The organism is Bacillus cereus group sp. N21 (genome assembly GCF_016483395.1).
In the GTDB taxonomy this organism is placed as follows: domain Bacteria; phylum Bacillota; class Bacilli; order Bacillales; family Bacillaceae_G; genus Bacillus_A; species Bacillus_A pseudomycoides.
In genome coordinates this window covers 115,343-172,249 of sequence record NZ_JAEHBX010000005.1, presented here as the reverse complement: position 1 = coordinate 172,249, position 56,907 = coordinate 115,343, and the positions used below count along the sequence as shown (strand labels likewise).

Below are 56,907 nucleotides of genomic sequence, written 5' to 3'. Positions count from 1 at the left end.
GTATTACTCGGTGATGATATTACTTTAATCGAAACGTGCGCAGCCCCTTCTCTTCCGCACATTCTAAATGGCTTACAACAATTACGCATTGACTTAGCTGATGTTAAAAACATTATCGTTACCCATGTTCATCTTGATCATGCTGGCGGAGCTGGTTTAATGATGGAAAAGTGCCCAAATGCTACTTTATTTGTCCATTCACGTGGCGCACGCCATATGATTGATCCTACAAAATTAATCCAAGGTGCCAAAGCTGTCTATGGCGATGCTTTTGATGAACTCTTTAATCCAATCCTTCCTATTCCAGAAAAACGTGTCCATATTGTACAAGATGGTGACATACTACAAATTTCAGAAAATCGGACGCTTTCATTTTACGATACACCAGGGCACGCCAAGCACCATATTAGTATCCATGATTCTTTAACAAATGGCATTTTCACAGGTGACACGATTGGTATTTATTATCGAGAACTAACTGAACTTGGCGTTGAACTATATTTACCAACCACATCTCCATCACAGTTTCAACCCGACGCGATGATGACAGCAAAAGACCGCATTCGAAATATGAAAGTTGACCTCATCTATTTCGGGCATTACGGTGCATCTTCCCATGTTTCTGAAGTGTATAAACAGCTTGAGGACTGGCTCCCTATCTTTGTTGAAGCAGGAAAACAAGTATTTGAAAAAAACCAGGATTTTGAAGCAGCAAGCCATGAATTGTATACTTTATTACTTGAAAAAGTCTCTTCTCATCTTTCACAGCAAGGTGTACCAGCAACTCATTCTGTTTACGATGTGATAAAACTAGATATGGAAATCAGTGCGATGGGAATTATTGATTATCTTACAAAGCAAGAAAAGGCCAAAACAACTACTAACTAAATGAAAAAACATCCGAGGATATGACGCTCTGTTTCAAGCATATATCCTCTTTTTTTGAATATGCTTTTTTAATACTATGCATACAAAAGGAGTGACACAATGAAAAAAGTTACTCAATACTTATGCTTCACTTTATTCATTGTTATATTGCTATTTTATGGAGGGAAAATTCAATTTCATTTAGATAAACAAGCTGAGCTATCCTTTCATATGTACCATCGAATATTTTTCTTTATGTTTTTCCCCTTTTTCATCGGTGGTGTATTACGTTTCTTTCAACTTATCAGTAACAAAAAGAACCAACATATATGGAAATTTCAACCAGATAAATTTATAGGCATTGCGTTACCTTCAACATTGATTGGCTTTTCACCTATTCTATTATTCTCACCTATCGGACAATTTTCCCCTTACTTAGCTTACTTAGCTACCCTAACTCTTTTAAATACAACATTTCCCGTAATAATAAATATAATAGCTGGTTACTCATTATTAGATAGTTTCATACGACAAGAAAATCAACATAGTCCCGCATAAAGTGAAACTTTATTCACAACATCACTAGAAAAGTCAAATTCAATTGGTTTCTTCTGTTCTTCTGCTTTCTTTACAATACGTAGACGCATCCACCTATTTCTCCTATATGAGTGAATTTACCTTACCGCAAGTCCCATTAACCATGGCCGAAAAGGTCGTTCTCTATCATACTTGCTAAGGGATTGATAAAGCTGTATATATATTTCCTGAACAACATCGTCTACATCCACTTTCTCCTCTATCAAGAAATGTGCTGTCCTATAGATATCTTGGATTGTTTTATCATACAGTTCACTGTATGCCTCTTGACTTCCTGATAAAGTCCGCTCGATGAGATTGTGATAGTCTGTTTCCTGATCCATGCCTCTTCCCTCCTTTGTCTTACACTATATATTGGCAAGTAAAAAACATTTCGTTCGTTTTTTAAAATTATTTTCGATATAAATTAATATAATGATTTAAAACTTATTACTTTATAACGGTAGCTTATGGCCTCTTATAACAATTATATAATTTCCCATTTTATGATTGGTATTTAAAATAATATGTAGAAGGTATTTTTAGGAGGATATACAAATGAAAGCTATTGTTGTAACTGCATTCGGTGGACCTGAAACAATGAAGTATACAGAAGTCGATATGCCGACTTTTAATGAAAAGCAGGTGTTAATTCGCGTTATTGCTACAAGTGTCAATTTTGCCGATATTAAATCTCGCTACGGTAAAAAGGGAAATCGAAAACTCCCATTTATTCCTGGAATAGACGCCGCAGGTATTGTAGAACAAGTAGGATCAGATGTAAAAAACATCCGCATAGGACAGCGTGTAATCGCCTTTCCTCTTAATGGATCGTATGCTGAATATGTTGTCGCCAATGAAAACCTTACGTTTGTGTTACCTGATTAAGTTGACTTCACAACCGCCGCTGCTTGTCCTGTTGTATCTTTTACGAGCTACAATCTGCTTGCGAATATAGCAAGATTACAGCAAGGTGAAACCGTTCTTATTCATGCTGCGGCTGGTGGTATCGGAACAACATCGATTCAATTAGCAAAAATACTAGGGGCTGGAAAAATTATTGGAACAGTCGGAAATAAAGCGAAAAAGAAAGTTGCTTTAGAAGCTGGGGCTGATCATGTTATTTGTTATCAAGATGAGGATTTTAGTAAAAAGGCAAATGAACTTACGGGTGGTAAAGGTGCCGATGTTATTTTGGATTCCATTTCCGGGGCAGTATCAGAAAAAAGCTTGGAGTGTTTGGCTTACTATGGTCGCCTTGTCCATTTTGGTAATGCTAGCGGGGAAATTGGCACATTTCGGACAAAGGATTTACATGCAAGCTGTCGTTCTATTCTTGGCTTTAGCTTTGGAACAACTCGTAAGAAACGTCCTCACTTACTTTGTCATACCGCTAACCAAGTTTTTCAGTATTTACGTGATGGAAGCCTACAAATTGCAATTGGTAAATGCTTTACACTTCGAGATGCAGGGAAAGCACATGAATGGGTCGAAAGTAGACAGAGTACAGGAAAGATCATTCTGACTGTTAAATAGAGGTGTCATTCATGGGGTCACGAATTATGCATTTGATTATCACAAATGGTATTGCAGAGAAATTATCCATCCCTGATAAAACATCTTTCTTGCTTGGGGGAGTAGCTCCTGATGCAGTTCATTCAAAAGAGGAAAAAAACGTATCACATTTTTATGCTGGTACAACAAAAAACTATACCAGAAGAATTGATTACGGTACATTTCTTCAAAAATATAAAAAGCACATGGATTCCTCTTTCATTTTAGGGTATTATACACACCTTATTGCTGATGATAATTGGCTCAACGGTTTTTTTCTTCCTTGGCTCAAAAATAGAATCGAGCACGATCAAACAATTTTATCTATGTACCATAATGATTTCAAATTATTAAACGGAAAATTGTTACATCTCTACGATAAAGATCAGCAATTATTTCCTTTCCTTAATCAAAAAGCAACCATAGCAAATATTGAAGAAGTTTCAGAAGAAAATGTGCTAGCTTTTAAAAAGCTTATTTTTGATGATATGCTGTATCCCAAGCAAGATTTGCATACAAACTTACAAGTATTCACATTTGATCAAATCGTCGGTTATGTAGAGACTGCTATTGAGAAAGGAGTATTCTATCTAGAACAGCTCTCTAACAATAGATCTACTACAAATATTTTTTAATAATTTTAAAGCCTTCATTTCTTTAATATGAGGGCTTTTTATCATTTCTTCTACTATTTTATTTACTTAGTAATTCCACTATATTGCATCGCTATTTCAATATAGTCCATTTAGCAGTAACATTCGACATTCTCTATGCTGTTCCTTCTGAAAAAATAAAAAGACGTAACTATGTTCTATCCATAGTTACGTCTGTCTTTTCATTATTTATCTAGGCTTCTTCTTCCCAGTAAATGCAGATTTCTTTTTCTTTGGTGCTTTCGGTTTTGATTCTACAAAAGTACCTTTAAACATTTCTTGTTTCTTGAACTGGATGCCTAACTTTTTCGCAAATTGAAGTAGTTTACGCTCTTCTTGCGGAGTAACAAGGGAAACAACTGTCCCCTCTTTCCCCATACGTCCTGTACGGCCTGAACGGTGAATATATTGGTCTAATGTATCAGGTAATTCTAAGTGAATCACGTGCGTTAAATCATCAATATCTAACCCACGCGCTGCAATATCAGTCGCAAGTAGAATCTCTATTTTTCCTTGACGGAATGCGCGCATCGTTGCTTCACGTTCTTGTTTGCTTGCTTCTGCATGAAGTGCGGCTGCTTTCATTTTGCGATACTTTAATTTTTCAGCAATCTCGTCTAAACGATATGGATCATTTAAAAAGGCTACTGCTTTTACATTGCCAGTATGCATAACTCTTCTAATGTAATCATTTTTTTCACGGCGCTCACAAACGATATACGTATGCTCAACTAAACTTTTTGTTTCCGCACGTTTAATGCGAACTAATTCTGGTTCAACCGCAAAATCGCGTGCTACTTCTTCTGCGTCTTTTGTCATTGTTGCAGAGAAGAATACTAGTTGACGATCACGCATTGTGGATTTAATTACATCAAACACAGCTTCCATCATCTTTTGTTTTACAATTTGATCAAATTCATCAAATACAATTGTTTTCACTTCGTGCATTTTTAATTTTTTCATGCGAATTAATTCTAAAATACGTCCTGGTGAACCAACAATTACCTTCGGATGTTTCTTCAATCTTTCCACTTGGCGCTTAATATCCGCACCACCAATTAAAGATGCACCTGAAATATCAGTTCCTGCTGTAAACTTTTGAACTTCTTCATGAATTTGCATAACAAGTTCACGTGTTGGAGCTAAAATGACAACCTGTGGTTGTTTCACTTCAGGATTAATTTTATGTAAAAGTGGTAATAAGTACGCTAATGTTTTTCCTGTTCCAGTTGGAGATTCAGCTATAACGTCTTGTCCTTCTAAAATCATTGGAATTGCTTGTTTTTGAATTTCAGTAAATTCTTTAAAACCAGCCTTCTCCCAAGCTTGTTGCAAAAATGGTTGCATGTCTTTTATCATTTGTTTTTCTCCTTTATCTCTATTTTTGAAGAAAATGTTGTATTGCTCGCACTGTTTCTATCATGTGAGAAATAACAGCTATTAAATCATCAACATGGTCTTCTGTAATCGCTTTTTGAAATAGAACTTCTACCTTATTATGATATGAAATCGCTTGCTTATTATATTCGTATGAAATTTGTTGCGTAATCATTCGCTCTTTTCCCCAGATAGATTGTAACAAGTTTTCGATTTCTTGACACTCTGCTTCTGGTTGCTGTAACGGGAACGCGAAGCGTAATTTCATTTCACAGCCTGGTATAAACTGTGGTACCTCTAATATCTCACCTGATAGATTCTTCGCATCTACAGACAGTGAGAATGTCGCTTCTACTAGCTGTTCAAACTGTTCATTTAATTGAAATGAAATATGATATATACGGCTTAGCGATGCAAGGTCCATCATATCTTTTCGATCCGTTACAAGAATATCGCCATGTAAATCAAAATCATAGACAGCTCCTTCAACGATCACTTTTAAGTTGTCAAAAGCAGTTGGATCAAACATAATTTCCTCCAAAAAACAGGCGCCTTTCGATGGAAAGGCGCCACTTGATGTATATATAGTTTACAGATAAACGAGATGAATTACAACCTTTTAGAATAAACCTACTGCTTTTCCATCTTCATTTACGTCCATTTGAAGAGCAGCTGGTTGTTTTGGAAGACCTGGCATTGTTAACATTGTTCCAGTTAACGCTACAATAAATCCTGCACCGATAGACGGTTTCAGTTCACGAATTGTAACAATAAAGTCAGATGGTCGACCTAATTTTGTTGCATCGTCAGAAAGAGAGTATTGTGTTTTCGCCATACATACTGGTAGGTTACTCCAGCCTTCCCCTGTAAATTGAGCCAATTGCTTACGTGCTTTCGGAGCAAATTCAATATCTTTTGCGCCGTATACTTTTTGAGCAATTGTACGAATTTTTTCTTCTAATGGTAATTCTAAATCATAAAGTGGTGCGTATTTGTTGTCACCTTTTTCAATTACTTTTAATACTTTCTCAGCAAGGTCTACACCACCTTGGCCACCTTTTTCCCAAACTTCTGTTAAGGATACTTCGTAGCCACGCTCGTTGCACCATTCTTGTAAGAATGCAACTTCTGCATCTGTATCTGTAATGAATTTATTAATTGCGATTACGAATGGAACACCGAACGCTTGAATTGTTTCAACATGTTTTTGTAAGTTTTCCATTCCTTTTGCTAGCGCATCTACATTTTCTTCTTTCAGCTGATCTCTCGCCACACCGCCGTGCATTTTAAGCGCACGAATTGTCGCAACGATAACTACTGCTTCTGGTTTAATACCAGCTGCACGCGCTTTAATATCTAAGAATTTTTCAGCACCTAAGTCCGCACCGAAACCAGCTTCCGTGATTACATAATCACCTAATTTTGCTGCCATTGTTGTAGCGATAACACTGTTACAACCGTGAGCGATATTAGCGAATGGTCCACCATGAATGATTGCTGGTGTATTTTCTAATGTTTGTACTAAGTTTGGTTTTAACGCATCTTTTAATAAAAGTGTTAACGCTCCTTCTACGCCTAAATCTTTAACTGTTACAGGCTCGTTGTCCATATTATAAGCAACGACAATGCGAGATAAACGTGCTTTTAAATCTTGAATATCTGTCGCAAGGCAGAATACAGCCATAATTTCAGATGCTACTGTAATATCAAAACCGTCTTCACGCGGTACACCTTGAACTGGCCCACCAAGACCAATTACCACATTACGCAGTGCACGGTCATTTAAATCGACACAGCGCTTCCATACGATTTTTCGCGTATCAATTTTAAGTGTATTTCCTTGTTGAATATGGTTATCGATAAACGCTGCTAATGCGTTATTTGCAGTTGTGATGGCATGAATATCACCAGTAAAGTGAAGATTGATATCTTCCATTGGTACAACTTGTGAATAACCTCCACCTGCTGCACCGCCCTTTAGTCCCATTGTTGGTCCAAGTGATGGCTCACGAAGTGCAATTACTGCTTTTTTACCAATTTTATTAAAAGCTTGACCTAAACCAACTGTTACTGTTGATTTACCTTCTCCTGCTGGAGTCGGGTTAATCGCTGTTACTAAAACAACTTTTCCGTCCTTTTCGGTTTGTAAGCGCTTAAAAATATCAAGAGATAACTTCCCTTTATAATGACCATAAGGCTCTAGTTCTTCTTCTAAAATGTTTAACTCCGCTGCAATCTCTTGAATTTTCTTCATATTTGCTTCTTGTGCAATTTCAATATCGGATTTAACTGTTGTAGTAGTTGTCATATACCCTAGTCCCCCTTTAATTGGTTCTGTTGATATTGTATCAGTTTTTTGTATTTTCTGCACTTATTTCCCTCCTAAATTTTGTGCATTTCTTCAGGCATTATTTTTTCAACATAAATACCCACAAAAATGTTAATGCTTGTTGCAATTCTACCGATAATTGTCCAAGCATTTTTTCATTTATCCCTCGTTTATATACGCCTATACCCTCCACTACTTGAAACCCTTGCTCCTCTGCAAGCTTTTCAAATTCCCAAGGCATCATCGTATTACATACGACATCTTTTCCATATAAACGAGGATAACTATTTTCACGTGGTTTTGCTGTTGGTCCTAAAATAGCAATACACGCATATCCATCAGACCTCAAAACACGCTTTATCTCATGTAACGCCTGTAGCGGCTGCTCTGTCCATTCTAACGAGTTCACTGCTAATATGGCTGGAAATTGCTCATTTTCAAAGGGCAATGAAGAAAGGTCTCCCTTTACAAATGACAAATTAGGCCCTTCTCCGCGTTCCTTTCCCTTTTGAATCATTTGTTCGGATAAATCTATACCACACGCCTTATATCCTGCGAGACTTAATTTATATGTACCATATCCATCACCACATCCGACATCTAAAACTGCCACACCATTTTCTACATACTTTTCAAAAAACGGAATGATTGTACTCCGACTCCCATGATCCCACATTTCTTGACTATTTTGATTCCAAGATTCCGCATTGTTGTCCCACTTTTTTTCTGCTGATTTATGCCAATTAAACTTTGTCATGTTTCCCCCTACTTTCACTTGTTTTCATTCATTCCATTCTACATCATTTTCCTATATTCCTGTTTATTCTCATGGAGAGATGGATAAGATAGCAACAGACTCATACATTCTCCAAATTTTGCTTAACTTGGATATAACTCATACTCATATTCTCTTCTTTATGAAAAATAATAAAGATACACCCAATTGAAAGAGAGGGATGTACATGCCGAAAAAGCGAACACATCATTTTAAGAGTGGTGAAAAAAACGAAGAATATGCAGCTGAAATCTCGCCAGGGCATCTTCCAATTAGACATAGACGTAAAGAAATTGCACATGAAATAGAAGGTACAAACGCTGGTACACTTATCGGTTATGTAGCACTATTTCTTTCTTTATTCTCAATTGCCTTTTATCCAGTTACCCTTGGTTCCCTTTCCATTTTAATTGGCTTATTGGCTGTTAATTTTGGAGCAAAAACACTCGGATATACAGCCATTGGATTTGGTAGCTTTTCTGTTTTATTTACGTTATTGTATCCACTTGCTTTATCAGCATTATAAAAACACACCAAGTATTACTTGGTGTGTTCACTCATGATACAGCATAATATGTCCGCATCCACAACAATGTTTTGCTGTAATTTCTTGAAACACTGGATAATTCTCTTCATCCCGCTGTTCAATAAATACCTTTTCAAAACGATACATGTTAGGGGCATATGCCCAGTCTTGTTTCGTACGTGCATATAATGTAGATGAAAAAAATTCTTCTCCACCACAAACTACACATATTTTTTTCATTCTCATCCCTCCTATGCTTGTCTTACTTCATCTATATGAACATATGCATAAAAAAAAGACCTTCTATAATTAGAAAGTCTTTTCCGTAACAAAAAGAAATGTACCAAATATACCCATTCCGCTATACTCTTTCTGTTTACCATTTTCCATTTCAAAAGTTTGTTTCACTGTTATAAAAAATACACCGTTTCGTGTATTCGTACTTACAAACTTCATTTTTTGTTCTTTCTTACCTACATTTTGTGTACATTCAAAGCTATCTTGATTACAAATCATTGCATACTTATCCTCTAAGTAAGACCTGAAATCAGATTCTTTCGGACAAGTTAAAAGTAGTACTGCAACAAGGATAATGCTGACAATACCTACTGCTGTATAATATTTTTTCATTTTTTCTCCTTTCAAAAAACAAGAAAACTTGACCTAATTCGTCAAGTTCTCTTAGTCCACAACCCATTGCCACTCTTGCTCTTTCTTATCAAAAATAAGCCAGCCAGTTTCGGTTGCACCTTCTTTTAATTCCTCTATGTTATCTAGTACTTCATCCGTACTTTCATACGAACCAACTACATATACAGGAATCTCTAAACCTCTTCTTGACTCAATTTTCCCCGCTAAATCAATATACAGCCCGTCTTCCATTAATGGAACAAGCCCAAGAATAACTTCTTTTGAAATTGCTGGGAATATTTTTGATTTTTGAAAGAAAGAGAATCGTTTTTTTCCAAATGAACCGAGTTTGTACGGAATTACTTTGCTAAGCATTCCTACAAAATCAGCGATTCTACGGTAATACACTTTGTTGTACCAACCGTCATCATGTGAAAAATAGACAAATCTATTTTTCAAAAGTGGGAAAAACGCTCTCCCAAGTGGTTCTTTTTTATGAGCCAAATATAACAATTCTGCAATTTCCTTTGGCTCCAATTCATCTAAATCGCTTGCGTCATCAAAATCCACCCAACAGAACTCATCAAATTCATCAATCTCTGCTTTAATTAATTTATGTATGTTTTCTTCTTCGACATATTCAAATAAAGTATGATAGTGAAAATCAGTCCACTCAAAATTATGTTTCAAAAGCAACACTTGATGAAGCGGTGATGGGATATTACTTGCAAACTCTTCAAATGTAATTCCAGATGTAATAAAACAATGACCCCGACGATTACCATTAATATATATCATATTCTTTACTTGGTCAGATCCTCCAGACAAAGCACCTAGCCACCTTCGTTTTATATGTTTCAATTCTATAGCATATTTTAACATGAAAAATTTTAGAAACATAGAAAAAACTTCAAAAACTATTTACAATTTCATGAGTTTTATTACATACTGATTACAAGAAAAAAAGCCTGTTGAAAAACAGGCTTTTTTACGCGATTTCGTCTGGATTTTGCGGATGATGATTTTCAGTATGCTTTTCGTTTTTTTGAAAAATGGATTGAATCTTATCAATTGTTTGTGGCGCTAACTCAATCATTTTTTCAGCTAGGTGTGTGGCATTTTGTAAGTGAAGAATATTTACTCCATCTTTATTCACTACAAGAAAAGCTACTGGAGTAATGGAAACACCACCTGCGCTCCCTCCGCCAAATGCCGGATTACCTTGTGCTCTTTGACCATCATTTGTTTGAAAATCCGATCCACCTGCTCCAAATCCAAACGCTACTTTGGAAACAGTTAACACTACACCGCCGTCAGCCGTCTGAACAGGCTCTCCAACAATCGTATTAACATCGACCATTTCCTTTAAATTTTCCATTGCTGCTTTCATTAATCCTTGAATTGGATGATCCACCGTTCATAACCTCCTTTGTCATATCTTTCCTAGTTTTTCCGAAACCTTGTGAACTAAACATAAAATTTTGTATTGATTTCAAAAATGATAAGTAATAATATTTAGAAAAAACAAACTAAAGAGGGGATTATAATGATACGGAAACTAACAAAGAGTGATCATGAACAAGTGCTTACATTTCTAAAAGAAGAAGCAGCGCTTAACCTATTTATCATTGGCGATATTGAAGCATTTGGATACGATGCAGACTTTCAAGAATTATGGGGCATTTTCACAGAAAACGGAGCATTACAATCCGTATTACTACGCTTTCATGATTCATTTATATCATATGGAAAAGATGATTTTTCTGCTGCTGACTATGAGGCAATTCTTGCTACTTATCAGCCATTAAAAATCTCCGGTAAATCAGACATTGTAGAAAAATTTGAAGACATACAAGACATACAACTTGGCACAAAAAATAAAATGTACTTTTGTGAATGTAAAGATGATACTGCACTACCTAAAACAATGCTTCATACTGCAATCAAACTAGCAACCATAGATGATGTTGAGCGAATTATGAAGCTCCAAAGCAACATTGAAGAATTCCCTCAAACAGGACAATCAGAAAAGATTTTGCGGCAATCACTCGAAACAAATACAGGACGCACTTACTACATTGAAGAGAAAGGAGAAATCATCGCTTCCGCTTCCACATCAGCTGAAAATTCCTTATCTGCAATGGTTGTTGGAGTATGTACTCATCCAAGCCATCGCGGCAGAGGCAGGGCAAGGCTTGAGAGGTAATTCTAAGAAGGTAATTAAGTGGTATTCTCTATGAGAAACAACCCCATGAGATGGGACTATCTATTCACTAGGTAGTCTCTTTTTGCGTTCAATCTAAAAAGGAAAGGAATGATTAGCTATGCTTTTAAAGTTTTCTATAAAGGAGTATCTAGAAGAAAAGGAGTTTAACAATTTAGCTCCTCGCACAATTAAAGCCTACGGGGATACGCTGGCAGAGTTTCAACTGTTTTGTTCTGACAAAGAGCTTATAGACACTGAGGAGGTAAAAGAAAGAGCTGTAAAGTCCTACCTCAGGTATTGCCAACGAGAACGGAACAATGCAGTACTTACAGTTAACACTAAACTGCAACACCTCAAGAGTTTCTTTAAGTTTCTTATTGATGAGGACATTATCGCAGAGAAGGACAACCCAACTAGGAAGCTGACTCAAAACAAGTCCGATAGCAAAATAGAAGTCTTTACAGATGACCAAGTAAGGCAAATGTTGAGGTATTACAGAAGACAAAAGAGGGACAAGCAGTTTTGGGGGTACCGCAATTACACTGTGTTAGTTTTCTTGTTAGGCACAGGAGCTAGGCTTGGCGAGATGCTAAACGTTAAGTGGACTGACTGTGACCTTATTAACCACTCAGTTATTTTCTATGGAAAGCTAAAGAAACAACAGAGTCACCCTCTTAGTGAAAAGCTCGTAAGAGAGCTGTGCGAGTATCGTATTTACCTAGAGAGACAACTAGGCGAGTTGCCTACTCATGTGTTTACAGACCAACAAGGCAGACCGCTTACTCCTAACGCTATAAAGCTTGTATTCACTAGACTAGCCAAGATAATGAACTTCAAAGGTGTACGAGTGAGTGCACACACTTGTAGGCATTACTACTGTAGTATCCTGCTCAGGAATGGAGTAGATGCTTTCTCTGTGAGTCGGCTAATGCGTCACAGCTCTATCAAGATGACAGAAAGATATGTAACTATCTGGGGAGCTGACCTGAGAGAGCAAAACGACAAGTACAACCCACTCAATAGCATTGACTTATAAGCGAACGACCTTCACAAGTCGATAAACGACAAAGAGGGCTTCCTCCCCAGCGTCCAAACTGAAAGGAAACCCTCCACAACTAAACCTAAAGAGGTTTTGCTATGCATTTATTTTACTATACATATTGCATGGTTGCAACCTTCTTTAGGTGTATCCTGAGGAGGACTTTATAATATGAAGGAACTAAGAAGCCACCAAGTATTTGATTCATTAGATCAGCTCAACGAGTTTACTAATAAGGTGCTAGCTCAAGTGGAAATGAACGAGACAGATAGAAACGTATTTGTCATGCTGAGCAGGTACTCTGTGAAGGTACTGGGAGTGTGCTGGCTCAAAGTGAGCACAATAGCAGAAGCTCTAGAGGTTAGCTATAAGACTGTGCAGAGAAGCCTAGCTCGTTTAGTAAAGAAGAACATAATCAAACGAGTGGAAACTATGAGGGCTGTCTCTGGTGGTTACGGTGCTTCCATAACTGTTATGAGTCCTATCGGGTTGTCCTATCGTGAGGAAGCTGTAGAGCCTTGTGTAGGTGGGGTTCAAGATGAACCTGAGCAGGAAGAAACTATTCCTTTAAAACAAAGACCTAAAAGAATACATATACGCACTAATGAGATGGATAGCTCATTTGCTATAGCCTGTGGTGTCCCTGTTGAATTCGCTGAGTTGGTTAGCTCATTCGTCCCTGCTCATAAGGCTGTAAGTCTGTGGAGGAAATCTACAGTGATTAGAAAGAGATATGCTCCTCTGGTGGAGGACTGTGTAGGTGAAGCTGTACAAGCCTTTAAGATTAGTGTTATGGCAGTTAAGCTAGGTAAGGTTAAGGATATTGGAGCGTACTACTGGGGGACCCTGAGCAGGATACTAGCTAGGGAACAAAGGAAGATTTGCCTACCTCAGATTGTAAATATCTTTGACTGACTGGCGCCACTCATAGGTATATACAGAGTATATAGTTTCACCTAACAGGCATATGCTCGATAGCTGATACTATGCAGTTGTACGTGTGCTAGATAGGATGCTGGGGTGGCAACTGATTAGGTATATGCTTTATTGTGTGCTTGTTAGGGTGCGTGTAGCTCGTCCTCGTGATAACAAAAGAACAAAGACGCACGAGTAAGGCTGATTAGTAAATCTATCTAGACCAATATATAGGGAAATATTGACATATGTTTCTGGACAGGATAATCTAAGGGAGATTTCAACACAAAAAAAACCCTTTATTGGTTCTTCTGTTCCCCAAACAGGTGAACCTCTTTTTTTGTTCCAATGAGGACGGACTGAAAAGTCTCCTCAAAAAAATAAATTAAAAAAATTCTAATGTGGTTTTCCTTATAGGGGTACCCTCTCTAGAAAGACCCATAAGGGTGGTGTCCAAAGCGTAAGCTGAGATGGAAACTGTAGAGGTTGTGACTGATTAGGTATATCTAGGAAGTACGATGTAGTTTCCTCTAGAATATTAAATCTGTAAATGTCAACCACCGACACATCGCATAGGGGTATATATAATAATATTAGGGGGGAGGGATATAGCTGGAAGCAAGGAAGGAAAGCTGAGCAGGGAAGCTACACAGGACACTCACAGAGACTCCTAACAAGCTCATAGAGAAGCACTAGCGCCTTATTAGTAAAACACATTAGAATGCTTTATAGAGCCTTACAAGGCGTTCTCATTAGCATACTACATTAGTCCTTCTCATATGTATTACCTATGTAGTAGCATTACATGTAGTAGCTAATAAGGTATGCATACTTAGTCCTGTCTCATGTGTATCATATCCCTATGAGTATGGTACTGTGTAGGTGTATCTATGTAGGTGTACTGTATAAGCTATTAACAAGGGCACCTATATATGGGTTAGCTAAGCAGTCCTACCTCAAGTGTATTTGTATCTTATATCACCTTGAGTACGGAACCTGTGTAGGTGTACCTAATAAGGCTACCTGCCAAGTACCCTATCTATCTCTACCTTATGCGTACCCACGAGCAGGGTGCTGAATAGGTGTAACTACAATAGCCCTACCTCACAAGGATATATACTGAATGGCATTAGTATCTTTGTTATATTCAGGGTGTACATTAGCAGGCGTACCTAATAAGGCTACCTACCAAGTACCCTATCTAGTCCCACCTTGTACGTACACATGCAGAGAGTAAGCTATGTAGGACACTTGGCAGGTAGCAGGATAAGGAGTTGACTAAGCAGGATACCTGTGCAGTTTACCGTACTCATGGGACAAAAGAAACAAAGAACACATGAGCAGGGACTACAGCAGTTACCTATCTTGGTTGTGCTTTATCGATTCACATGAGCAGGAAACTCCAAGGTTACTACTCCATGAGTACTACCGATAAGCTTGGTTATGTAAACTACACAATTATACCTAAACAAGGTTCACTCTTACTGGCTCAAGGCTTTACCCTTCTCATGCATAAACATAGCAGAAGTACCTTTTGAGGGATACCTAAATAGCATTGTATACAGTGCATAAACTAAACAGGTGAATCCCTTTATATCAACGTTTAAGGGAAGAGTCTATGCAGGATTCTATGCATAGCACCCCTTGGCAGTACTGCACTTTAATTTATGGACTGCATAAGGTTCCCTACAGAAGGATTCCGGCTTATTAGTGGTACTAAGTAATACATTCACCTATCTCATTGGCTAATATCTTTGTAGGTGGAATCTCAGCAGCTGTAAGCTAAGGTAGCTACCCTTCTCAGCTTACAGCTTAGAGCTTCCCTCCATGCAGAAACAAAAGAAAAGAATTACATGAGTGCGGACTACTTATGTCACCTACAAGATGTTGGTAACCTATTAAGGCTATTCCCTGTAGGGACATACAAGGGAATTAAGTGGGTAAGTACCTTACTCACAAAAGTTATCAGCCGTGTAGGGTGTTCTGTAGGGTTCACCTTCCTCGGCTTACGCCTTTGAGCTATGCTACATAGTCCCATCTCGGGGATATCATGAGCAGGGTAACTATATAAGCACTCGTTGTAACCGCTATAGTTCTAGCCTGCACAAACTGGAAAAGCACTCTATCGGGGTGTGCGTTAACTATTTAGCTTCCTTCTCAGCTTACACCTAGACAGCAACCTCCTCAGTTTACACCTCTCAAGTTTCTCCTATCTCATCCCCTCTACTTGTCCGTAAACGGACGTGTGAGCCTTCTCAGATACATCTTGCAAAGCTTACCCTCCTCAGTGGACAAATATAGGGAATCAACATTAGTTCCATTTGTGAGTCTTTGTTTTATCTTTTCTCACAATCTTATTCTAATGAGCAACCTACTTTAGGTCACGTATCCGTTAACGGATTAGGAGTATCCACCGAGAACGACAAAGAGGTCACCTCCTTGGTAACCTCCTCAGTATTTCCCTATATTGTTTCAACCTTGCTATCTCTTCCTCTACAGTTTTCAATTCCTTATCTACTTCAAGTATGCCTACGATGTTTCCGCTAGGCAACTCAACTGTCATAGCACCCCCTGTAAAGGCACACAAACCTCGTAGACGCACGTAAGGTTCTCCTAGGTAGTTATACTCCTCAATAGAGCTGACGACTATCTGAGTGCCATCTCGTAAGGGATACGGTACGACTATCTTCCCAGCAACTACTGAGCCTACCTCCATTGTCTTTCTCATAATCTTTTCCCCTTTCTATATAAAGATAAGCAAGGCAACCTATGTAGGATACCCTGCTCAGTGTTCACTACTCTACGATTCTAATGTGACCGTAACCTTCTCTGGATGCATTCTCTTTTAGGTAGTCAACGTGTGAGTTATACTCTACAGGCTTCTTTTCCATCTAGTCTTACCCCAAGGCTTCTCTCTCCAAAATGCCGCCCAGTCTTCTACGTTCGTTTCATTGAATAGTTTAATGAATTCATCTACAGCTAACAGTGACCACTTGAGGGAAGCATAGCTAGGTAGTTTACCTGCTGAGATAATCGTGTTAACAATAACTGTAGTAGCTAACCACTTGTCAAAGCTTCCAATCTCGTGATCGCTTCTTTCTGTCTCTCGATAGTCTTGTTTGCTAGTAGGAAAGCCTTAGCAAGTATTGTTTGTTCATCGTCCTGTTCATTTGTTGCGATATAGCCTCCGTCTCGTCTGATACTAGGAATTACCTCACTAGTAATCCACTTTTTGAATGCCTTTGCTTGTGGTTTACGAGATGTCATGATTAACGAGTAAAGACCGCTTTCATTAACAGCATTTGTGTCTTGATGTCTTCCTAGTGAATCAGTGACCTTCATACTGTGAAGTTCATCTTCATCTAATCTACTTAATGCTCTAGTCGTGTTCACGATTTCCAATACATCGCAAACATCCTTAGCGATAAATAAGATGTCTTCTCCCTGTAATACTGTTCTAACTTGCCCTAAAGCTCCATCAAATACCTGTAAATTGTTTGTCATCTCTTCATTTACCCTTTTAGTTTAATTTGATAGATTTCCTTACTGAGTTATCATGTAGCTGTACAAATAAAGCACGCTGTACAGGAAAGCTATTCCGCCTACTGGTACAGACACGAGACGGACAAGCTCCTTGGCTTCTCTGTTCATTCGTTACCCTCCTCAGGGGACTTGTAAGCAATCCATCAAACTGCTATAATAGGGAAGCTCTACAAGTCCGCTTGTAGTGTGATTCTTTTCCCTACTCAGCTACCGCCAAGTACACATGAGTAGGGCTATTTGTGTTTAATCAGTTAGCTTCTTGCCGGCATACAATCGAGTTAGCATTCTATCAATCTTATCAGCTTTGCCTACTGTATGGATTTTGCTTAGTTGTGTAAAAGCTGTGTAGAGCCTCTTTGCGTCCTCGATGGTTTCCAGCTCATAGAAGTCTTGAATCTTACTATAAAACCTAAATTGCTTGTCCTGCAATTGCTCACCTCCTTAGGTGATAAGTCCATATTAGCAAATAAGTTTTAAAACCGTCAATACCTTTTTAAGTCTTCCTCAAAAATATTTCTTCTATGTACGGCTACTACCGATATATCTAATTACCCCTACACTAATAATCACCTAGGGAGGGGTACTATGTAGGATACTAGCTAAGTATATCTAATAAGTACGATACCGAGATTGCACTTTTAAGCCGATTATCTTTTACTTCATGGGTATACACCCACTTAGTTTTACTGTAGAGCGTTCTGTGGAGTTTACCATACAAAACATACAACCTGTAGTAGTTACACTCCTCAGTAAAGCAATATATGTAGTAGCTACAAAGCTTACCTACCTCAGTACACACGAGAAGGCAAAAGAAAAGAGATAACCTCAGTAGGCTACCTCCTCGTTGCTTGCTTTCTTTTGTTTTCCTTACTAAAGTGTTGACGCATATAGCTCATCTCGTCAATCTCCTTAACCTCAACATTGATAAGTTTTCCTGTATCAGCCACCTTGAAAGCTTCGTTAAATGAAGTAGTGAATTGCTCTTTGAGGAATACCTTCATAACTTCTGCATCGTCTTTACTCTTAACGTAGTTATCGAGTTGATACACGATTGTAGGTTCTACTTTGTCCTCACTCTCAATGTAGTCGTCATATCTTACATAATGAGTTACCACCAGAAAATAGTTCATATTGTTTTCCTCCTCATTGGTTATGTAGTGGACTCAGCTAGTTTCCCAACTGAGCCACTGTTTAGTTAAGCCTTATAAATTGATTGTCTGTTTAGTGTACCGAACTGCCCTAATCCAGTCTGTGCGCTACCATTTACAACTACGTTAGTTATCTTGTCTGAGAAGTCGTCAAGACCTTTACTGTCTATCCCAACTGAGCCATCTATTTTGTGGTTAACTGTCACGCTAGTTCTACCACCTGTGAAGGCTTCTAATCCTGTACCTGATAGTGCTGAACTAGCTGAACTAGCAACACCTGAGAAGGCACCTCCTACTTGTCTCTCCATGCTCTTAACTTGAGTTAAAGCCGCATTGTACCATGTAGGGAAGAAAGCTTTACCTGATTTATCTAGATCGCTTAGTGGTCCCTTCTTAGCAGGTGAGAACGGTAAGTATGAACGAACCTTGCTCATACCTTCTGAGACAGCGTTAACTGCTTTGGAGATACCTGACTTGATACCATCCACGAAACTATTCATTAATCCCTTACCAGAACTCAGGAATGAACTTCCCCAGCTTTTGATGTAGCTATAACAAGAAGAAAGAGAATTACCTACTGAGCTAGATAAGTAGCTTAGTCCACTCTTAACGCCGTTAACTGCATTGTTACCTAAGTTTCTACCTGCCTCGAGCATTGAGGAAGCTTTATCCCTAGCAGTACTAACCATGTCATTGAACTTCTGTTTAGCTCCATTCACCATATCTTGGAGTTTGTTGACTGCATCAGACTTCATAGTGTTGTACTTATCTATTACAGCTTGCTTCATGTTAGAAACCGCACTCTTAGCATCATTAACCATGTTGTTCCATTTCTGCTTAGTTTGATTCCACCAGTCACTTGCTGATTTAATCATATTGTTGTAGGAATCTTTAACACTATTAGTTAGGTTACTCCAAGATTCCTTGACACCATTCCATAGCTCATAAGCTTTCTTCTTGATAGTATCCCAGTTTTGGTAGATGAGAACGCCAATAGCAATAGCCGCCGCAATAGCCGCAACTAGCCAGAACCAAGGAGATGCTAGCATAGCTACTGACAACCTACCTAGGGACGCAACCATACTCCCTACTTTAGTTATCATCCGCATAAAGCTACCACTTAGTAGCTCTACTACTTCTTTAACCTTGCCGAAGATATCTACGAGCGTTTTAACTCCCTGTAGAGTTTTAAAACCTAACCATAGAGAAGCTAGTAAAGGAACTAACCAGTTAGCGTTGTCTACAAGGAAGCCTATTGTAGTATTGATAAGTTGTAACACCATATCAAGAGCACCCGACTCCATAGACCACTTTAAGAACGAGTTAGCCGCCTCAAATATCTTCATAGCTAGCGGGTTAAGCTTCTCGATGATTCTCCAAATGACATCTACAATAGTTCCTAATAAGCCGAATATGATAGGTGTATTAGTTTTTACCATGTCACAGAAGTCTTGGAAAGCTGGATTGGATTGTAATCCCCAAGCCCACTTAGCGAACTTGGCAGTCATATCTACCATGCCATCTCCAAAAGCCATTCCTAGTGGGGTGAAACTTACCATGATACCAGCGAACCCGTTTAGGATGTTCCCTGCGCTTATCATGACCTTTTCAAACATTGGAACTGCAAAGGTATTCATGTGTTCAAAGAAGGCATCTGCTTTGCCTGCTGTGATAGCCTTGTTCATCCACTCAATCATTTTGTTAAAGGATTCCCCTACTCCTTGAAAGGCAGGGAATAACTTCTCCATAGTCAACCTCATGAAGTCAGTCGAACTGGCTATAACCCTAAGAGTAGTAGGAGCCATTTTGTTTTCTAAATCTCTCCAGCTTTCCTTGAGAGCGTTAATAGCTACTACAGCTTTCTTTTCCTCCTCGGTTAAGCTTTCCATGATAGCTTGTATCATAGCCATTTGCTTCTTGTACCCTTTAGTGTCTCCTGCTATTAAAGCCGCATTAGCTTTCAGTTGAGCCTCTTCCAGTTCCTTGGCGGTATTGACTGTCTTCATTATTGTTGTGGTGGCGAGTGCTCCAAAGCCTGCGGCGGCTAACCCTGCTGTGCCAAACAGCGAGGCAATAGCTCCTAAGCCACCCAACAAGGCTGGAGTCAACCCAGCAGCTGCCAAGGTAACTCCCGCTATAATCATCTGCATTCGCCTAGCGTTCCTGCTCACTTGGTCAAACTTTTTAGATGCTCTATCGTCAGCGTTTATAATAATTTCTATTAGACTAGCAATAGTAATCACACTCCTTAGTCCGTCCTCACAAGGCTATTTGCAGGATAGCCAAGACTGAGAAGGGACTCTATATTTTAATTCTCCCCTAGATCGAAAAGCTGATTGAGGTTTACTTGTTGGATTTCTCCCTTACCTTGTTGTTGTTGCTTGAATTTGTTGTTCAATCCTAGTGACTCGATATAACGAATAGCTTTCATTTCAAAGTCATTACGAGCTTTAGACTCGTTCATGAAGTTAACTGAGTCCCTACGAGCTTGCTTGATAGTGTTCATGATGTATCTGTCCACCATAGTTAAATTGAATGGGTCGACCTCGTAGTTCCCTACAAAGTGTTCCATTAAGCCATTGTATAGGTTTACTTCCTCTACAGTTAAGCTGTCTTTAAATTCTTCTGAATAGATGCCATGTACTAAGTTGGCTTTGTTGTGCAAGTTAGCTCTAGCCTTGTCTTTACCCTCCACAGTGGTCTGCCCAGCTGATTTACCTCCATGGATATGGCATCTACCATTGGTAGTTCCATCCTCTTTATAGTGTGGCTTGTTAACACATAGCTTACCGCTACCCTTAATAGAACCACAAATGAGGTTGTCCTTTTTCATCTTAGCTTTGAACTTTTTGAGTGCTTCCTCATTGTTAACTGAGGTAGCCAACTCCTCTTGTAGTGAATCGAGTCTAGCTCGTTCCTCTGGTGTTCTCTTCTTAGCCATAGTTATTACCTCCTTATTACCAGTTAAACTTCTCAGCGTGTACTTTATAATAATCCTCTTCGGCTTTCTTTTTAGTTTCTTTCTCTTTTAGCTCTTTAAATTCTTCACTACGTTCTTCTTGTCTAGCCATCCTGCTAGATGCTTGCTCGCTAAGGCTCTTTAGCTCTTCCTCTAGTTTATTCATAAACAAAATTAACTCTCTGTTCTCCTTAGTACCACTCTTTAAGCTATTCTCTGAGAATCTCACCATTTCTGTTTTCATATTATCTCCTCCATAGGTTTGTTATAGTTGTACCCAGCAAGGGCTACCCTGCTGAGCTTCTTACAATTAGCGAGGAAGGACTAGACTAGGCTAATCCCTTCATCCTCTACCTCGTTCATAAGCTTAATTAGCTCGTCCTCATCGTGTAATTCTTTGTAGGCATTCTCCCAAGCGTTCAAAGCTTTAAGAGTGTCACCTAACTCAGGTAACTCAGCTTGTCCACCCACAAAGAGTTCGCTTGTGTAGTGATAGTTTTGTAGTAATTTAATGTAATCTTGTTTGTTCATAGTCTCTCCTCCGTAGTTACGTAGTTTAGTTGTGTCCCTGCCTTTGGAGTCTCACCTAGGCAAGTATCTTGTAAAACCAATCCTTAAGTATTGAACGCTTGATAGGTTTAATCCGACTCGTGTGAACTGCTACGCTCATCTCTACAAAGGCGTCTGCTCCGTACTTGTCTATGTAGTCACGTTCGAAAGCAAGTAACCTTCTGAGTGTCCACCCCAACAAAGACTGGCTTTGTCTCCCTACACAAACGTCACTTGCGAGATGATACTCTTCCAGTAGTACCTTGTAATCCTCTCTCATGTTATCCATTCAATCTCCTCCTAAATAGTAATCTGCTAGCCACTCATTGAGTGTCCGTTCTCCTCGTTTCTTGCATATCTTGTTTTCCATGGCAGTTAACTTGTCGAGTACATCTCTCAGTTCTTCTTGTGAGCTGGTGCTATTATAGTGGTCTAGCAGGCTATAATAATCATTCTTCATGTTCATCTTCCTTTCAGGTTCATTGTTAGGTTAAGCCGAGAAAGGAAGCTCTCCATCCCATTAGGAACTTCTGCAAGCTCGCTTCCTCAGTGCCACCGTTTAGTGCTTAGCGTTTTAAGAATTTATCAATAGCTTTTACTAGTTCGTTGAACTCTTTGTCTACCTCAGTTTTCACTTCTTCCTCAGCTTCTCGTTTCATAGCAAGTTCTTCTGGGAAGTCTTCCCAAGTTACATCTATGTCAGTTCGACCTGTATATTTAATCCCCAGCTCTCTTTCTAGTACACTGTAGTCTGATCTATGGTCGTTTAGAGCGCTTTGTAAGACATCCAAGTATCGAGCCAGTTTCATTTCCTTGAGAGGCTGTTTAGTGTTTCCTGCGTCCTCATGGGCAAGCTTTAATAAGCGTGCTTTGCGTTCCTCTTGAGCCACTTCCTGTAAAGTGTTAACAACTTCTGAAAGTTCCTCATTAGCTTTTTCCTTCTCAGTTTGAAACTTCTCAATACCTGCCTGTAGTTTCTCCACTGCCTTCTTGTTAGATGCTGACTCGTCCACCAAGAAGTTTGCTTCTGCGATTGCTAATGCATTGTTAACCCGTGCTATTTTACTATCTAGGGTTGAAATCTTCTCTTGAAGTTCACCTTGCTTAACTTGTGCCTTCTCTTTAGAACCACCGAATAATTTAGTTAATAAGTTTGCCATTTTTGTTTCCTCCTGTGTTTTCGTTTTAGTTTTGTATGAGATAGGACTTCTTAGCGTCCTTTAAAGTTCACCAATACTCGCCCGGCTACATTAGTTTTTGATGATACAACAATACCTAGTTTAGATTCTGGCTTAGTTGGGTCAGCTACCTTGTAAGTACCATCTTTACCAGCTGAAAAAGCGTCTCCTGCGTTAACTACACCTGCAATGGGAACATAGACAAGCGAGCCAATAATAGCTACACTCACTACCTCTTTGCGGTCTCCTGAGAAGCCTACTAAGCCTACTGTATAAGGGTCTGGATTGCGGTAACCTATGTTACCTACTGTGCCAGCTGTAACTACTCCTAGCACCTTCTCAGAATTTGCTAATGCGGCTCCTACAGTCATATCTCCTTTAAGTTCGACTACATCTCCAGCGTAAAGCGTCTCCCCAGCAACAACCTTAAAAGTTAATTCAGAATCCTTTTGAATGTGATACTCTACTTTGTTCTGTGACATTTTATAGCCTCCTAGTTTTCGTTTTATATGTTAACCTGAGTAGGGACTTCTAAGCGCATACGATACTAAACTCTTTAGCTAGCCACTCTCTGCCTTTCTCAGACCACTTCATCGTCATGCCAAATGTGTTAACTTCATACTTAATGAGTCCCTGCTCCCGTAGAAACTTGTATTTCTCATTATGAACCCAGTTCTTTTTAGATGTCTTATAGATGATTCCTTTTCTTTTTAGCTCACTGTGTAGGAACTGCGCTGACATACCAAACACTTTAGCGATCTCTGTAGTCGTATAGAATCCCTCAGCGAGTAGAATCTTATCAGCGTATTCTACTTTTGGAGCCTGCTCGGTGATTACCTTCTGAGCTTGGCTTAGTTGTTTTTGTTGCTCCTCAATATTAACGAACAAGCCTTTGACTAGTGTTTGTTGTTCCTGAGGTAGCGCTCCAAAGTAGGTGCTGACCATTAAGTCTGCGTTGCTTATATAGCCACCTGTTTGGCGTATAGCTTTTAGAACCTTCTTAACTTCTTTTCGGAATGCCTTAGCTATTGGCTTACGAGATTGCATCAGAACCTCATAGAGTCCATCCTCAGTTAGGAACCAAGCATCTTTATTTCCTGTAGACGTATAAACAATGTTTAGTCGTTTCTCGTCCTCGTCAACTACATTTAACATCACAGTTGTGTTGCTATGTCCTACCCATTCAGCTACGTCCTGCGCTAAAAACAATGGTTCTTCTGTAGTGCCGTAAACTTTAAAGTCTTGTCCTAATACGTCCTGCTCGTGTACCACCTGTAAGTTGTTTGTCATTCTGTTTTCCTCCCACTTAGTATTTTGATAGGCTTCCCTACCCAGCTAACCCCTACAAGCTCCACCTGTCTTAGCTGGTTTCAGCACTTGTAAAGGTTAGCTGAGGAGGGAAATCTTTTCCTCATTTAGCTATTGATTGTATTGACAATGTATGTTATAATGTTATTATTGTTAAGTCTGCACTATTTCTTGAAGTTAGCTGAAGAAAGTGAAGCTTCCTCAATGTTATCTAGAAGCTCCTCAAAAGTTATCCTCTTTGATTGTCTGCTAACTGCCTTAGGGTCTAAACAGATTGCATCCGTAACAGTCCTAACCTCTACTAATAATCTTGCTTGTGTTAGTTCACTCATTAACTTGACTACCGTAGGTCTTGATAAACTAAACGTTTCCATAATGTGTTTTCTCTTTAAGAGAACAAGCTTACTAGTTTCTGGCTCGTCTGGATTCTCAACTACTAGGTTCGTTGTCCAGCTCATATGAGAAAGTAACATTCCAAATAGTCCTAAAGCATTTAGCGAAACTGTTTTAGCTTTTTCCTGTAAGTGAGCTTTGAAGATTTTAACTACCTTGTAATCCTCTTTCAGTTTCTCACAAACATAAATTGCATTAGTCATATCTACATAAGTTTTTTTCCCTTCCGCTACCCGAACTATAACTCCATTAGCTTCTAGCTCAGCGAGGATTCTATTTACTTGTGATTGAGATTTTCCTAAAGAGTCTTTCAAGTCTTTAACTGTTAAGCGTTGTCCGTCCTCGTTGAATAGCTTTCCGTCTTTGTTGACTCTCATGCAAGTTGCCAAGAATAGTAATACTCCATGTTGTTGTAAAGTTAAACTCTCTCTGATTACTGTATAGTTATCTCTCTTTAACATTGCAAAATGTCTTCTATCCTTATCACTTAATTTAGCTAGGTACTTTGCCTGCGCTTCCTTCTGAGCTGGCGACTGTAAAGTGTATCCGTTCTCCATAAGTTCTTGACCTGTCATAGTTTGTAAGTTCATATTGTTTTCCTCCTCTTTTTTAGCAAGTTTACTTCTTCTTATTTGTACTCCCTTTAGGTCTTCCTCTGCGTTTCTTTTTAGGTTCCTTTGTAGTGTTGGTTCTCCAATCTGGAGCTTTGTAGTTATCCGTTAAGAAATCGCTGTATCCTTGAAAAGTTGTAACTCGTTCGATTCCTTTTTCGTTGCACCAATTTAAGTATTTTAACCATTGCTCATCAAAGAACTCCATGTCAAATGCCTCCTCAGTTAAGTCCCATTGTTTTCTTTAACTCTATATAACTTCCAAAGTGTGACTCGATATGTCTGTGTAGGTGGTAATCGTATCCTTTCACAAATTCCTCATTTAGTTTTTCTTGTCCGTGTTCGAATGAGATGAACCAAGCTAGATCAATAACTTCGCAAGCTAACATCTGCATCATTCCCCTTCCTCCTCAGTGGTCTTTAGTAGCGATCTCAACAACATGATGAGGTGGCTCGTTTAGTGCTTCTGCTATTCTAGTAATAGTTTTCCAGCTTGCCGTTTTTGTTGAGTTAACACGAGATAGTGCTTTCCGTTGGTGTCCTGTTAGTTCTGCTAACTCGGTTATATTTAGGTCGTATGCTTTGCAAACCTTTGATAGGTCGAACTTCATATTAATACCTCCTTATTTAGTGCTTTATATTTAGGTACTTGTTAGTACCACTATGATTAAAAAAAGATACTCACCAGGAGGTGAATCCAGTGAGTATACTAAACGCCAAAAGGTGTCTGACCTATGGAACGGTGCTAAACCTTATCAAAACATCTAAAGGGGATGAAGAGTGACAAGCTCTTCTGCTAACCCTCAATAGGATAAAAGAAGGAGAAGGAAGTAAAAAACCTATTGAGCGCTAACAGAAAAGATTGTCCTTCTATATCATATATAAGCAAAGTGTGAGTTTTTAGCCTTCATAGTAATTATAGGAAAAGTGTTGCACAGTATCGCTATTCTGAGAAAAAACTTTAAATTATTTTTTCCTTCTCTGTTATCCCTTCATATCATATATCACTTTTGTGTTGTGATTTTGGTAGTTTTCAGCTCTATCTAGTAGACTAATTAGTCACTTTTGTAAACTTTTTTATTATCCTATTCAATGTATTTATCACTTCTTGATAACGTTTTTTGCCCTGCTCAGGAAAACTTTTAGATTTATTTTTCAGTCCGCTCTCATCGGTTCTTTTTTCTTTTGTTTGATGAGCAGGAACCCACCTAGCGATTTACTAGACGAGTCCGGCTAACCAATCAACGCTAGCCTTCATCCAACTATCCAGCTCGCTTGCTAAGTCACGGATGAATGCAAACCCAGTAGTATCGTAGATTAGGTAAACTGTCAGAAGACCAAGCAGGACACCAAACAAGAAGCCAGCATAGTAATAGATTTCTTTCAAGGTAATCACCTCCATAGATTGTTGCCTTAGGGCAAACTATATCGTACTTTTAATTTCAACACGTTCAAATGTCCCCTATTAGTCGGATAACTATATTAGGATTCTTGAATACTTGTAAAAAAAATGCGTCGATTATTTTAGCACAAACGTGACAACCATGCAGGTTGAAGGCTGTTTTCGCAAATATTTCTTCTTTATTCTTATAGACTTACCTACCTCGTTTCCCCTGAGTTAAACCTAGGCTGAAAGCCATAGTTAATCCTAATTCGTTCCCGTCCTCACAAAACAAAAATAACAAAAGACTTGTGAGATGGAATCCAAAAAAGGAATCACCTACAAGTTCACCTGTCTCATAATGAGAAGGCAAAACCTTGTAAGCAACTCCTTTTTATCTGTCCATCTCGTAAGTATGTTTTATTTCTTTTCTTACGTGCTTGTACTAATAAGTAATACCTAATAAGTTAATACACATAAGAAAAGATAAATACAAATACTTATGAGATAGGACTTATTAGTAATACCTTATTAGTACTTCTCTTTAGTTATTACCTATCTCAGTAATGAGAAGGATACTAAAGAGTAATAACTAATAAGGTATTACTTAAGAGTATGTTTTATTTCTTTTCTCTTAAGTACTTACTAATTAGAGAACCTAATAAGTAATACCTAATAAGTAATAGCTCTCTAGTACTAAAGAGCTTTAAACTATGTAGTAGCAAGCGGTTAAGGGGTAACCTGAGGAGGCTCTACATGGTATATATCAGAAAAGTGTTACATTGTATGGCGAAACCACGAAGGAGCCTTGAAGCCTTGGTGCCACTGAGCCAGGGCTACTTTTGACACTTAAAAGCTATCCTAACGTGTTCAAATTACTGCCCAACATGTTTAAATATGACACTGAAATGCATGTCACTTTATGGTGAAACCTAAATAATTATGGTGAGCTGTCCCCCTACCAAGGACGGCTTATTTGTCGTTCTCGTGAAAGACCCATTGAGCTGGGACTCACGAGGTGAAACTAGGAAGTGTACGGTGGATTGTCCTACTCAGGGGGTCGGTATTAGTGGACACCCTTGGAGGAGTCCTCAAAATTGAGGTATGACTCGTTAGGATGCGCAAGAGAAAAGAAAGACGATGAACCCTTGAGCTGGGACTATGAAGCATACAATATATGCACCAGCTCATCGGGCTAGATTAAACCTAGATCGTAATACTATTACGGTGTTACCTGATACACATATTAAGTGTACCAGCTCCACACAATATTGTGATGCTCGTTAGGAACCACTCTGTTTATCAAACATGGTGGTTTAACCTGAGGAAGAAATCTATGTCTGTCAAATTGACAGGTATGAATATGAAATCAACATATCAGCATAGATGAAATAAAAGCCCACTTTAAGTAGAAACCCTTCACAAGTTCTGAGTAGATTAGACGATGACAAAAAGAATACTATCATTTTAAATGACGGAAATAAAAACAACATTAGAGAGCTCCTTAAAGGAGTTATCTAAAATACAACCAATGAGAGGACACTTTTTAGTTGATGGATACATTACAAATAGCAGACTTCTTTGGGGACAAAAAGTCCCTCAAGAAAATCGAAGCTAAAAAAGGTGATGTCATTTTAAATGACGCCATCGGAAGAACTCAAAATACAAATATAATTAACGAGTCAGGTCTTTACTCGCTTATGATGACGTCTCGCAAGCCACAAGCAAAGGCTTTCAAAAGGTGGATTACTAGTGAAGTAATTCCTAGTGTCTGACATATTGTCCTGATACTAAAATAGAGAATAAAACTGGGAAAGATTTAGTTAGTGCCTTAAAGGCTCCAACTAAAATAGAAAACATGAAGGGATACTTTATGATAGATGGAAACAAGATTGGGTATAGAAGAAATGGTCTTTTCCCTAAACGAGCAATCCTAAGAGTTGGGATGCTATTACGTGACAGCGAAGTTGCTAAAGAAGTCCGCACTCAATTGCTTAACATAGAAGAGAATTCTAAACAGGAAGTAAAAACTCAAGAGATTGACAAAGAAATGACACTTGAAATGAACATTGGTCGTGCAATCTCAAAAGGTGACTATGTAGCGGTTGCTATTGCAGTCAAAGAACTGGAGGACTACAAGAATCGTCACACATATTTTTTTTGTAAAACAGTACTCCTCCAAATTTATTTGTTTCAATTAACACCATTTTATTGGATTATGTTGTATTCTAAATATGTCAGATAGATTCTGATAAATACATTTTAGAAAGTTGGTCATAGTATGTCACATAGAAAGTACAGTAATAATCCTGAACAGATGGGAACTTGTCAGGAAGTTAACTACAATACACACAAGACAAGTTTACATTATTTTAATTCACCTAATTGTGTAGGTAGTAATTATATGGTAGAAGTAGTTATTAAGAATAACGGTGAAAGTAAAACTTATGATAAGAAGTTCCCGTTTACTGAAGCGGGTTATATGGATGCTTATTTAGAATGGTCAAGGCAAATTCATGAGCCAAATGTAGAAGGATATACTGAACACAGGAAGGGTTAAGGTAACGTTTCTTTTTTATGCTTTAATATCCCTCGTTAGCTTGTCCTTGCCCGCCATTTAATACTGTTAAGTTTGTCATTTTTATTTATCACCTAATTAGTTTATTCTCTATTGTTTGCTGTAACGCTTAGGGACTGGGGTAGGTCTACTATTACGATTCATATATTTTATAACCTCCTGTAGTCCCTCAGCTCTATATAGATGTTTGATAGCCTCTAGCAGTTCAGGGCATTCCTTATTTAGTCCTTCCTCAGTAATGCTTTTAAACTCTCTTTTTCTAGCATACATTTCCCTAAGTATGTCCTTACGAGTATATCCATTATAGCTTTCACCTTTCTTGTAGTTACCTCTATGAGCTTCTTTCAGTTGCTCTCTCAGTGACTCGATAGTTCCCACCGCTACAGATAGAGCTAGCTCCAGTTGGTTAACCTTCACTTGTAGTTCCTGCTTAGTGTTTGCCATTGTAGTTTCCTCCTCGTCTAGTTTTTCAATAGCTAAACCTTCAGTAATCATCCAGTTATTATTTGCTGATATCTTCCAGTAACCCCATTGCTTGTTTTGTACTCCGCTTGCTTTAAGAAATTCATTTAGTGAGCGTGCGCTTCTTAGGTGAGCGCTTTTAACTCCATCCGCCTTAATAGCACTAGCCATCATAGTAACTGTCATAGTCCCATCCTTTTCAAGGTACTTGTCGTACTTTTTAGCCTTCTCGAATACGTGACGGTTCTTGTAGTCTTCTAATTCTTTCATTGCACTTATAAGTTCTACAATGTCTCCACTAGATACAGCTTTACCTACTTTTATTTGTAGTTCCATCTCGTGGTTAATCTCTTGAGTTTTAACTTCTTCTGTAGAATTCTCTTCGATGTTTAACAACTGAGTGCGGACTTCTTTGGCAACTTCTGAGTCACGTAATAGCATCCCAACTCTTAGGATTGCTCGTTTAGGGAAAAGAGCAATTGCTGGTGTGAATTTGCTAATCCCAAACAATTCTAGCTTACTTAGTTTTGCTAAGTCACCTTTTAAATTCTTTAGGTTATCGCCCTTGTAAACTACATATCCATCATTTATTAATTCGTCTTTATGGTCTGATATTAATTGGTCTAAATTATTCTTTTGCACTCCGTAAAACTCAGAAACTTGATTAGCAGTTGCCATTTCCATATTAGGTAAAAGCAATAACTCCTTAACTCTATTTAGCACCTCTACACGTTCAACTAAGTTGTCACGGTCTCCTTTGTTCTCGATTACCTCAATAGTCACTTTTAAGTTTGTCATTTTTATTTCCCCTTTTCAGTTATATTTATTTGGCTTACTCATGGGACATACTTAAGGAAATGTGTACTAGAAGAAGAGAGTTTAAGAGTATTACTGAGGAGGGACCACATGAGGTGGCTTATCATGGAGAACAAATTTGGAATAAGCATTTACTTCCTCGTGTGACTCCTATATAATTACACTTAATCGTAAACGATATAGGTAGTCGCCACAGAGTCACCCTCAATAGAATAACCTCTCACAGCACCCTGCTCATCCAATCCATCTATCTGCAATGGTTGTTGGAGTATGTACTCATCCAAGCCATCGCGGCAGAGGATACGCTTCACTCATATTACAAAAAATGATTTGGGATTTTACTCAAGAAGGAAGAACGCTTTGCTTATTTTATAATAACCCAGCTGCTGGGCGGATTTATAAGCGCTTAGGTTTTAAGGACATTGGAACGTGGACGATGTATCGGTAAATTTGGATATTTATTAATAAAGTGAAACTTTAATCAGTGGGATCCCCACTGATTATTAGCTCTCACCAATTGGACTACATAATGAAATTTATCCTGTTATTCCATTCTATTCAACAGCAATTATATCGATAAAATTAAAAGTGCTCTCGTGATAAAATGCATCCGTACATATTACATTCTTTCTTTTAGGATCGATATCAATAACCATCATATAACTAGTAAGGACATAACCGTCTTCATAATATGTAATTAATATTTCCTCTTCGGATAACAACGAGAATAATAACTTATTCTCGTTCCTTTCTTTCGCATCTTGAGTCAGTATTGGTCGTGGTACTTTCGTTTTTTCTTCAATAATCTTTCGTATACCAGCAAATTGTTCCGACATAGATGCAAAGGGTGTCCACTTTACCATCCCTCTTCCTTTTGACATGTTTGCGTTATTCATGATTTATGTCCCCCTAATAAAGTGTTTCTATATCTTGCTGTCGCGATACTTGTATAAGATACGCCACGCAAAATACTATTTTTACCGAAATGAGTGCGTATTTCATCCATCACTTTTGTTAGTTTCATTTCTTTTTCGCGCTGTATTACATTATCAAAAAGAGAAATTTCTTAAGTAGTGGCGTCGCTGTCAGAACAATTGAACCATTACGATTTACGTCCCCTACTACCGCTAGCTTCGTACGCAAAGGGGCCAGACCCATTTTGATACATGATACACTTGCATAAAAGCTACGAAGATTTACACACAAAATAATTCGATTAGGTAAAAGAGAATAATCATACAAGATAATCGTCCCTAATGACAGAACGTTCGTTCTTATTATATACGAACTTATGTTCTTTCGGAAGTCTTTTTTAAGAAAATATTGGTTAAAACAAAAAAGTGCTGACTCTCAATTGATGATTTTCATCTGAGTCAAACCTCATTTTATATTCAAAATTTGAATATAAAACTTAACAATTCCCCTAAACGTATAAAAAAATACTTTGGACATGAGCACATAGTAATAGATGTTCTCATACCGTGATATATATGTGTTCAAAAAAGGCGTGTATTCATTATGTACCCTTATTGGCAATCCTATTATTATTTCACACACGATATCCCTTATTTAGATTGGAATTCAACAGCTACATTTTCACCCGTACGGAATTACCGTGTCAGTAAAAATGAAGTTGATTTAAAAAGTTATATGCGTTCACTATGGGAACAACATGTTGCTTGGACAAGAATGGCTATCATTAGCATTATTTTTAATTTACCTGATGTTAACTTTGCGATTACACGTCTCCTTCAAAACGCTCCAGATATGGGGAATTCTCTTAAACCTTTCTACGGTGACAATGCAGCAAAAAAATACAGTAATTTGATAAAAGATCACTTAGTGATTGCTGCCGATCTTGTCAAAGCAGCAAAAGCTGGTAATCAAAACGCCGCATCAATTGCAGAGAAAAAATGGTACGCTAATGCAGACGACATTGTTGAATTTTTAAGTAGTATAAATCCGTATATACCCAAAGAAGAATTTAGGAAAATGTTTTATGAACACCTAGCATTGACTAAATCTGAAGCAGTAGCCATTCTAAGTAAAGATTATCAAGCAGGTGTTCAATTGTATGACAAAATTGAGAAGGAAGCTTTAGAAATGGCGGATGCACTTACTGAAGGAATAATAAAGCAATTTCCCCAACTATTTCATTGAACTCCCCCCTACCTCTACACGAACTTGAGGTAGGGGATTCTCCTGTTTCTGCTAGGACAAAAACAGTTCCTCTCGTTCAACAAAGAGGATACAACGATATAGAAGTTCTGTAGTGTCCCTAAGACGACCTATTCGATCTTCCGAGGAAAACAAAACAGGTACAGCTACTTTTTTCTTATATCGAGAGTAGAACACCTTGCCATGCACCCAGTTCCTAGACTTGTTATCTGCTCTGGTGACAAGCGTAAGAGGCTGGGACAAGGCGTTCTTTTTTTATGATGCAAATCCTGTATTTTCATCTACTTCATGATCTATAAGCTCTGCATTAAAATTTTCTTGTAATATTTTTTCATTCACTTTACTTGATAGAGCATTATACGGATATTTACCCGCCTTAAATTTATAGATATCCTCACCAGCTAGCTCAAATTTTCCCCAATCAGAAGCTATCTTTAAATTTTTATTCTTGTCCTGCACCTCAGTATTCGGCATACTAGGCTCCCCCTTTCTTAATCATCTATTATTTTTGGTACTGTGCTTTATAATCTATATATTCTTTTTTCGCCTCTTGATTATTATCTTTTTTACTATTAAAGTATGTGTGCATCTGCAATATATATTGTACTAACTTTCCTCCTTCATTCTTCTTATAATTCATAACAACGCTTACTTCCAATATCTGCATGGAACCATTTACAGAGCCAAGATCAATCGCAATGGACGCCCCACCATATTCATCATATTGTATTTTCAGCTTATCATTTATAATAGTTTGAAATTCTGATTCAGTTAAGCTATACCCAACTGTACTCGGCTGATCAAATTTTTTTATATCATCACCTGGCTTCATCTTTAGTTTCCCTATTCCTTTTAGACGATCTACAATTAAATTCACGTATGAAACATCAAGAGTAGAATCTGGCCTTTGTACCTGTCCATTTTCATACTTAATATTTGTATTATAAACAACTTCCTCTTTATAATTTGTATTATCACCAATGTTTTTCTCATTTTTTATGTCAGTGGTGGTTTCTTGTGTTGTCTCTCCATATAAACTTTTATCTTTCGTATTATATACACCTTCCGTAGTTTGATAAATTGTTTTCTTGTGCTCCCCATCTTCTTTTTCTTCGTACCTACTGTATATACCTCTTTGTGTCACATGCGCATACCCATCATCACTCGCAGACATAACCGTCTTCATATCCCCTTCATCCAAAGCCTTTACAAATGGTTCATACTCTATTTTCGTTTCCCAAAAACTACATCCACTAAATAAACTCGCAACTATCGTCATCACAATCATCACCTTAGCTTTCTTTTTCAATTTCATACCGTCACCTCGTTCGTTACTCTTAGCATTTTAAGTTTAGTTGTATTTCCTTTTACACAATAGTATACTTCATCCTTTCCTAAAGCTGGTTCGTTGCTTATGTATTTAATATTGAAGACACTTTGGTCGTTTAATGGCATCGCGATGATGCCCGCTGTTAGTTTATTCTCATCTTCAAGTTGTGTACATTTAAAAAGAACTGGACCTACCGCACTATCAGGACTTAATCGATTTCTATCAGTTATTTTAAATAACCCTAAATCTTCTTTTTTGTTTTCCCCATTCAATCTTTCCACCTTTTATATAATTTAGTAGATTACCATCACCAAGAACCAAATTGTTCTACCTATACTTGCCCCCATGTTTTAACATCATGAATTAAATTTTCCCAAACCATTAAATTGAAATTTAAAAACCTTCTCATTCTAACGAAAAGAGAAGGTTTTGTTGAATTCTCATTATTATTTTAAGCATTTCGCATTCATGTACTGATACAAAATGAATGTAAACTTTTAAATATTAGTTCACATTCATTCCCTTGATTTTATTGCCTCTATTTCAATTTCCTCATCCCCTCCAAAACTACTAACAAAAGTATACATTCAAAACATAACAAATAAAGAGGTTAGAGCATCATGGGCAAAAAAGAAAAAGCTAGACTCATGCTAGCTTTTATATAATTTTCGAAATCGGAAGTTGTTTATAAATGATCAGTGTGATAGCAAATGTATTCATCGCAGTGGCTGACTATTGATATGACTAATCCCATAATGGTGTACTTACCCTAACTGACGTTTAAATACTTTACTGGCGAAGAAGTAAGCAATGACTATGATGCCGACACACCAGGCAAGCGCGATCCAGATACCGTTGCCAACAGACCCTTCATACAAGAGGGCACGAATCGTATTCACTATTGAAGTCACGGGCTGGTTCTCAGCGAACGCACGGACAATTTTAGGCATGGTTTCAGTGGGAACAAAGGCCGAACTGATAAACGGCAGGAAAATCAGCGGGTACGAGTAGGCTGTCGCCCCTTCCATAGACTTCGCTGTCAATCCGGGAATGACCGCCAGCCATGTCAGCGCCAGCGTAAACATCCCGAGTATCCCAGCTACCGCGAGCCAATCCAGGATATCAGCGCTGGAACGGAAGCCCATCAAGAGGGCGACGAGGATAACCACCACAATAGTAAGCGCATTGGAAACAAGTGAGGTCAACACGTGAGCCCACAATACCGACGAGCGCTTGATGGGCATGGTAATGAAACGCGCCATCAGCCCACTCTTTACATCCGTAAACAGCCGCAGTGAAGTGTAAGCGACACCGGATGCGATAGCCATCAGCAAGATTCCCGGCAATAAATAATTGACGTAGTTGTCCGTTCCTGTCTCTATGGCACCGCCAAATACGTAGACAAACAGCAGCATCATCATAATCGGCGTAATCGCCACCGTGATAATCGTATCCGGGCTGCGCGTGATGTTCCGCATTAAACGCCCTAGTAATACCCCTGTTTTGCTTTTCATTTACATCTCCTCCTTTTTGCCGATGATCGCGAGGAAAATTTCCTCCAATGTCGGCTGCTTCTCGATATACTCCACTTTCGCTGGCGGGAACATCTCTTTGAGTTCAGTAAGGGTACCAGTCGTGATAATTTTTCCGCCATGCAGGATAGCGATACGGTCCGCCAGTTGTTCGGCTTCCTCCAGGTACTGGGTTGTCAGCAAGATGGTTGTGCCGCCGCCGGCAAGCTCCTTGACGGTATCCCAAACTTCAATCCGCGCTTCGGGATCAAGCCCTGTCGTCGGTTCGTCGAGAAAAATGACTGCTGGCGTCCCGATCAGGCTCATGGCGATGTCAAGCCGGCGCTTCATCCCGCCGGAATATTTGTCCGCCCGGCGGTTGGCCGCATCGGTCAGGCTAAATCTTGCAAGCAGATTGTCAGCGACTTGAGCGGGATTAGAAACTCCCCGCAGCTTGGCAATCATCATCAGGTTTTCCCGCCCGGTGAGCATGCCGTCTAAAGCTGCGAACTGCCCGGTCAGGCTGATGCTCTGGCGAACATGATCCGGTTGACGCTGGACGTCAAAGCCACAAATACCTACTTCGCCGCCATCGGCCTTCATCAGCGTCGAGAGGATGTTGACCGTCGTCGTCTTGCCCGCTCCATTTGAGCCCAGCAGTGCGAAAATTTCGCCACGCCGCACCTCAAAATCCACCCCCTTTAAGACTTCCTTGTCTTTAAAGGATTTTTTTAACTCTTTTACAGAAATCGCTGCATTGCTCATACTTTTTTCCTCCTTATAAAAAGCACCTTGCGGAGCTAGATTGCCTATACTCTTCTATTTAGTCTGACTGATAATCTGTACAACTTAGTACCGAGTTAAAAATATAACTGAATAGCGAAGGTGGCAATTTACATTTGTAACCAGCTATTCAGTCGGTATTATCTATTACATTTATTTTTTCCCAATCGTTTCATGATACTCTGATTCAACTCTTCACGATACTTGGCGACATAGGTTTTAGCGTTTGCTACTAGTTCGTCGGCAAAGGACGCCACGTCGTCCCCAGTGATTTCCAGCACTTGTCTGCCTTCCGCCGCACCGGCTTCGAATAACTCGATTAATTCATATTGTATGTGCAGCATATCCATCCCGTTGCCCGCTGAGAAATTCCACATGTAGTTTTGAATTTTCTTAAATACAAACTGGTAGTCCTCTGGAAGGGCTTCAACCCGTGCCATCATCATTTTGTACTCTTTTTTATCACCAATCATTTTTTTGAACATTTCCAACATGTTATTTTTCCTCCTTTTTTATAAAGCTGAACAAGACACTCCAAAAATATCGGACGGAATATCTTATGAAGCTAGATTGACTTCAAGACGTTGATTTTTGATGATACAAAATCCCATTTTTCCCAAAACAATTCAAGTTCCTGGCGGCCAGCCTCATTAAGTGAGTAAAACTTGCGGGGCGGCCCCATATCTGACGGTTTCTTTTCTATGTTCACAAGTTTTTTCTTTTCTAATCGCACGAGGATGGTATAGACCGTCCCTTCCACGACTTCGGTAAAGCCAAGCTCGTTCAGGCGGCGGGTAATCTCGTAGCCATAGGTTTCATGGCGGCTGATGATTTCCAGCACGCAGCCTTCCAGCGAACCCTTCAGCATTTCAGTTAAATTTTCCATGTTTAGATCCTCCTCTACCTCCTCTATTTTGTCTGACTTATATTCAGTATAACAGAGTACTAAGGTAAATTTTTACTGAATAGCTTTTGGGAAATCATGCTATTCAGTATTACTTATTACATGTATATTGTATCACCGAGTAGAAGGTGTCAACTATTTTTCTTGAAACTATTTTTGCAACCTCACTATTCAGTGTGACCTACTACAGGTATATCGTAACACGCAGTAGATGAACTGTCAACTGGATTTTCTAAATATTTTTAAAACCGGCTATCCTCATTGGATACAGCCGATTTTCTTTATGGAGCTTTTACTTCCTCCTATGCTTCTTTCACAATGATTATACCGCGGATCATCCCCATCCAGCAGCTGTACATTTAGGTTCCCGGTTTCTCTGGTGTGAAAACGATGAGGTTTTCTCCTACTTCCAGTGACCAATTCCTTCCGAAGAAATGTTAAAGAGTATTCCCGAAATGAAAGAAAAACTTCGTAGACCTATGTTCTTAATAATCTCAGCAGAAAAGTAAATGTTTATTATGCGTTCCTGCAAGATGTGGGGACGTCTTTCTTTTTGGGTTCACGGGAGCTTTAGTAAAATAACTGAGGATTATTAATGTAACTCCTTCGCGTTCTTCACTTTTCCACTATCGGGCGCGATTATGAAATAACTCTTAGATTTAAACAACTTTATTGTTATATTTTTAAGTGCGGTGAAGTAATCTACATCAAAAATTAAATAACTTTATTGTCACTCTACAAATAAAAAACCTTGATTTTTTTACACTAAGCAGAATAATCAAGGTTTTTACTTCCAAAAAATATCTTAGCCTATAAAATTCGTGTTTCTTTATTTTTTTGTATATCGTAGATATGGAAAAAATAAAGCTTATGGCCCGTTTTTACACGTATCTCGGCTGAACCCCGTATACATCTGAAGTTTACATAACACCACTTCTCAGTAGCTAAGTTCTATTAATAATCCAAAAGGATTTATAAAATAAAAAGATGAAAATATATTTAAATACAAATTCTATCTAAAGAAAGGTGATAAGAAAAAATGGAATATCTAACAGTCCCTGAGCTTTTTTTCTTACTATCTGTAGATGATGATACTCAAACTATACAACCTCCTTTACAATCAAATATAGAAATATTCATTATAATAAACATATTGCTAGAACTTTACCTTCAAAAGTATATTTATATAGATCATAAATTTATTGTACATAGGACTAGTAAGTCATCTGATATCCCTTATTTACAACATACCTTAGATTTAACACAACATTTAGATGACAATCACAATATAAGAATGTGGATACTAACAATTTGCGGAAAACAACGATCAAGTCACAAACTATATAATTCTGTTTTAGATTGTATACAGCGAAAAAAACAAATAAAAGTAATTGAAAGACGAATATTAGGTTTATCATTTCAAAAACGTTACATATGTCTTCAAACCAAAGAGCAAATCCTTACATTCTTACGAAAAAGAGCTTCAAAAGGAGGAACACAATACTTATCTATGTTAACCCTTTTCCTAGCCATGGATTTGAACGAACTTTTAAAAGATACAATGTTTCAAAATGATTATGAATATCTAATTCAATTAGAAGAATACAATAAACAATTATCTGAAATTAAATTCATACAAAAGCTAATAACAAACATTAAAAAGACTTTGCCTACCCTTTTAATATGGAAACATGCCCCATTTTCAGGTATGGAAAAAAGGGAAACCTCTGATTATCTAAATCAGAGGTTTCTTATAGTTCACATAACCCATCATTATCAGTAGTCAATAATGAATAGAATTTTCGTTTTGGGGGTGTTTTTCTTTTTTAGTTTGATGGGCATGTTGCCGTGCCCCTTTTTCGAATTTTATAGGTGTATTTTTCAATATATTGAACCCAACGGCGTATTGTATGCGCCTTTTATAAGAAAAGGACAGGATTAGTTGTAGAACTTTATTGGCATGTATTTGTTTTTATTAATAACTACGGTACGTGAATTTTTTTAGATATAACTTAAAAAAGCTCCCCTAAAAGGAGCCAATTATTTTACAAGATTCTTCTGTAATTCCTCTATTATAAGTTCTGCACCTGCTGGGCTTAGCGTAACCTTTCCGTCTGCTAAAGAAATATTTTTATCAGATACTTCTCCTGTTATTGCACAAGCACCATTCGCTTCATATTTTTTCAAGATAATCTTTTCACCTTCTACATAAATCTCTAATGGTGTCTTTTCTTCAATTGCCAGCGTGCGTCTTAACTCCATTGGTATAACTATACGTCCTAATTGATCTAATTTTCGAGTTACTCCTGTTGATTTCATGAAACCTCTCCCTTATATATTCTATAGCTCTATATTTCATACCCTATGTCATTTTCTCATTGTAACAGGCTTTCTCCATACATGAAAAACATAATGTTCCAAAAACTCACAAGCCACAATATAGTTACGTGATTTCTCAATATATCTCTTGTATATAAATCGATCTAAAGATGTAAAATATCCAAGTAATTACTTAATAATTACATTACATCTAAATTTAAATTAAAGAAGGAGCTATATACCATGGATAAAAAAGATTTAGTAAGTCTTCAAGTCAACAACATGCCGTCAGATGCTCTGAATACTCCTAGTAAGTCCCAAGAGCAAATGCAAGATTCAGCTCAAAAGCTATCTAACGGAATAAAAATAGATTCATCAGAAAACGAAACTGCAACTCTAAATAAAGACGAATAGAGAGTTTTTGGCGTGAAAATAAGCTAAAAAATCGAAATGAAGCAATTCGACAGATCGTAGAGAAAGGGCTAGGTCGCAATTAGCGACTGCCCTTTTTTATTTCACTTAAAAATCTGCATATCAAATTTAAACCTATTATTCCCCCAAAAATCCAATCATCCATTATTTAAGACCTATTGCATTACCAATCCGTCAAAAACGTAGTACAAACAAATCTGAGAAGTCATTTTCAAATAAGAATAGGGCTTTTAAAAATATATTCATGAAAATAACAAAAGAGCTGGATTTTCATCACAGCTCACTTATTAATTGGTTCTTTATGTGTACATGTAGGATATTGAGAACATCCAAAGAACTTGTTTCCAGTTTTATTTGAATTTCGTACCACTAAATGATTTTTACATACCGTGCATTTCCTTTCTGCAGGATCTACACTACGATACACATCTTCAGCCGAATACTCTGGATTTACTTTGTTAATCAATTTTTGAAGCTCTATACGATCTATTAGTTTTACATGACATGCTTCACCTAATCCTTTCGCCTGCTTTGTATATACGCTGTTCGTGACAACCTACGCCTCATGAGCCTTGTAATAGGCTTTTGCTGCATAAATCTCCTGTACAGCACGAATACCAACTCGATTTTTCACACCATATATTTTCGCTTGAATTACAATACGATTGTTCCCTTTTAATCCGAGATCGGCTGTTGCTTTAAAATAAAGTTTGATCAAATTGATACTAATAACCTTGATAAATGTTCATAGAAAAGAGCGTGTTTTGAAAAAAAGATTGTTCAAAACACGCTCTTACTATTTTCAGTTGGTTCATTCTTTTATAAAAAAGTTTGATCATTTCCTATCTATGTTGCTCCACAATCGCGCCCGATAGTTGAAGAATGAAATGAAAACTTTTCCTTAGGTGAGATCCGTTCTCAAATTCAATTTTAGCTGTCTGTGCAAAATTTAGACCCTTAACGAGCCACGAAAACCCCTGGCGGCATAGTAGGATTCTGCTCCATTGTGATACACGAAGACGTGCCCGAAGCGACAATCGCAAAAAAGGGCACCGCCGAGTTCTCTAATATCAGAGGGTGTTTGCACCCAACTCGACGTTTTCATATCGAAATTTTCAAGATTCTGCAACGTCCGATATTGTTCTTCCGTTAATAGTTCAATGCCCATGGCAGTTGCCATATCAATAGCGTTATTTTCTGGTTTATGTTTTTTTCTTGACTCTAACCCTTCACGATCGTAACAAACACTTCTGCGACCTTTAGGACTTTCCGCTGAACAATCATAAAAAATGTATTCGTCCTTCTCTTTATCATGACCAACAACATCCGGTTCACCGCCAGTTCTTTCCATTTCATTGAGCGACCACAGTTTTTCAGTATTAGCATCCAGCTTTGCTTGGACTTTAGCCCATTCAAGACCTTTATGGCGGTTCATGTTTTTCTCAAAACGGGCTTTCAATGCTCTGAGTAATTCTTCACGTTGTTCTAGTGACAACTCCTCTTTATTGTTGATTTTATTTCCCTTTGTCATGTTAGTTCCCCCCTTATTGTTTTTACTCATAATGGTTTAAGTATATATAAATATTTGTTTTATAATAAATCGTTTAAATAATCGTGTGAATTCAGTTTACAATAAATTATATGATTTAGTAAATCCATTTCTCTACAATCTGGCCCTTTAACGGAACAACTTATTGTCACTCAACAGTTCCTTAATCGTTCTTTCAATTTCAGATGTTCTTTTCCTTTTCACTATAAATACACTCCTTTAGATAATCTAAAGGAGGAGTTTACGCTAGTTTGACGAATTTATATTGATATAATTATAAAAGGGTGGTCTAATTGAACATTTTATGGGATTTTGATGGAACTTTGTTTGATACGTATCCTGCGTATACAAACATACTCTCTTTGGTACTGGGAAAAGCAGTAGATAAACAGGAAATTTATGAAAAGCTAAAAATTTCGTATTCGCATGCAATTGATTACTATAACATTTCCAGGGATCAAGAAGAAGAGATAAAAAGATTAAAGAAAACATTATCTCCAAAAGATATGAAACCATTTGATGGTGTAGAAGAAATCTTAAAATTTGCAAATAAAAATGTAATTATGACACACAAGCATAGGGACGGAGTTTTAGCCATCTTAAAATACTATGGATGGGATAAATACTTTGTGGATATGGTTACAATTGATGATGGTTTCCCTCGTAAACCTAATCCATTAGCATACATTCATTTACATACAAAACACGGAATCGATCTAGTTATTGGAGACCGGGAGTTAGATTTATTACCTGCAAAAGAATTAGGAATTGCAACGTGCATGTTTCAAAGTCAAGGTGATGTTGCTGATTATCATTTACAAGACTACTCGAAATTTTTTAATACGGATATTCCATTAGCGAAACGGGTGTTCAGTTAGTAATAACTACTGTAAATGGATCGAATTTTGATTTTCTTATTTTTATAATTATCAGCATAATTGTTTAACACAGCCGAAAAATAAAGATACTTCACATATTAGTCATTTTTATATTTAGGTTGTAGAGGCTAAAGTCAATAAAATCAAAGGCAGGGACATATTTAATATGTAAAATATGTCCCTGCCTTTTCGTTATTGTAGACTTGAAATAAGTTTTGATTAAATAAACCCTATAAAAATTGATAAAAGCGTAAATAGAAAAAGCTTGTTTTGAAAAAAGAATGATCAAAACAAGCTCTTAATATATTCGATTGAATCATTCTTTTATAAAGAAATTTGATCATTCCTGTAATCTTTATTTCATTAGAGTGCCCTTTAGTTGAACAAAAAAATATTCTCATAATATCGTTATGATTTAGTTGTCATAATAATTGAACGTGGATAGAATCCCAACTTCTGATAAAACGATACAGCTTCATTCCCGTACACTACTGTTAATTCAATTTCATATATTTGTTTTTCTTTAAACCATTCCACTGCACTATTCATTAATTTCAAACCCAATCCGTTTCTTCGATATTTTTCATCAACAAATAGAACCTCGATCTTCCCGCTTACTTTTTTACTATATGCTATACAAAATCCTAATATATTGTCTGTTTCTGACTCAATCAATAATTCAATTCTGTATTCTCCATACTTTGAATTTTTTTTATATTCTGCAATACGTTCCTCAAATGTAATTCTTGGATAATCACCAGAAAAAAATTTTGATTTACTGTTATGGTATTCATGCAATTTATCTAATGAGTTTCTTATTATCTCTATTTCATCGAGAGTGATATGTTTATTAATAATTCTCATACTTCAACATCTCCAATAATATATATTTATTTAAGCATAAGTATAGCGGTGTAGGGAATTTAATACTTATCATTAGATTGTTAAAGAAGTTACTATTATAGCAATACCGTTACATAGCAACCAGGCAACTATGTTTTATATCATGCTCACAAAAATAAACTGTTGGCGATTCGTAATTTTTTAGGGTTTCAAATTCAACGTATTTCACGTATAATCTTTCCTTTCAGTGGGTATCAAATCAGTTAGCATTCCCCTAGTTCTTATAGTGTAAAATCTTCCATCGTTTTCCGAATTTCATCCGCTTCAATTCCAATGTATCGTAACGTTTACCCTTGTGATGTATGGCCAAACAATTTCATCAAATAGTACACGTCTTTTTTTCGTTGGTAGTAGTGATATCCAAAAGATTTACGCATACAATTATTTATTATTTTTTGTACTGTGCTTTGTAATCTACATATTCTTTTTTAGCATCTTGCTCATTATCTTTTTTACTATTAAAATATGTGTGTGTCTGCAATGTATATTTTACTAACTTTCCTTCATCATTCTTCTTCTTATAATTCATAACAATACTTACTTGCAATATCTGCATTGGACCGTTTGCAGCGTCAAGATGAAGCACAATTGTCGCCCCATCATATTCATCATATTGTATTTTTAGCTTGTCATTAATAATACTTTGAAACTCTGATTCAGTTAAGCTATATCCAACTGTTTTAGGCTGATCAAATTTTTTTGTGTCATCACCTGGCTTCATTTTTAATTTTCCTATTCCTTTTAAACGATCCACAATTAAGTTAACGTAAGAAACATCAACATTGGAATCACTTTGTACCTGCCCATTTTTATACATAATATTTGTACTATAAATGGTTTCGTTTTTATAATTTTTATTTGTCTTTTTTTCGTTTTTTTTATCTATATTAGTAGCAATTTCTTGTGTTGTATCGCCATATAAACTTTTATCTTTCGTATTATATACACCTTCCGTAGTTTGACGGATTGTTTTACTGTGCTCTCCATCTTCTTTTTCCTCGTACGCACTGTATATACCTCTTTGTGTCACATGCGCATACCCATCATCACTAGCAGACATAACCGTCTTCATATCCCCTTCATCCAACGCTTTTACAAATCTCTCATATTCTATTTTCGTTTCCCCAAAACTACACCCACTAAGTAAACCCGCAACTATCGTCATAACAATCATTACCTTAGCTTTCTTTTTCAGTTTCATATTAATTAACCGTCCCTTTTAATACTACGATTTTCTCTCCCATTCTCTGTCTCTTTTTTTCTAGTTGACGAATCCGATCAATAAAAGCATCACGACGTGTTTTCCCTTGCAAGTTGCTATCAATGCTGCTTTCTAATCTTTTAATATCACTCGTTAAAGCTGATGCTGCTTTTTCGAGTTGCATGATCACGTTCATAATTTGATCGCGTCCACCGTTATCTGGAAATGTACTATGAACTTTATTTGTTATCGCAATATTGTTTTTTATAATTTAAATATTCTTTTTTAGCATTTTTAGTGTTTTCTTCTTTACCATTAAATCTAACTGCTATTTGTTGAATATGTTTCAACATCTTGCCTTCCTCATTCTTTTTATCGTACGTTATTGAGATCGTAATTTCACTTATTCGCATCGTTTTTTCTTTTCTGTCTTTGGCAGAATTAAAATCTATAACAATCGATGCATCTTGAAATTTATCATATTGTAGTTTTAATTTATCATTTATCATGTCTTTAAATTGCACTTCTGTTAATCCAATACCAATACTGTTCGGTTCATCAAACCCCTTTGTATCTTTATCTGTTTTTAATTTCCCTATTCCTTCTAAATTATCTATAACTAGCTTAATCGAAGAAACGTCTAAGCTTGGATTCAAACTTTGCACTTGATCATTTTTATAAATAATATAGGTATTATATTTTTCTTCTGATTTATAACTATTGTTCTCCTTATTTTTATCATTAGTTGTTTTATCAGCTATTTCTTGTGTTGTAGTTCCATATAAACTCTTATCATTCGTATTGTATATACCATCAGTAGTTTGATATCTTGTTCTTCTATATTCTCCATCTTCTTTTTCTTCTATAATGGAGTGTATGATTTGTTCTTCTACATGCGCATACCCTTCATTCCCCGCAGACATTACCGTTTTCATGTCCCCTTCATCCAACGCCTTTACCAATCTTTCATACTCAATTTTTGTTTCCCCCACACTGCATCCACCGAATATTAAAATTAAGGTCAACATCTTAATTGTTAATTTCATTAACTTTCTCATTTTATCCCCCATGTAATATTCACGCTTATCCATTATTTTCATACTGCTTTTTATACTTTTCATAATCTTTTAACGCGTCTTGATTATTGTATTTTCTCCCGGCAAAATATGTATTAATTTGTAAAATACTCGTAACCACTTTCCCCTCTTCATTCTTTTTCTTATAGTTTACAGAGACACTCAGCTCTGATAACTCCATTGGTTTTTCTTTCGAATCTTTTGCAGCATCGAAATTAAGTACAATTGACGCACCACCATATTCGTCATATTGTAGCTTCAATTTATCATTTATCATTTGTTGGAATTCCGCTTCAGTTAATTCATATCCTACTAAATTAGGCTCATCAAACCCTCTTTTATCATCACCCGGTTTCATCTTTAGTTTTCCTACTCCATGAAGACGATCCATAAGAAGCTTCACTTGAGAAACTTCTAAGCTTAGATTTGTACTTTGTACTTGGCCGTTTTCATACTTAATATTTGTACTATATACTTTTTCTTTGTTATAGTTTTTAATTTTATCTTTTTCTTTTCTTTTATCAATATCAGTAGTTACTATTTGCGTTGTACTACCATATAAGTTTTTTCCTTTAATGTTATATACTCCATCAGTGGTTTGATAGATATTTTTTTCGTGTATGCCATCTTCTTTTTCTTCAAATGCACTATATATAACTCGTTCTTCTAAATGCGCATACCCATCATCACTAGCAGACATAACCTTCGTCATATCCCCTTCATCCAAAACTTTTACAAATGGTTCATATTTAATTTTCGTTTCAAAAAAGCTACACCCACTAAGTAAACTCCCAACGATCGTCATAAGCATCAGCACCTTAGCTTTCTTTTTCATACTGTCACCTCATTCGTTACTCTTGGTATTTTAAGTTTTGTAATGTTTCCTTTTGGTAGTCATACACTTCGTCTTTTCCTAAAGATGTTTTGTTACTTGTGTATTTAATATTGAAAACACTTTGGTCGTTTACTGGTATAGTGATGATATCCGCTGTTAGTTTACTTCTCATTTTCAAATTGAAGTCTGCCAACATCTACATAATAATAATATACCTACTTAGCTTATTGTTACTGATCTTAGCAAATGCATATAAAGAAAGAGCATATTTTGAAAAAAACGATTAAAACATGCTCTTACACTCTTAATACAAATGATTCATTTTACGAACTGATATCATGCTTTCACACCAAATAATAAACGTAAAAAGTGCTTTAGATTTATTCCTAAGGAGACCGTTATTTTATAAGTTCTTCGATGCTATTACTATTTTTGATTGTTTCTGATGATAGCCAGAGTGAATATCTTGTTCCATCCTTGTTGGTTAAAAATATGTCAAATTTTTCATTATATAGTTCTTCTTTAAGGATAGTGACCACCTTTGTCAGATCCTCAATTACAGGAGGCTTGTTGTTATATTGCATCTTACTGTCCTTAAAAACTAAAGTCACCTTATACTTCGGACACTCCCCGGCTTTCGGATGTGGACAAGTAATACCTTCAATTACAAAATCGTCGTTTTGAATTTTTTTCAATCTGTCACCTACTTTTGTTTGAGTTTGAATCAAATATGTCCAATAACTTCTTACAGTGTTTTTCATAGTTAATAGCAGTTCTTCCTTCGTTATAACTTTTTGTACGTTTTCAAAAGGGAGACCTATATATTCACCATTATGATCTTTAATTTCAAGTTCTGTTATCTTTTTATTACTCTTCTGAATGAGTTGGAATAGAGCATATAAACGATCTAATTCTGCTGATTCAAATTGACTATAATCAATCTTGTTACTCGTTTTTAAAGTTAATAACAAATCATCAGTTGGTTTGTCTTCATGATAATCAACTATATACTGAAAAACATTTTCTTTTTCAAATTCCTCGTAGCCCAATTTTTTAATTTCTTTTAAAATTGGTTTAAATTTCTTATATTCCTCATATGTGTTTTTTCCGTATTGGTATTCATCACCTTTTATTTTTGAATATAAGAAGCCATCTACCTCTACTCTAAATTGAATATTTTTGTTGTTTTTTGCTTGAACAGTATGGTATGTATGTCCCATATTCCCTTCATGCATAGCGCCCCAATCTGTTACAACAACATCGATTCCATGTTTTTCTTTTATATATTTTTTAACCTGTTCTTCATTATTATTAATACAGCCACTCAAAAATAAGAAACATAACACTAACAATATTACATTTTTCATTCTTTTCATATAACCCCTAATACCCCTTCCTTACGTAAGAAATGATTCCTGGTTGTGTAGTATATTCAAAGCCACCTTTTCCCACAATCAAAATAAGCTTTCCTCTTTCCATATAGGAAGAGGAAAGCTTATTTCCCTTTTACTTTATTGTTGCTCTTGTATTTCTACCGCTTGATTTTGTTGCTCTCTTTTATTTTTCTCTATTACTTTTTCAACAAACTCATTCCGCCATATTTTAAATTTAGCCGCAAATTGACTTTCAATTTTATTTCGATATCCTTCAAATTTCACTTCAACAATGTCAGAGTGATTAAATAGTTTATATGTTTCTGCTGTCAAGCCTACTGGATATAATACTCCTCCATAATCATAGAAAGTATTATCATCTAACAAAAGACCTCTTGTAGTGATTACATAATCTACATCTTTCTCTTCTTCCAAACTTACTCTCACTACACTACCTAAAGGTAATACTTTATCCATATAATCCTTCATATTAATTAACCGTCCCTTTTAATACTACGATTTTCTCTTCGATTTTTTGTCTCTTTTTTTCTAGTGCACGAATTCGATCAATAAAGGCATCACGTGTTTTCCCTTGCAAATTGCTGTCGATACTACTCTCTAAGCTTCGAATATCACTCGTTAAAGCTGATGCTGCTTTTTCAAGTTGCATGACCACGTTTATAATCTGATCCTTACCACCATTATTTGGAAATGTACTATGAACCTTATTCATTATCATATGTAAATCCATACCAATTCCCCTTTCTTCTTTCTCTTCCAAAGTCCGCGTATTGAAAAGAAATATATTTAGCTAGAAAAAATATTAATAATATGTTACTGCTCCTAACTCCTCATCTTTTGCAATCATAGAAAAGATTGCTTCTGAAACATCTTCATTCAATTGTTTCAAATCTTTTGAGAGCTCTTTTACATCTTTTGAGATTTCACCTAACAATGAACGGTTTATTCCTCTACTACCATCATTCATAAAGAGATGAAGCAATGAGTGTCGATGAGTTAAAATATGCTCTGCTACAATTGCAGTAACATTTGTATCTATGTGAAAATCCCCTTTAAACATATCTAGTAAATCCTGCACATAAGAACCCGCTACTTCCTTGGCAATCTCTAAAATTTCACTTGCCGCTAAATACACAACGACACTTCCTGCTAAAAAGTCTACAGCTGCATTAAATACAGATTCTAATACTTCTAACACCTTTTCTTTACATTTAGCTAGAGTTGTTTCAATCCAATCTACAGCGGTATCTACTGCGCTCTTAATTTCTATCGTAGCTGCCATACTAAACTTAATAGCTTCTATTGTAACTTGAGACTTTAGCCCTTCATACTTTTTATTTAATCTAGAAATACTTTCTTCCACTTGACCCTTTATTTTTCTAAATTCTCCTACAGCTTGTACACTATCTGAATATGTTAACAAGGTCGCTATGAAAGGTGCAAGTGGTGTCCCTGTTAGTATAAACTTTACTGCTGAACCTCCTGCCGCTTCCTCTACTGGAGAAACCTTTCTGTCAAACACTTTATATATAGTTCCTGTATACAAAGCTCCTGACGATTGGGCCAGCTCTAAGAATCCAGGAATCCCATCAAATCCTGTATCGTTAGAACTTTGTAATTTATCACACCATACTAGCTTATCATTTTTACCATAATCTTTTTTTGTAAAAACGTAAGAATGCCATGCTTGGTTCGGGATTATATACATTCTTCCAGGAATGGTAAAATCAGCTACTTTTATCCCAATGTGCAGTGGATCATTTTCATTAATAATGTTCCGAATGTTTTTCATATCAAATCCGTTACCGAATGTTTCAACATCTCGCTTTAGAACAGGAGCTGGATTTAATGTTAACGCTTCAATATTATCTTCTCGGTGTCTTAATGCTACCGTATCAGCTATACCACCACCTAATGAATGTCCTGTTACACTAATTTCCGCATCAGGGTTTTTATGTCTAATCTTCATATAAAACAAATCACCTTGATCGTACTGCTTTACCGCAAGATCCTCGTTCCAATCTCCCAATGCTATTTTATTTGCACCCGTTATATTGTGAACACCAATTTCACCGTCTGTTTTTGCATCCGTTCCATCTTCTGTTCCTACATATGTTATTACAATTTCTCCTGTGGTCTTATCTTTAAAAGCATATGCTGCAAATCCTGTCTTTTCATCTACTTCATGATACATAAGCTCTGCATTAAAATTAGCTTTTAACCTCTTTAGATTTTTTTCGTCTGATTGATCATACGGATATTTCCCTGCCTTAAAATTATAAATATCCTGACCAGCCAGCTCCAATTTCCCCCAATCAGAAGCTATCTTTAAATCTTTATCCTGTTCCTCTCCCACATTATTCTTCATACTAGGTTATCTCCTTTCTTAATTATTTATTATTTTTTGTACTGTGCTTTATAATCTACATATTCTTTTTTCGCATCTTGATTGTTATCTTGTTTTCTATTAAAGTATGTTTTTATCTGGAACATATATTCTACTAAATTCCCATCATCATTCTTTTTCTTATAGTCTATATCAATACTTACTTGTAATATCTGCTTTGGGCCTTTCGCGGAATCAAGATGAAGTACAATTGCCGCCCCATCATATTCATCATATTGTATGTTTAGCTTATCATTGATAATATTTTGAAATTCTGATTCAGTGAGTCTATATCCAACTGTATTAGGCTGATCAAATTTTTTGATATCATCGCCTGGCTTCATCTTTAATCTCCCTATTCCTTTTAAACGATCTACAATTAAGTTAACGTATGAAACATCAAGATTGGAATCTGGACTTTGTACCTGCCCATTTTCATACATTATATTTGTACTATAAACGGTTTCTTTTTTATAATTTTTATTTGTCCCTGTTTCATTTTTATTCTCTATGTCAGTAGCGATTGTTTGTGTTGTCTCCCCATATAAACTTTTATCTTTCGTATTATATACACCTTCCGTAGTTTGACGGATTGTTTTACTATGCTCTCCATCTTCTTTTTCTTCATACCTACTGTATATACCTCTTTGGGTCACATATGCATACCCATCATCACTCGCAGACATAACCGTCTTCATATCCCCTTCATCCAACGCCTTTACAAATCTCTCATAGTCTATTTTCGTTTCTCCAAAACCACACCCACTAAATAAACTCGCAACTATCGTCATAACTATCATCACCTTAGCTTTCTTTTTCAATTTCATACAGTCACCTCGTTCGTTACTCTTGGCATTTTGAGTTTCATAATGCTTCCTTTTTGGTAGTAATACACTTCGTCTTTCCCTAAAGATGCTTCGTTACTTACGTATTTCACATTGAAGACACTTTGGTCGTTTAATTGCATTGCGATGATGCCCGCTGTTAGTTTACTTCTCATTTTCATCGGTAAGGCATCTCGGTTTCGATCCATATAGTCATGATGTCCTGCTAGGACGAAGTAAATACCAACTGCACGAGATAGATCCATTAAAGTTGTTGCGTCGTCTGTTTCTAAGTAAACAAGTCTGCTAAATTCTTCAACGTTTGTCATAATGATAAGTTGTTTTGTAAACACTGGTATTTCTCTTCCTTCTTGTCTTGCCTGTGATAATTCAAGAGATCGTTCACGAATCACTTCCATCCAGTATTTCACGTGAACGTTTACTTCATTTTCTTCTACGATGTAATGAGTCACATTGTCTTTATACTGAACGAAGCTATACTCCGCTGTATCTACTAATGTTATACTCTCAAAATAGTCTTTATTCATTTGGGAGAGTATACTTGATATGACTTGTTTTCTAATACTATCATCTGCACTGTAAACCATTAAATGATCATTAACTGCAATATCATGCGCAACGACTTCTACATTTGTGAAGTCAAGTCCCAGTGGAACTTTTCCTGCTTGTAATGCTTTGGTAACGTCCTTGTTTTTACGATATGTTACAAGATCAATGATTTCTGGCATCATTGGAATTGCCTTCGGACGTTCTCCATCCCATTCTTGATCCATTTCACTTGCTTCTTGTTGCAATAATTGAATTTGTTGTAATTCATCTTCTGCTTTTGTTGGTAACACTGACTGGAATAATGTCGGTGAATCTAGTTTTATAATTGCTCGTCCTGCCATTTCTTCCACTTTTACATCAGATCGACCTACAATGCCTGAGATTTCACTTTGATCAATCATATATAGACATGTTTGCAATTTAATATTGTTATATAGCTGAATACGCAGTGCATTTTGTCGACCTGCACTAATTAGTGTATGAATACCTAAGCTTGCGCCATCGCGAACAATTTGTATCATTAACATTTCAAAGTCTTCGTAAAATCTAGCTTCTTTTACCGCATCGTAATTATCAATCGCAACGATGATATTCGGCATTTGTTTACCGCTAGCTTTTTCATACATTTCTATGCTTGCAACGTCATATTCACTTAACATACGTTTACGTTGTTTCATCTCTTGCGTTAATCTTTCAACTAATTTTAAGCACTTTTCTGCTTCGTCAATCGTAATCGTATCCGCAACATGTGGCAGTCCCTTTAATGGTAAGAGACCATTCGTACCAAGGTCTACTAAATACACATGCAAATGCTCCGGGCTATTTTGACGCGCTACATCCATAATGACTGATTGTAAGAACGTCGATTTACCGTAACCTGGACTTGAGAAGACGGCTACATGTCCATCTTTACTTATGTCTAATGTTAATGGTGTTTGTGATTGTAATTCAGGTTGGTCTAGTAAACCAACTATTGCTTGCAATGGTTTCTTTGCTTCATTCCATGCTTCTTTAAAGTGCACTGGGTGTAAGTCTTGCAGGAATATTTTTTCTGGAAGCGGTGGTAACCACGGTCTTGCGAGCGCTTCAATTTGTCTTTCTTCTGTATAATCATGAATATAATCGATAACTGCATCAAGTTCAGACGGCACCGTCGCAATCTCTTTGTTATCTCCAAGTCCACTTAAGTCTTCACTTAAGATTTCATATTGACCTAAGTCGTTGATTGCATAAATTGTTGTATCGAGACGATCTTGATCATCCTTATCTTCCACGTAATCAGCACCGCTCCATGCAGATTGGAATAGTTCATAGATTTCATTATTTCCGACCTGTAAGTACGCGCGTCCTGGCAGTGTAATTTCTGCTGCGTCAGGTGTTTTTAATATTTCATTACTGTCTGATGTATTTTGCACTTTAAGCGCTAGTTTAAATTTCGAGTTACTCCAAATTTGATCGTCGACAACCCCAGTTGGCTTTTGTGTAGCCAGTATTAAATGAATACCAAGAGAACGCCCGATACGCGCTGTTGAAACTAATTCTTTCATAAAGTCTGGCTGCTCTGCCTTAAGCTCCGCGAACTCATCACTAATTAAGAATAGATGCGGCATCGGCTCTGTTACAGCGCCTTCTTTGTATAATTTTTGATATTGGTTAATATGATTCACATCATTCTCGCCAAATAAGCGTTGGCGTTTTTGTAATTCTGCCTTAATCGAAGCGAGTGCACGCATACTTTGCGCACCATCTAAGTTCGTAATCGTTCCTAGTAAGTGAGGTAGATTTCTAAATAAGTTCGCCATTCCTCCGCCCTTATAGTCAATTAATAGAAACGCAACTTCATAAGGATGGAAATTGACCGCAAGAGATAGAATATACGACTGAATAATCTCTGACTTACCAGAACCTGTAGTACCAGCAATTAACCCGTGTGGTCCGTGTGCTTTTTCATGTAAGTTTAAGTTCACAAGATCTTCTTTACCGCGAAGGCCAAGCGGAACAGCTAATGATTTATGAGCGGCATTTTTTGCCCAGCGGCCTGTAATATTTAGCTCGTTCACTTTTTCAACGCCATACATTTCTAAGAATGTAACACTTTCTGGAATACTATTTTTCAAGTTTTGCAGGTGATTCAGTGGCGCAAGTGCTCTAGCTACATCTTCTAAATTAAATCCTTCTGGAAAATGATCCGGTGCGAACTGACGATTTACAAGTTCCCCTTGTTCTAAGATGATATTTCCTTTTTTCGAGTCTCTTATGTCAACAACTGTCTTCACATGCTCCGGTAAGCTTTGCATCACATCTTGAACGAATACGAGTGATACACCTAAATCACTTGGATCTTCATTAAAGAATTCCATTACAACGTGATCTAAGATGAGTTTTTCATCCGTTATAAGGACAACATAATGCGGTGAAAAATGTATTTTTTCACTTGAATTGCTTTTTTCATCTATTTTCAATTTTCGTTCTTTCAATATTTGATACAAACTATTCAGTACTTGGTCTCGGCTTCTATCATGATATACAAAACCACGTACATTAATATCACGTACACTTGCATGAGGCAACCAGCGCATCCAGTCCCACTTCTTCTTCTCCTCTTCAGGAAAGACCGTAATAAACTGCAAGTCATAATAACTATGGAATAAAGCTGTTTGCATCACTAATAGTTGTAATTGTTCGAGCACTAACGAACGCTGCCCAATATATCCAACTGGTCCATTCATTAAATCTGTTACAACCGGAACATCGGCTTGAGAAAGATATTGCTGTCTTAGCTCACGTGCCATGGCAATAAGCTCGTCTTTAAACTGGCTAAATTCCTCTTCATTAAATTCAATTTCAAAACTAGTATCTACATTCCCTTTTCCCACTCGGTATGTTAAGAAATCATGATGCATGATTGTTTTTTCATATATACGAGGGTTCACTTCTATCGCCATTTCTCTAATTTCGGTAACATCTGGATAATGATAATGAAGTGCATGACGCTGTTTCTCACTTTCAGCATGTAAATCCTTTGTTTTTTGCATTAAGTATTCTCGATAACTCTTATCTCGCTCGGCAATATCAATTTTGTATTGCTTTAAGTTTTTTATGTACGATGTGATCGAAACAACGACAGTCACGACTGTCATTGCTAGCGATGCGAAAATAAATAAACCGTATGATTGAAATATAGATAACATGACAGTTACCACAATCATTACGAGAGATGGAACAATAATCCTTGCTAGATGCTCTGTTGGTTTTGATGGTTTTGATGATGGTTTTGCAATTATCATTTTTTCAACTGGCTCACGATAAATAATCCGTGGTGAACGATGATAATCTGGATACTCATCATGATAAAAGCTGTCCGCTTCTAGTAAACGAGGTAATGTCGATTCTACCCGTTTTTCTGCTGCGAATATTTGAACATCTTCACTTCCAATTTGAATTGTTACGCCATCAAAATACAAGTGATCTCCAGCTTCTAAATTCGCTGTACCTTCCAATTTAGAATAATTATGAAAGACGTTCCCCTCATACACGTTAATTTTAAACGGCTCATCTAATGTTTCACGAATGAACAGAAAATCTGTAGTAGCATCATGAACTGTTATATCATCGTAGTCATTTTTACTAATTGCTATCGAATATTTCGTTGATGTATCATATACAATTACTTCTTCTACAGTTGCAATCCAAATGCGCATAGCCTTGTTATTCTTTAATTGAATTGTATTCGCCTTATTAAAATAAAGGACCTGCTCTCCTATCTTCCAAGCTTCTAATTCGCTATCCCAATTTAGCAAAAGTGATTCATCTAAATCAAAGTCAGTAATATGATTTGACCATTCTTTCCCAACCGTCACTGTAGGACGTTCGGATGGATGTAAGCGGCATTTATGTAATCGATTGCCGTAACTTAGTGCAAGTAGTTGCTCCATACTTCTCCACTTCTCCTTTTGTTCGCTCTATCTGTAAGGAGTTTCCATACATATATATCCATTTTGATTTTCCAACATATAAGTCGCTGCTATGAAAAATAAAAGGTATCCTACACTCGTTTTCTCTTTTTGTTTTCACTTAGCATGGGCTCCATGGACGGACGCTCTTTCCCACCTAAAAAGAAAGGGTTTATGTCGGTTTTTCATTTTGTATTTATATAGATTGGATATATACGTACTCCCTATCTTTTCTTGTTGTTTATATACCCATTTTCATATAGATTCAGCAAAAGTCTTCATCCTTTTACTTTGCTTTTTTTGTATTAGATATATCTTTTTCATTGGATGAATCACTATATTTTTTCTTATATTCATTCAATTGTTGTTCAAATGTTTTTAGCTTTTCATCGCGCTCTTTTCCTGGTAAATCCGGATTATTTTTCACTGCTTCTATTTGTTTAATTAAGCCATACATGATTAATTGTGGATCATCCACACTTTTCGCTAAATCTAACGATTTATCAAAATTACCTTTTCCGTTGTAAATCCAGTACAATAAATACTTTTCATCACTTTTTAAAGTAACATTTTTCATAATTGCTGCTTTTTGCTCATCAGATAATTTCTCTACTTTCAAGTAGGAATACGCTAACTCATATTTAGATGCTAGCGGTAATGATTCAAACTCTTCCTCATTCAAATTACTAATTACCTTATCGTAATCCGTTGCTAAGAAATTTTTATTAGCTTCTAGAAGTGTATTTTGATACGGCACTTTCATAAATGTGTAGTAAACGACTGGTGCTGCTAAGATAACTGTAGCTGCCGCAAATGAAAATGCTAAGTATTTAAATAATTTAAACTGCTTTTTCGGAACAAGTTGCATTGTTTTTTCTGCTTTTGCTTGCTCCTTTAAAAAATTCACTTCGATAAACTGTTTCAGTTCCTCAAAGCTTTCCATGTTGACCACATTCTGTTCAAATGTAGTTTCTTTTGCGCTTTCCAATAAACCAGCATATAGATCATCATAACTATGTTTTTTGGAAAACAAAGCAATAATAAAACATTTGTAGTGGAGTAAAAATTGATTTTCTGTTAGTGGTTTGGGCGGGGCAATCTCTCGAATTCCGCGATGTATAATAAAAGGCATTAAATTTGCATCAAATACTAAATTATCCGGGTGTAAAAAGAAAGTTATTCTTCTATGCAAATACTCTTGAAAATGAGATAGATTTCGGATTAAACGTAATTTCTCATTTCTTTCTAATTTCTTTACATCTTCCCATTTCAATAATTTCTTTTCTACCGTATATGTAAAAGTAAATGTATCATCATGCTCTTCTATTGTTACTGGTAGAAACATTGATGATTTTTCCGTTAATAACTCCAATTGACGGGTATCTTTTACTTGCGTTTGAGATTTAGCAAGTTCTAATTTCCAAGTATCTTCTTCTATTTCAAATCGATACTCCATTGAATCAATCTGAATTGTTTTCTCCGTCATGTTCTTCCTCTTCTCCTTTTCA

Annotated in this window: 59 protein-coding genes and 13 pseudogenes (1 of these 72 running past the window's edge); 17 read left to right on the top strand and 55 right to left on the bottom strand. The window is 36.9% G+C overall.

Features of this window, described 5'->3' with window-relative positions:
* Nucleotides 1-888, top strand: partial view of an MBL fold metallo-hydrolase gene (locus JDS96_RS04935; RefSeq protein WP_199666263.1) — the 3' portion only. 84 nt of this gene lie to the left of the window's left edge; the window shows 888 of its 972 coding nt (coding positions 85-972); its start codon lies beyond the left edge, outside the window; it ends in the stop codon at nt 886-888.
* A 99-nt stretch (nt 889-987) separates the two neighbouring features.
* Nucleotides 988-1,425: a hypothetical protein gene (locus tag JDS96_RS04930; protein WP_199666262.1), complete on the top strand. Its 438-nt coding sequence runs from the start codon at nt 988-990 to the stop codon at nt 1,423-1,425.
* Between the two features lie 2 nt (nt 1,426-1,427).
* Here JDS96_RS04930 and JDS96_RS04925 read toward each other — a convergent pair.
* A pseudogene (locus JDS96_RS04925) lies at nt 1,428-1,787 on the bottom strand (sigma-70 family RNA polymerase sigma factor); the annotation flags it as partial.
* Nucleotides 1,788-2,001: 214 nt separating this feature from the next.
* Here JDS96_RS04925 and JDS96_RS04920 point away from each other — a divergent pair.
* Together JDS96_RS04920 and JDS96_RS04915 are read left to right on the top strand one after the other, a co-directional pair.
* Nucleotides 2,002-2,979 (top strand): annotated as a pseudogene (locus tag JDS96_RS04920) (quinone oxidoreductase family protein).
* Between the two features lie 11 nt (nt 2,980-2,990).
* On the top strand, nt 2,991-3,632 hold the full coding sequence (locus tag JDS96_RS04915; RefSeq protein WP_097787355.1) for a zinc dependent phospholipase C family protein: 642 nt from the start codon (nt 2,991-2,993) through the stop codon (nt 3,630-3,632).
* A gap of 207 nt (nt 3,633-3,839) precedes the next feature.
* Here the strand turns inward: JDS96_RS04915 and JDS96_RS04910 are convergent, their stop codons facing one another.
* The 4 genes from JDS96_RS04910 to JDS96_RS04895 all read right to left on the bottom strand — a co-directional run bounded on the left by JDS96_RS04910 (nt 3,840) and on the right by JDS96_RS04895 (nt 8,113).
* Nucleotides 3,840-5,009, bottom strand: a complete 1,170-nt coding sequence (locus tag JDS96_RS04910) for a DEAD/DEAH box helicase (RefSeq protein ID WP_040119462.1) — start codon at nt 5,007-5,009, stop codon at nt 3,840-3,842.
* Between the two features lie 19 nt (nt 5,010-5,028).
* Nucleotides 5,029-5,556, bottom strand: a complete 528-nt coding sequence (locus JDS96_RS04905) for a hypothetical protein (RefSeq protein ID WP_003204852.1) — start codon at nt 5,554-5,556, stop codon at nt 5,029-5,031.
* Between the two features lie 90 nt (nt 5,557-5,646).
* Nucleotides 5,647-7,335 (bottom strand): formate--tetrahydrofolate ligase, encoded by a 1,689-nt coding sequence (locus tag JDS96_RS04900; RefSeq protein ID WP_206777007.1) that lies wholly within the window; start codon nt 7,333-7,335, stop codon nt 5,647-5,649.
* Between the two features lie 100 nt (nt 7,336-7,435).
* The gene (locus JDS96_RS04895; RefSeq protein ID WP_199666260.1) at nt 7,436-8,113 is read right to left on the bottom strand and encodes a class I SAM-dependent methyltransferase; all 678 of its coding nucleotides are present in this window, start codon (nt 8,111-8,113) and stop codon (nt 7,436-7,438) included.
* A gap of 205 nt (nt 8,114-8,318) precedes the next feature.
* On the opposite strand from JDS96_RS04895, the gene JDS96_RS04890 reads away from it, so the two are divergent.
* Complete coding sequence (locus JDS96_RS04890; RefSeq protein WP_006094661.1) at nt 8,319-8,657, top strand: hypothetical protein; 339 nt, start codon at nt 8,319-8,321, stop codon at nt 8,655-8,657.
* A 27-nt stretch (nt 8,658-8,684) separates the two neighbouring features.
* Here the strand turns inward: JDS96_RS04890 and JDS96_RS04885 are convergent, their stop codons facing one another.
* From JDS96_RS04885 to ytfJ, 4 genes are all read right to left on the bottom strand, one after another.
* Nucleotides 8,685-8,897 (bottom strand): hypothetical protein, encoded by a 213-nt coding sequence (locus JDS96_RS04885; protein WP_018783022.1) that lies wholly within the window; start codon nt 8,895-8,897, stop codon nt 8,685-8,687.
* Nucleotides 8,898-8,966: 69 nt separating this feature from the next.
* Entirely contained in the window at nt 8,967-9,287 is a 321-nt protein-coding gene (locus JDS96_RS04880) for a hypothetical protein (RefSeq protein ID WP_040119460.1), read from the bottom strand.
* A gap of 51 nt (nt 9,288-9,338) precedes the next feature.
* Nucleotides 9,339-10,115 (bottom strand): hypothetical protein, encoded by a 777-nt coding sequence (locus JDS96_RS04875; RefSeq protein WP_016114639.1) that lies wholly within the window; start codon nt 10,113-10,115, stop codon nt 9,339-9,341.
* A 160-nt stretch (nt 10,116-10,275) separates the two neighbouring features.
* Complete coding sequence (ytfJ, locus tag JDS96_RS04870) at nt 10,276-10,701, bottom strand: GerW family sporulation protein (protein WP_000349994.1); 426 nt, start codon at nt 10,699-10,701, stop codon at nt 10,276-10,278.
* Nucleotides 10,702-10,833: 132 nt separating this feature from the next.
* Here ytfJ and JDS96_RS04865 point away from each other — a divergent pair.
* From JDS96_RS04865 to JDS96_RS04855, 3 genes and pseudogenes are all read left to right on the top strand, one after another.
* A pseudogene (locus JDS96_RS04865) lies at nt 10,834-11,484 on the top strand (GNAT family N-acetyltransferase); the annotation flags it as partial.
* Between the two features lie 127 nt (nt 11,485-11,611).
* Nucleotides 11,612-12,529 (top strand): tyrosine-type recombinase/integrase, encoded by a 918-nt coding sequence (locus JDS96_RS04860; protein ID WP_199666259.1) that lies wholly within the window; start codon nt 11,612-11,614, stop codon nt 12,527-12,529.
* A 174-nt stretch (nt 12,530-12,703) separates the two neighbouring features.
* Nucleotides 12,704-13,447: a helix-turn-helix domain-containing protein gene (locus JDS96_RS04855; protein ID WP_199666258.1), complete on the top strand. Its 744-nt coding sequence runs from the start codon at nt 12,704-12,706 to the stop codon at nt 13,445-13,447.
* A 2,431-nt stretch (nt 13,448-15,878) separates the two neighbouring features.
* Here JDS96_RS04855 and JDS96_RS04850 read toward each other — a convergent pair.
* The 18 genes from JDS96_RS04850 to JDS96_RS04765 all read right to left on the bottom strand — a co-directional run bounded on the left by JDS96_RS04850 (nt 15,879) and on the right by JDS96_RS04765 (nt 26,523).
* Nucleotides 15,879-16,175, bottom strand: coding sequence for a hypothetical protein (locus JDS96_RS04850; protein ID WP_199666257.1), 297 nt, complete (start codon nt 16,173-16,175; stop codon nt 15,879-15,881).
* Between the two features lie 329 nt (nt 16,176-16,504).
* Nucleotides 16,505-16,951: a BRO-N domain-containing protein gene (locus tag JDS96_RS04845; RefSeq protein WP_199666256.1), complete on the bottom strand. Its 447-nt coding sequence runs from the start codon at nt 16,949-16,951 to the stop codon at nt 16,505-16,507.
* Nucleotides 16,952-17,233: 282 nt separating this feature from the next.
* Nucleotides 17,234-17,419, bottom strand: coding sequence for a hypothetical protein (locus tag JDS96_RS04840; protein WP_033671027.1), 186 nt, complete (start codon nt 17,417-17,419; stop codon nt 17,234-17,236).
* Between the two features lie 404 nt (nt 17,420-17,823).
* Nucleotides 17,824-18,120, bottom strand: a complete 297-nt coding sequence (locus JDS96_RS04835) for a hypothetical protein (protein ID WP_199666255.1) — start codon at nt 18,118-18,120, stop codon at nt 17,824-17,826.
* A 65-nt stretch (nt 18,121-18,185) separates the two neighbouring features.
* Nucleotides 18,186-20,288 carry a phage tail family protein gene (locus JDS96_RS04830; RefSeq protein WP_199666254.1) on the bottom strand — a complete coding sequence of 701 codons (2,103 nt, stop codon included), beginning with the start codon at nt 20,286-20,288 and terminating at the stop codon, nt 18,186-18,188.
* A 158-nt stretch (nt 20,289-20,446) separates the two neighbouring features.
* Complete coding sequence (locus JDS96_RS04825) at nt 20,447-21,079, bottom strand: HGGxSTG domain-containing protein (protein WP_199666253.1); 633 nt, start codon at nt 21,077-21,079, stop codon at nt 20,447-20,449.
* 16 nt (nt 21,080-21,095) lie between these two features.
* Complete coding sequence (locus tag JDS96_RS04820) at nt 21,096-21,341, bottom strand: hypothetical protein (protein ID WP_242479851.1); 246 nt, start codon at nt 21,339-21,341, stop codon at nt 21,096-21,098.
* 80 nt (nt 21,342-21,421) lie between these two features.
* Nucleotides 21,422-21,628 (bottom strand): hypothetical protein, encoded by a 207-nt coding sequence (locus JDS96_RS04815; RefSeq protein WP_199666252.1) that lies wholly within the window; start codon nt 21,626-21,628, stop codon nt 21,422-21,424.
* Nucleotides 21,629-21,683: 55 nt separating this feature from the next.
* Nucleotides 21,684-21,935 carry a hypothetical protein gene (locus JDS96_RS04810; RefSeq protein ID WP_199666251.1) on the bottom strand — a complete coding sequence of 84 codons (252 nt, stop codon included), beginning with the start codon at nt 21,933-21,935 and terminating at the stop codon, nt 21,684-21,686.
* Nucleotides 21,936-22,106, bottom strand: a complete 171-nt coding sequence (locus tag JDS96_RS04805; RefSeq protein WP_199666250.1) for a hypothetical protein — start codon at nt 22,104-22,106, stop codon at nt 21,936-21,938.
* A 106-nt stretch (nt 22,107-22,212) separates the two neighbouring features.
* On the bottom strand, nt 22,213-22,806 hold the full coding sequence (locus tag JDS96_RS04800) for a hypothetical protein (protein WP_199666249.1): 594 nt from the start codon (nt 22,804-22,806) through the stop codon (nt 22,213-22,215).
* 50 nt (nt 22,807-22,856) lie between these two features.
* Nucleotides 22,857-23,306 carry a hypothetical protein gene (locus JDS96_RS04795; RefSeq protein WP_199666248.1) on the bottom strand — a complete coding sequence of 150 codons (450 nt, stop codon included), beginning with the start codon at nt 23,304-23,306 and terminating at the stop codon, nt 22,857-22,859.
* A gap of 49 nt (nt 23,307-23,355) precedes the next feature.
* Complete coding sequence (locus JDS96_RS04790; RefSeq protein WP_199666247.1) at nt 23,356-24,114, bottom strand: BRO family protein; 759 nt, start codon at nt 24,112-24,114, stop codon at nt 23,356-23,358.
* Between the two features lie 182 nt (nt 24,115-24,296).
* A complete protein-coding gene (locus JDS96_RS04785; protein ID WP_199666246.1) occupies nt 24,297-25,115 on the bottom strand; it encodes a MarR family transcriptional regulator in 819 nt (272 codons plus the stop codon).
* Nucleotides 25,116-25,143: 28 nt separating this feature from the next.
* A complete protein-coding gene (locus JDS96_RS04780) occupies nt 25,144-25,344 on the bottom strand; it encodes a hypothetical protein (protein WP_199666245.1) in 201 nt (66 codons plus the stop codon).
* Between the two features lie 13 nt (nt 25,345-25,357).
* Nucleotides 25,358-25,534 carry a hypothetical protein gene (locus tag JDS96_RS04775; protein ID WP_199666281.1) on the bottom strand — a complete coding sequence of 59 codons (177 nt, stop codon included), beginning with the start codon at nt 25,532-25,534 and terminating at the stop codon, nt 25,358-25,360.
* A 12-nt stretch (nt 25,535-25,546) separates the two neighbouring features.
* The gene (locus tag JDS96_RS04770; protein WP_206777001.1) at nt 25,547-25,747 is read right to left on the bottom strand and encodes a helix-turn-helix domain-containing protein; all 201 of its coding nucleotides are present in this window, start codon (nt 25,745-25,747) and stop codon (nt 25,547-25,549) included.
* Nucleotides 25,748-26,355: 608 nt separating this feature from the next.
* The gene (locus tag JDS96_RS04765; RefSeq protein ID WP_199666244.1) at nt 26,356-26,523 is read right to left on the bottom strand and encodes a hypothetical protein; all 168 of its coding nucleotides are present in this window, start codon (nt 26,521-26,523) and stop codon (nt 26,356-26,358) included.
* A 1,547-nt stretch (nt 26,524-28,070) separates the two neighbouring features.
* On the opposite strand from JDS96_RS04765, the pseudogene JDS96_RS04760 reads away from it, so the two are divergent.
* From JDS96_RS04760 to JDS96_RS04750, 3 genes and pseudogenes are all read left to right on the top strand, one after another.
* Nucleotides 28,071-28,289, top strand: a pseudogene (locus JDS96_RS04760) (BRO-N domain-containing protein); the annotation flags it as partial.
* A gap of 101 nt (nt 28,290-28,390) precedes the next feature.
* Entirely contained in the window at nt 28,391-28,762 is a 372-nt protein-coding gene (locus JDS96_RS31895) for a hypothetical protein (protein WP_242479850.1), read from the top strand.
* Between the two features lie 159 nt (nt 28,763-28,921).
* A complete protein-coding gene (locus JDS96_RS04750; protein ID WP_199666242.1) occupies nt 28,922-29,077 on the top strand; it encodes a hypothetical protein in 156 nt (51 codons plus the stop codon).
* Between the two features lie 108 nt (nt 29,078-29,185).
* On the opposite strand, the gene JDS96_RS31890 is transcribed toward JDS96_RS04750, so the two are convergent.
* Nucleotides 29,186-30,355 carry a phage antirepressor KilAC domain-containing protein gene (locus JDS96_RS31890; RefSeq protein ID WP_242479849.1) on the bottom strand — a complete coding sequence of 390 codons (1,170 nt, stop codon included), beginning with the start codon at nt 30,353-30,355 and terminating at the stop codon, nt 29,186-29,188.
* Between the two features lie 265 nt (nt 30,356-30,620).
* On the opposite strand from JDS96_RS31890, the pseudogene JDS96_RS04740 reads away from it, so the two are divergent.
* Nucleotides 30,621-30,821 (top strand): annotated as a pseudogene (locus JDS96_RS04740) (GNAT family N-acetyltransferase); the annotation flags it as partial.
* A 106-nt stretch (nt 30,822-30,927) separates the two neighbouring features.
* Here JDS96_RS04740 and JDS96_RS04735 read toward each other — a convergent pair.
* The 3 genes and pseudogenes from JDS96_RS04735 to JDS96_RS04725 all read right to left on the bottom strand — a co-directional run.
* Nucleotides 30,928-31,269, bottom strand: a complete 342-nt coding sequence (locus JDS96_RS04735; protein WP_199666241.1) for a YolD-like family protein — start codon at nt 31,267-31,269, stop codon at nt 30,928-30,930.
* A pseudogene (locus JDS96_RS04730) lies at nt 31,266-31,439 on the bottom strand (Y-family DNA polymerase); the annotation flags it as partial. The gene JDS96_RS04735 and the pseudogene JDS96_RS04730, both read right to left, overlap by 4 nt.
* Nucleotides 31,439-31,615 (bottom strand): annotated as a pseudogene (locus JDS96_RS04725) (Y-family DNA polymerase); the annotation flags it as partial. The pseudogenes JDS96_RS04725 and JDS96_RS04730, both read right to left, overlap by 1 nt.
* Nucleotides 31,616-31,891: 276 nt before the next feature.
* On the opposite strand from JDS96_RS04725, the gene JDS96_RS04720 reads away from it, so the two are divergent.
* The gene (locus JDS96_RS04720; RefSeq protein ID WP_199666240.1) at nt 31,892-32,533 is read left to right on the top strand and encodes an acetylglutamate kinase; all 642 of its coding nucleotides are present in this window, start codon (nt 31,892-31,894) and stop codon (nt 32,531-32,533) included.
* Between the two features lie 276 nt (nt 32,534-32,809).
* On the opposite strand, the pseudogene JDS96_RS04715 reads toward JDS96_RS04720, so the two are convergent.
* From JDS96_RS04715 to JDS96_RS04685, 7 genes and pseudogenes are all read right to left on the bottom strand, one after another.
* Nucleotides 32,810-33,025 (bottom strand): annotated as a pseudogene (locus tag JDS96_RS04715) (lipase); the annotation flags it as partial.
* 28 nt (nt 33,026-33,053) lie between these two features.
* Nucleotides 33,054-33,866 (bottom strand): DUF3952 domain-containing protein, encoded by an 813-nt coding sequence (locus tag JDS96_RS04710; protein WP_199666238.1) that lies wholly within the window; start codon nt 33,864-33,866, stop codon nt 33,054-33,056.
* Nucleotides 33,863-34,153: a hypothetical protein gene (locus JDS96_RS04705; protein ID WP_018767256.1), complete on the bottom strand. Its 291-nt coding sequence runs from the start codon at nt 34,151-34,153 to the stop codon at nt 33,863-33,865. The genes JDS96_RS04710 and JDS96_RS04705 overlap by 4 nt, the downstream gene beginning before the upstream one ends.
* Nucleotides 34,154-34,645: 492 nt before the next feature.
* On the bottom strand, nt 34,646-35,395 hold the full coding sequence (locus JDS96_RS04700) for an ABC transporter permease (RefSeq protein WP_199666237.1): 750 nt from the start codon (nt 35,393-35,395) through the stop codon (nt 34,646-34,648).
* Nucleotides 35,396-36,157, bottom strand: a complete 762-nt coding sequence (locus JDS96_RS04695) for an ABC transporter ATP-binding protein (RefSeq protein ID WP_199666236.1) — start codon at nt 36,155-36,157, stop codon at nt 35,396-35,398.
* 158 nt (nt 36,158-36,315) lie between these two features.
* Nucleotides 36,316-36,669: a DUF1048 domain-containing protein gene (locus JDS96_RS04690; RefSeq protein ID WP_199666235.1), complete on the bottom strand. Its 354-nt coding sequence runs from the start codon at nt 36,667-36,669 to the stop codon at nt 36,316-36,318.
* Nucleotides 36,670-36,740: 71 nt separating this feature from the next.
* Nucleotides 36,741-37,061, bottom strand: coding sequence for a PadR family transcriptional regulator (locus tag JDS96_RS04685; RefSeq protein WP_033796096.1), 321 nt, complete (start codon nt 37,059-37,061; stop codon nt 36,741-36,743).
* Between the two features lie 1,057 nt (nt 37,062-38,118).
* Between JDS96_RS04685 and JDS96_RS04680 the strand changes: the two genes are divergently transcribed.
* Entirely contained in the window at nt 38,119-38,862 is a 744-nt protein-coding gene (locus JDS96_RS04680; protein WP_242479848.1) for a hypothetical protein, read from the top strand.
* Nucleotides 38,863-39,119: 257 nt separating this feature from the next.
* Here JDS96_RS04680 and JDS96_RS04675 read toward each other — a convergent pair whose 3' ends face one another.
* Nucleotides 39,120-39,398: an AbrB/MazE/SpoVT family DNA-binding domain-containing protein gene (locus tag JDS96_RS04675; protein ID WP_199666234.1), complete on the bottom strand. Its 279-nt coding sequence runs from the start codon at nt 39,396-39,398 to the stop codon at nt 39,120-39,122.
* Between the two features lie 243 nt (nt 39,399-39,641).
* On the opposite strand from JDS96_RS04675, the gene JDS96_RS04670 reads away from it, so the two are divergent.
* Together JDS96_RS04670 and JDS96_RS33450 are read left to right on the top strand one after the other, a co-directional pair.
* Entirely contained in the window at nt 39,642-39,812 is a 171-nt protein-coding gene (locus tag JDS96_RS04670; RefSeq protein ID WP_003197259.1) for a hypothetical protein, read from the top strand.
* Nucleotides 39,806-39,895: pseudogene (locus tag JDS96_RS33450) on the top strand (ribbon-helix-helix domain-containing protein); the annotation flags it as partial. The gene JDS96_RS04670 and the pseudogene JDS96_RS33450, both read left to right, overlap by 7 nt.
* A gap of 215 nt (nt 39,896-40,110) precedes the next feature.
* Here JDS96_RS33450 and JDS96_RS04665 read toward each other — a convergent pair.
* Nucleotides 40,111-40,521, bottom strand: a pseudogene (locus JDS96_RS04665) (restriction endonuclease); the annotation flags it as partial.
* 258 nt (nt 40,522-40,779) lie between these two features.
* Entirely contained in the window at nt 40,780-41,361 is a 582-nt protein-coding gene (locus JDS96_RS04660) for a DUF4256 domain-containing protein (RefSeq protein ID WP_018765517.1), read from the bottom strand.
* Between the two features lie 311 nt (nt 41,362-41,672).
* Here JDS96_RS04660 and JDS96_RS04655 point away from each other — a divergent pair, with 311 nt between their 5' ends.
* Nucleotides 41,673-42,257 carry an HAD-IA family hydrolase gene (locus JDS96_RS04655; protein ID WP_003207006.1) on the top strand — a complete coding sequence of 195 codons (585 nt, stop codon included), beginning with the start codon at nt 41,673-41,675 and terminating at the stop codon, nt 42,255-42,257.
* A 408-nt stretch (nt 42,258-42,665) separates the two neighbouring features.
* Here JDS96_RS04655 and JDS96_RS04650 read toward each other — a convergent pair whose 3' ends face one another.
* From JDS96_RS04650 to essB, 14 genes and pseudogenes are all read right to left on the bottom strand, one after another.
* Complete coding sequence (locus JDS96_RS04650) at nt 42,666-43,121, bottom strand: GNAT family N-acetyltransferase (RefSeq protein WP_040119454.1); 456 nt, start codon at nt 43,119-43,121, stop codon at nt 42,666-42,668.
* A 427-nt stretch (nt 43,122-43,548) separates the two neighbouring features.
* Nucleotides 43,549-44,361, bottom strand: coding sequence for a DUF3952 domain-containing protein (locus tag JDS96_RS04645; RefSeq protein ID WP_003197252.1), 813 nt, complete (start codon nt 44,359-44,361; stop codon nt 43,549-43,551).
* Between the two features lies 1 nt (nt 44,362).
* Nucleotides 44,363-44,557, bottom strand: a complete 195-nt coding sequence (locus JDS96_RS04640; RefSeq protein WP_206777000.1) for a hypothetical protein — start codon at nt 44,555-44,557, stop codon at nt 44,363-44,365.
* Between the two features lie 43 nt (nt 44,558-44,600).
* Nucleotides 44,601-45,452 (bottom strand): DUF3952 domain-containing protein, encoded by an 852-nt coding sequence (locus tag JDS96_RS04635; RefSeq protein WP_306473178.1) that lies wholly within the window; start codon nt 45,450-45,452, stop codon nt 44,601-44,603.
* Entirely contained in the window at nt 45,445-46,272 is an 828-nt protein-coding gene (locus JDS96_RS04630) for a DUF3952 domain-containing protein (RefSeq protein ID WP_199666233.1), read from the bottom strand. Before JDS96_RS04630 ends, JDS96_RS04635 begins: the two co-directional genes overlap by 8 nt.
* Nucleotides 46,269-46,450: pseudogene (locus JDS96_RS04625) on the bottom strand (hypothetical protein); the annotation flags it as partial. The gene JDS96_RS04630 and the pseudogene JDS96_RS04625, both read right to left, overlap by 4 nt.
* A 220-nt stretch (nt 46,451-46,670) precedes the next feature.
* Entirely contained in the window at nt 46,671-47,648 is a 978-nt protein-coding gene (locus tag JDS96_RS04620; protein WP_098161427.1) for a hypothetical protein, read from the bottom strand.
* 135 nt (nt 47,649-47,783) lie between these two features.
* A complete protein-coding gene (locus tag JDS96_RS04615; protein ID WP_003206994.1) occupies nt 47,784-48,134 on the bottom strand; it encodes a DUF4176 domain-containing protein in 351 nt (116 codons plus the stop codon).
* A gap of 1 nt (nt 48,135) precedes the next feature.
* Entirely contained in the window at nt 48,136-48,396 is a 261-nt protein-coding gene (locus tag JDS96_RS04610) for a hypothetical protein (RefSeq protein WP_041488413.1), read from the bottom strand.
* Between the two features lie 72 nt (nt 48,397-48,468).
* A complete protein-coding gene (locus JDS96_RS04605) occupies nt 48,469-50,034 on the bottom strand; it encodes a Tle-like phospholipase domain-containing protein (RefSeq protein WP_199666232.1) in 1,566 nt (521 codons plus the stop codon).
* Between the two features lie 29 nt (nt 50,035-50,063).
* Nucleotides 50,064-50,879, bottom strand: coding sequence for a DUF3952 domain-containing protein (locus tag JDS96_RS04600; protein WP_098716583.1), 816 nt, complete (start codon nt 50,877-50,879; stop codon nt 50,064-50,066).
* Nucleotides 50,876-55,105 (bottom strand): annotated as a pseudogene (essC, locus tag JDS96_RS04595) (type VII secretion protein EssC); the annotation flags it as partial. The gene JDS96_RS04600 and the pseudogene essC, both read right to left, overlap by 4 nt.
* Nucleotides 55,103-55,381: pseudogene (locus JDS96_RS33445) on the bottom strand (FtsK/SpoIIIE N-terminal domain-containing protein); the annotation flags it as partial. The pseudogenes JDS96_RS33445 and essC, both read right to left, overlap by 3 nt.
* A gap of 304 nt (nt 55,382-55,685) precedes the next feature.
* Nucleotides 55,686-56,885, bottom strand: a complete 1,200-nt coding sequence (gene essB, locus JDS96_RS04590) for a type VII secretion protein EssB (protein ID WP_003197233.1) — start codon at nt 56,883-56,885, stop codon at nt 55,686-55,688.
* Nucleotides 56,886-56,907 lie beyond the last annotated feature (22 nt).

What these genes read in the sequence shown, in the direction of transcription:
- JDS96_RS04930 (WP_199666262.1), top strand. Translation starts at nt 988, where the DNA reads ATGAAAAAAGTTACTCAATACTTATGCTTCACTTTATTCATTGTTATA.
- JDS96_RS04790 (WP_199666247.1), bottom strand. Translation starts at nt 24,114, where the DNA reads ATGACAAACAACTTACAGGTGGTACACGAGCAGGACGTATTAGGACAA.
- JDS96_RS04605 (WP_199666232.1), bottom strand. Translation starts at nt 50,034, where the DNA reads ATGAAGAATAATGTGGGAGAGGAACAGGATAAAGATTTAAAGATAGCT.
- JDS96_RS04830 (WP_199666254.1), bottom strand. Translation starts at nt 20,288, where the DNA reads ATGCAGATGATTATAGCGGGAGTTACCTTGGCAGCTGCTGGGTTGACT.
- JDS96_RS04905 (WP_003204852.1), bottom strand. Translation starts at nt 5,556, where the DNA reads ATGTTTGATCCAACTGCTTTTGACAACTTAAAAGTGATCGTTGAAGGA.
- JDS96_RS04860 (WP_199666259.1), top strand. Translation starts at nt 11,612, where the DNA reads ATGCTTTTAAAGTTTTCTATAAAGGAGTATCTAGAAGAAAAGGAGTTT.
- JDS96_RS04895 (WP_199666260.1), bottom strand. Translation starts at nt 8,113, where the DNA reads ATGACAAAGTTTAATTGGCATAAATCAGCAGAAAAAAAGTGGGACAAC.
- JDS96_RS04915 (WP_097787355.1), top strand. Translation starts at nt 2,991, where the DNA reads ATGGGGTCACGAATTATGCATTTGATTATCACAAATGGTATTGCAGAG.
- JDS96_RS04845 (WP_199666256.1), bottom strand. Translation starts at nt 16,951, where the DNA reads ATGACAAACAATTTACAGGTATTTGATGGAGCTTTAGGGCAAGTTAGA.
- JDS96_RS04695 (WP_199666236.1), bottom strand. Translation starts at nt 36,157, where the DNA reads ATGAGCAATGCAGCGATTTCTGTAAAAGAGTTAAAAAAATCCTTTAAA.
- JDS96_RS04615 (WP_003206994.1), bottom strand. Translation starts at nt 48,134, where the DNA reads ATGAAGGATTATATGGATAAAGTATTACCTTTAGGTAGTGTAGTGAGA.
- JDS96_RS04890 (WP_006094661.1), top strand. Translation starts at nt 8,319, where the DNA reads ATGCCGAAAAAGCGAACACATCATTTTAAGAGTGGTGAAAAAAACGAA.
- JDS96_RS04880 (WP_040119460.1), bottom strand. Translation starts at nt 9,287, where the DNA reads ATGAAAAAATATTATACAGCAGTAGGTATTGTCAGCATTATCCTTGTT.
- JDS96_RS04650 (WP_040119454.1), bottom strand. Translation starts at nt 43,121, where the DNA reads ATGAGAATTATTAATAAACATATCACTCTCGATGAAATAGAGATAATA.
- JDS96_RS04910 (WP_040119462.1), bottom strand. Translation starts at nt 5,009, where the DNA reads ATGATAAAAGACATGCAACCATTTTTGCAACAAGCTTGGGAGAAGGCT.
- JDS96_RS04720 (WP_199666240.1), top strand. Translation starts at nt 31,892, where the DNA reads ATGTACCCTTATTGGCAATCCTATTATTATTTCACACACGATATCCCT.
- JDS96_RS31895 (WP_242479850.1), top strand. Translation starts at nt 28,391, where the DNA reads ATGATAGATGGAAACAAGATTGGGTATAGAAGAAATGGTCTTTTCCCT.
- JDS96_RS04600 (WP_098716583.1), bottom strand. Translation starts at nt 50,879, where the DNA reads ATGAAATTGAAAAAGAAAGCTAAGGTGATGATAGTTATGACGATAGTT.
- JDS96_RS04780 (WP_199666245.1), bottom strand. Translation starts at nt 25,344, where the DNA reads ATGGAGTTCTTTGATGAGCAATGGTTAAAATACTTAAATTGGTGCAAC.
- JDS96_RS04900 (WP_206777007.1), bottom strand. Translation starts at nt 7,335, where the DNA reads ATGACAACTACTACAACAGTTAAATCCGATATTGAAATTGCACAAGAA.
- JDS96_RS04825 (WP_199666253.1), bottom strand. Translation starts at nt 21,079, where the DNA reads ATGGCTAAGAAGAGAACACCAGAGGAACGAGCTAGACTCGATTCACTA.
- JDS96_RS04710 (WP_199666238.1), bottom strand. Translation starts at nt 33,866, where the DNA reads ATGAAATTGAAAAAGAAAGCTAAGGTGATGATTGTGATGACGATAGTT.
- JDS96_RS04785 (WP_199666246.1), bottom strand. Translation starts at nt 25,115, where the DNA reads ATGAACTTACAAACTATGACAGGTCAAGAACTTATGGAGAACGGATAC.
- JDS96_RS04645 (WP_003197252.1), bottom strand. Translation starts at nt 44,361, where the DNA reads ATGAAACTGAAAAAGAAAGCTAAGGTAATGATTGTTATGACGATAGTT.
- JDS96_RS04815 (WP_199666252.1), bottom strand. Translation starts at nt 21,628, where the DNA reads ATGAACAAACAAGATTACATTAAATTACTACAAAACTATCACTACACA.
- JDS96_RS04640 (WP_206777000.1), bottom strand. Translation starts at nt 44,557, where the DNA reads ATGAACGTGATCATGCAACTCGAAAAAGCAGCATCAGCTTTAACGAGT.
- JDS96_RS04660 (WP_018765517.1), bottom strand. Translation starts at nt 41,361, where the DNA reads ATGACAAAGGGAAATAAAATCAACAATAAAGAGGAGTTGTCACTAGAA.
- JDS96_RS04800 (WP_199666249.1), bottom strand. Translation starts at nt 22,806, where the DNA reads ATGGCAAACTTATTAACTAAATTATTCGGTGGTTCTAAAGAGAAGGCA.
- JDS96_RS04670 (WP_003197259.1), top strand. Translation starts at nt 39,642, where the DNA reads ATGGATAAAAAAGATTTAGTAAGTCTTCAAGTCAACAACATGCCGTCA.
- JDS96_RS04685 (WP_033796096.1), bottom strand. Translation starts at nt 37,061, where the DNA reads ATGGAAAATTTAACTGAAATGCTGAAGGGTTCGCTGGAAGGCTGCGTG.
- JDS96_RS04700 (WP_199666237.1), bottom strand. Translation starts at nt 35,395, where the DNA reads ATGAAAAGCAAAACAGGGGTATTACTAGGGCGTTTAATGCGGAACATC.
- JDS96_RS04885 (WP_018783022.1), bottom strand. Translation starts at nt 8,897, where the DNA reads ATGAAAAAAATATGTGTAGTTTGTGGTGGAGAAGAATTTTTTTCATCT.
- JDS96_RS04855 (WP_199666258.1), top strand. Translation starts at nt 12,704, where the DNA reads ATGAAGGAACTAAGAAGCCACCAAGTATTTGATTCATTAGATCAGCTC.
- JDS96_RS04675 (WP_199666234.1), bottom strand. Translation starts at nt 39,398, where the DNA reads ATGAAATCAACAGGAGTAACTCGAAAATTAGATCAATTAGGACGTATA.
- JDS96_RS04735 (WP_199666241.1), bottom strand. Translation starts at nt 31,269, where the DNA reads ATGAATAACGCAAACATGTCAAAAGGAAGAGGGATGGTAAAGTGGACA.
- JDS96_RS04770 (WP_206777001.1), bottom strand. Translation starts at nt 25,747, where the DNA reads ATGAAGTTCGACCTATCAAAGGTTTGCAAAGCATACGACCTAAATATA.
- JDS96_RS04820 (WP_242479851.1), bottom strand. Translation starts at nt 21,341, where the DNA reads ATGAAAACAGAAATGGTGAGATTCTCAGAGAATAGCTTAAAGAGTGGT.
- JDS96_RS04795 (WP_199666248.1), bottom strand. Translation starts at nt 23,306, where the DNA reads ATGTCACAGAACAAAGTAGAGTATCACATTCAAAAGGATTCTGAATTA.
- essB (WP_003197233.1), bottom strand. Translation starts at nt 56,885, where the DNA reads ATGACGGAGAAAACAATTCAGATTGATTCAATGGAGTATCGATTTGAA.
- JDS96_RS04610 (WP_041488413.1), bottom strand. Translation starts at nt 48,396, where the DNA reads ATGGATTTACATATGATAATGAATAAGGTTCATAGTACATTTCCAAAT.
- JDS96_RS04690 (WP_199666235.1), bottom strand. Translation starts at nt 36,669, where the DNA reads ATGTTGGAAATGTTCAAAAAAATGATTGGTGATAAAAAAGAGTACAAA.
- JDS96_RS04630 (WP_199666233.1), bottom strand. Translation starts at nt 46,272, where the DNA reads ATGAAAAAGAAAGCTAAGGTGCTGATGCTTATGACGATCGTTGGGAGT.
- JDS96_RS31890 (WP_242479849.1), bottom strand. Translation starts at nt 30,355, where the DNA reads ATGACAAACTTAAAAGTGACTATTGAGGTAATCGAGAACAAAGGAGAC.
- JDS96_RS04810 (WP_199666251.1), bottom strand. Translation starts at nt 21,935, where the DNA reads ATGGATAACATGAGAGAGGATTACAAGGTACTACTGGAAGAGTATCAT.
- JDS96_RS04635 (WP_306473178.1), bottom strand. Translation starts at nt 45,452, where the DNA reads ATGGATAAGCGTGAATATTACATGGGGGATAAAATGAGAAAGTTAATG.
- JDS96_RS04750 (WP_199666242.1), top strand. Translation starts at nt 28,922, where the DNA reads ATGGTAGAAGTAGTTATTAAGAATAACGGTGAAAGTAAAACTTATGAT.
- JDS96_RS04835 (WP_199666255.1), bottom strand. Translation starts at nt 18,120, where the DNA reads ATGAACTATTTTCTGGTGGTAACTCATTATGTAAGATATGACGACTAC.
- JDS96_RS04775 (WP_199666281.1), bottom strand. Translation starts at nt 25,534, where the DNA reads ATGATGCAGATGTTAGCTTGCGAAGTTATTGATCTAGCTTGGTTCATC.
- JDS96_RS04805 (WP_199666250.1), bottom strand. Translation starts at nt 22,106, where the DNA reads ATGAAGAATGATTATTATAGCCTGCTAGACCACTATAATAGCACCAGC.
- JDS96_RS04620 (WP_098161427.1), bottom strand. Translation starts at nt 47,648, where the DNA reads ATGAAAAGAATGAAAAATGTAATATTGTTAGTGTTATGTTTCTTATTT.
- JDS96_RS04850 (WP_199666257.1), bottom strand. Translation starts at nt 16,175, where the DNA reads ATGAGAAAGACAATGGAGGTAGGCTCAGTAGTTGCTGGGAAGATAGTC.
- JDS96_RS04680 (WP_242479848.1), top strand. Translation starts at nt 38,119, where the DNA reads ATGGAATATCTAACAGTCCCTGAGCTTTTTTTCTTACTATCTGTAGAT.